Here is a 57671-nt window from a genome sequence, read left to right as displayed (position 1 = left end):
TACGTATTGGGTTGAGGTGGCAAGCTGGCGGGGCCAGCTTGCCACCTCAACCCAATACGTACCCCAGACAAGTCATGAAGCGGCGAAGTGCCTCGAACAGGTTCTTGTGAAGAGAACAGTAAGACGAATTGGCATATTACGCCAGTGGGACTTACCCATTTCTAGAGCAAGCAGGCATCTATACTGGCGTAGACGTAAATTAATTATCTGATAAATAGGCATGGTTAGTGGGGTCTCCTAAACTAATAGAAGATGATGCGCGGAGAAACACGAGCGAACAGCTTTAGCTATAGAGCGAGAGATGTGACCTTTGAAGTGAGCAAGAAGCCGCTTGTATCAGAAGTAGAATAGGAGATGTGCGATGCGACAGAGTAGCGTGACGGATCCTTACGAGTATTGTCGGAAGATTACCCAGCGAGCATCAAAAACCTTTTACTGGGGGTCCAGCTTTCTTCCTCAACCCAAGCGCAAGGCCATCTGGGCTGTCTATGCCTTCTGTCGTATGGTCGATGATATCGTGGACGAAGCAGTCGAAGCGGAGGAAACGCGGGAGCCGCGGACTGCTCATCTCTATGGAGTGAAGGATCCCCGTTGCGAACTGGATTACTGGCACCAGTCGCTCCAGCATGTTTATAATGGCGAAGGAAGCGGTGATAGTCCGATTATGCAGGCCTGGGAGGACATGCTACAGACCTATGCGGTGCCCATAAAGCCCGCTTTGGAGCTATTAGATGGCGTGGCCATGGATCTAAGCAACAGGCGTTATCAGAGTTTCGCGGAACTTGAGCTCTACTGTTATCGGGTGGCTGGTACCGTTGGCTTGTTAACCAGCCCGATCTTCGGCTATAACGATGAGCGCGCATTGACATACGCGGTGGAGCTAGGTATCGCGCTTCAATTGACAAATATCTTGCGTGATGTGGGCGAGGATCTGCGGCGCAACCGTATCTATCTACCGCTGGAGGAGATGGAGCGTTTTCGCTATAGCGAAGAGGATTTACAGCAGGGCGTGATCAACGACGCTTTCCGCGAGTTGATCCACTTTCAAATGGCGCGCGCCGAAGAATACTACATCAGGGGCCAGCAGGGCATTGGCCTGCTGCATCCCGATTGTCAGTTGTCGGTGAAACTAAGCGGGGTTTTGTACCAACGTATTCTGGAACGCATTCGCTCGAATGACTACAACGTCTTTACTAAGCGAGCCAGTGTTCCTTTGCAGACAAAGTTAGTCGCGGCCTCGGCCTGCTGGGTTATGCAACATGTTGGGAGCAGATATATGGTCATGTATTGTAAATAAGTGGCGTGGGGTGTACTGGCAGCCGCCGGCTGCCAGTACACCCCACGCCACTTATTTACAAAGATAGACTGCTAGGAGGTCACTTTCCCCTGTGTGTAGAGGTAGTGCAAATATTCTAGCTGTCGCACCACCTCCACACGATCACTCCCGCCATTCTGATACCATTGACGAAGCCAGAGCAGAGAAATAATCTCATCTTGAGCAAAACCGCGCTGGCGAAGAAAGTCTGTTTCGTCAAGAGCGTTGTCAACGCTAGTAATCAATTCCAAAGGCTGTGTATTCATGTTCTATATCCTTCCACCTACGCCGATGACCGGCAAGCCGCCACTGCTCTCTACTGTGCATACCTGTTATGGAACGACTATTCTGGCCCATTTCTTATTCGAAGAAAAGCTTGAAGAAAAGAGCGCTTCATTGAATAGACGCGCCACCCTACAGTTTTTCAAATACCAGATTTTGAATGTACCCCATCACACAATCCCATCCTCGTCAGGTTACTCTACCCTCACTACCTAATTTCCGTATGTACGGAGCATAGCAGGAAACCGGCGTAGTTACTGTGTTCCAGGTGACATAAAAATTGTGATCCGCTTCACGTGTCCCCCCAAACTCACTACCACCGTTGCTCGTCTCCAGGTGCCGTGTAAACACGCGTGGAGAGCGACCTTAAAAGGCTATCTGCGGTATATACGTTTGAAGGCGTAGAAAAGTTCCATCTCTATGACCTAAAGTCAAGACTTCGTTGTCTTTTTCCACAGAGAACGCGAAAAATTTCCATCCTATCAGATTATATAGCCTTATCGGTGTGTAATCGACAGGTGATGACAAATCTTCAATTTTTTCACCACCTTCTACTACTATAGACGTGTCAGGGTTACAAAATAGAGCATACAAATTCAGGCAAGTACCTATTGGGTAGGTGCCTGCCTGATTGCTGCTAACAAACTGGGATATTAGCGAACGTTGCGAATAACGATGTTGGCCAGGCGCCCAGGAATATAGATGACTTTCTGAACGGTGGCATCTCCAATGAAGGAGAGAACGCGCTCGTTAGAAAGCACCAGCCTGCGTACATCATCCTCGCTAATACCAGCGAGCACCTCAAGGCGCTCGCGCACTTTGCCATTGACCTGCACAACCAGGGTAAAGCTCTCGTCGTGTGTCATGGCCTCGTCGAAGGCTGGCCAGGTGCTCAGGTGTATCGAGCCCTCATGCCCCGTCTGGTGCCAGAGCTCCTCGGCGATATGGGGAGCCAGGGGTGCCAGCAGCTGCATCATGGTCTCGAGCGCGCGCTGGAAGGCCGCCGTGCGCGCGACTGGCTCATGCTGCTGTTTAATCAGGGCATTGTTACACTCCATCAACGCGGCCAGCGCGGTGTTGAAGCGGAAATTGCTCAGGTCTTCGGTGATCCGCTTGATAGTCTTGTGGCGCAGTCGCTCAACTGCCTTGCTCTCAGTGGTCTTCTCTGTGCTGGGATTGTCGGTCCAGGACTCGGTAACCAGGCTCCAGAAGCGGTTCAGGAAGCGCCAGACGCCCTCCAGGTTCTCCGCCTTAAAGGAGCCACCCGCCTCGAAGGGGCCGATGAACATCATATAGCAGCGTACGGTATCGGCGCCGTAGGTCTCAATGTATTTATCGGGGGCCTCGACGTTGCCGCGTGACTTCGACATCTTCTGCCCATCGGGGCCAAGCACCATGCCCTGGTGATAGAGGCGTTTGAATGGCTCGCCGAAGTTCAGGTGTCCCATATCGCGTAGGGCCTTGGTGAAGAAGCGCGAGTACAGCAGGTGCAGAATCGCGTGCTCAACGCCGCCCACATACTGGTCGACGGGCAACCATTTGCGCATCTGTTCCTGGCTCCAGGCCTCTTGATCGTTATGTGGATCGGCGTAGCGCAGGTAGTACCAGGAGGAGCAGATGAAGGTATCCATCGTGTCTGCCTCGCGGGTAGCTGGACCGCCACAGGTGGGGCAGGTCGTATTCAAGAAGGACTCTTCATAACGCAGCGGCGACTCGCCTGTAGACTTAAACTGGACATTCTCAGGCAGGCGTACCGGCAGTTGATCCTCGGGCACGGGGACCAGGCCATCCTTCTCACAATACACGACGGGAATGGGGCAACCCCAGTAGCGCTGGCGGCTGATTAACCAGTCACGCAGGCGGTAGTTCACCGTGGCGTTGCCGATGCTCTGCTCCTCGATAGAGCGCGTCACTTTGGTCTTCGACTCGTCGCCGGAGGTCCCATCAAAGGGGCCTGAATTGATCATGCGTCCCAGAGCCTCTTTCGCGCTCTCCCAGGTGGCGGGATCGGTTGGCTCCTCATCTTCGGCCAGAATGACCTGGCGAATGGGTAGGTTGAACTTGCGCGCGAACTCGAAGTCGCGCTGATCATGCGCTGGAACGCCCATAACCGCGCCCGCACCATAGCCCATCAGCACATAATCGGCGATCCAGACAGGTATCTGCTCGCCACTGACAGGATTGATGACATAACCTCCGGTAAAGACGCCGCTCTTCTCTTTCTCGGCGCTCATTCGCTCGATCTCGGTCATGCGGAGGGCCTGGTCAACATAGGTCTCAACGGCATCCTTGTGCTCAGGCGTCGTGATTTTCGCGACCCAGGGGTGCTCTGGCGCCAGGACGAAGAAGGTCACGCCATAGATGGTGTCGGGGCGCGTGGTGAAGACTGGAATCTCTTCTTGCTTGCCCTCGATCTCAGCATTGAAGCGGATCTCGGCGCCCTCGCTGCGACCGATCCAGTTGCGCTGCATGGTCACGGTTTTCTCGGGCCATTCGATATCTTCAAACTTCAGCAGTTCTTCCGCGTAGGCAGAGATCTTCAGCAGCCACTGATCGATCTCACGGCGCTCAACGACGCTGCCACAGCGCTCGCAGGTGCCATCGGCCAGAACCTGTTCGTTAGCCAGGGTCGTGTTACAGCCAGGACACCAGTTGGCGGGCGCCTTGGTGCGATAGGCCAGGCCATGTTTATAGAATTGCAGAAAGAGCCACTGCGTCCATTTGTAGTAATCTGGCAGGCAGGTAATGACCTCGCGTGACCAGTCCCAACCCGCGCCCATGGCCTGGAGCTGTTTGCGCATATTCTCAATATTGGCCAGCGTCCAGGTTCGTGCCTGGACACCGCGTTTGATCGCGGCATTTTCGGCTGGTAGGCCAAAGGCATCGAAGCCAATGGGCTGCATTACGTTGTAGCCTTGCATGCGTTTGAGACGGCCATAGGCGTCAAAGGGCGAGTAGTTATACCAGTGCCCCATGTGTAGATCGCCAGAGGGGTAGGGGAACATCACCAGGTGATAGAAATCAGGTTTTGCGGAATCATCTGAGGCACGGTAGACCTGCTCAGCCTCCCATTGTGCCTGCCATTTATGTTCAACGGCCTTTGGATTGTACTTCGTACGTGTAATCATGCGAATGCCTCCCAGGATGCCATGCAGCGGGAATAAATTAGTATCAGTGCGAGCGAAAAGTGCAACAAAAAAACCTTTCATCCAAGGGACGAAAGGTTGTTTCCGTGGTACCACCCTGCTTTTCAATCAAGACAAGGGGTAAAACTGGTGGACCTGAGGAGACTCGAACTCCTGACCTTCTCCATGCCATGGAGACGCTCTACCAGCTGCGCTACAGGCCCAGGTAAAGAAACGGCTTGTCTCTGACTTACTCTCATTATACGCTATATCGGGCGTCCCGACAAGTGCTCTCAGCTTGCCTGGTAATTATTTACCAGTGCACCATTTGACACTTGTAGCTCACAGGCGAGTTCAGTCTGATGTATAGCCTCACACCACCCGGCTACTCTCTGTACTCAAACGACCTACTACTCCTGCTCATCGCTGTCGTATTGGCAGTGCTTACTATACCACAAACTTTTGCGATTGGCAAGGCCTTTGTAAGAAGCTATTGTACTTTCGGTATATGCCGAGAAGTGCTTTGGTGGAGATGAGGGGACTCGAACCCCTTACCTCGACAGTGCGATTGTCGCGCTCTACCAGATGAGCTACATCCCCTTGACGGTTTAGATAATATCATACTGTACTCATCTTGTAAACCCTTTTTATAGACAATTTTTTAGACTACCTAAGTTTCGCCCAAATTGACGACAGTCCAGCGAGCCAGTGCAGAGCTTGCAAAAAGCAGAGCGATACTCCATAGCTAATGAAGGAACAAAGGAGCTTTCATTAGAAAAAGGAGTATCACCATGAACGAGTCTATCACAACAACAACGAACCATTTCACTGGATGCGCCATCCTGGCCGCCATAGGAGCCAAATTGCAGCAATTGGATGTCTTGAGCCCGATCCGCAAGAGAGTGCAGATCAGGCAGAAAACCATCAAGCATACGCCTCTCGACAAGCTGATGGATGCGTTTATCAGTCTGTTGGCTGGAGCCCATGGACTGGTAGAAATCAACAGTCGGCTGCGAGCCGATCCGGGCTTGCAACGAGCCTTCGGTCGAACCTCTTGTGCTGAGCAGTCGGTGGTGCAAGAGACGCTTTCTGCCTGTGCTGAGGAAAATGTCCTTCAGTTGCATCAGGCGCTCGATGAGATCTACCGCGCTCAGAGCCAAGGCTTTCATCATGACTATCAGGCCGCTTTTCAACTCTTGGACGTGGACCTGACGGGCATGCCTTGTGGACCAAAAGCGGCGTTTGCCACGCGCGGCTATTTTGCAGGACTCTATCATCGCCGAGGGCGGCAATTGGGTCGTGTGCTGGCGACCCAGTATGAAGAAGTCGTGGTCGATCAGCTTTTTGCAGGCAATGTCCAACTGATCAAGGCTCTGCAACCGCTGGTAGAGACTGCTGAGACGACCTTGCAATTGGACGATGCCAAACGCAGACGGACCATTATCCGTGTCGATGCAGGTGCGGGAACCGAGGACGACCTCAATTGGCTGCTCTCCCGAGGCTACGAGGTCATGGCGAAAGAATACTCGGGACGACGTATCACGCGACTGTCTCAAACGGTCAAGGAATGGGTCCAGGACCCCACCTGGTCGGAACGTTCCTTTGGCTGGGTGAGCGAGGAAGCCGCTGGCTACGTCCGTCCCATGCGACGTATTGCGGTACGCTGTCGCAGAAGAGATGGCACATTTGCTTATGGCATTCTGATGTGTTCGCTCTCGATTGAGCAGGTTCTTCCCCTTCTGGGATGGGAGGCATCGCAAGCGGCTGATCCCACGGCGGTGCTCTTGGCCTATGTGACCTTTTATGATCAGCGTGGTGGAGGCATCGAAACCTCCTTCAAGGGTGATAAACAGGGATTGGGACTGACGAAACGCAATAAGAAGCGCTTTGAGGCGCAGTACATGCTGGCGCTGCTCGGCTCACTGGCTCACAACGTGGTGGTCTGGGCACGTCGCTGGCTGAACAGCCCAAAAATCCATCGTTATGGCATCTTGCGTATGGTGCGTGATGTCTTTCATGTCAGCGGTTTGCTCCGTTTCAATGCGTTGCATCAGGTGGTTGAGATCGAGCTCAATCAGGACGCTCCCCTGGCTCACTCACTCCTCTATCCCTTGCAGGAGCTGCTTGCTCCCTTCCAGATTGTTGTTATTTTGGGCGAAACTTAGGTAGACTAAGGCTAGATTGGGGGAAATTTGCTTGCATGCTTGCTGACTTATTGCGCCTGCAGATGCCAACTCGAAGTAAAAGAAGAGGGAGTGGCGTGATCCTCCAGCTGAGCTGGAGGATCACGCCACTCCCTCTTCTTTTACACAAAATCACCAGGGGATACTGGCCTGGAAGGTTCCGAGATCGCTGCGACCATCGACGCGGATGCGCAGGAGGATCTGGGGGGTCAGGCTATTTTGGAATATACCTGTTTCGCCGGGATCGGTGGTTGAGCCGACGTATCCAAGAGAGGTCAACAGGGTGACGATAGCTGCGCGAAGAGCCAGGCTCCCATGGCGAAATGGTTCCCCCGAGGGATAACAGAACTGCTGGATGGGAATATGGAGATGTTGTTGCAGGCTTGTGCGTGAGTCTTGCAATTCTTTCTGTGCCTGGGCATGCGAGGCCAGGTAGGTATTGCCGATATCCACATGATTGATGGTATGCGAGCCAATTTGCATCCCGCCAAGGAGCATCTCCTGGAGTTGATTCCAGCTTGCCTGACCCTTCCAGCCTACCTTGCCGGTGATAATATAAAACATCCCGCTAAAGCCATTCTGGCGGAGAAGCCGGTAGGCATTGGTGTAGGCGTCATCGTAGCCATCATCAAAGGTCAGGATCACGGGATTGGATGGTAGCGGACCGTTATAATATAGGGCATCGAAGAGCTGATTAAAGGTAATACTATGAGCCTTGCGTGACTTGAGATAGGCCAGATGTGCGCTTAGCATTTTTGTTGGCACGGTCAGGCTCTTCTCCAGGATGGTCCGGGTGGGAGCGTCCGAAATATGGTGGTACATCATAATAGGCACCTTGACATCGTGAGAGATTGGATGTAAAGGGGGGAGAATCGGGGCCTCAAGGTCCACCGGGCCGCCGTTGAGCACCTGCCAGTGAGTTGCATCGACGCGCGAGAGATACATGGGAATACTGCTATATAGTGTCTCTGGGTGAAGGATATCGGGATCGACAGTGTTGAGTTTCTGCGCTTCTTGCTGTGTCTCTGCCGTTGGCTTGATCTGGAGCGTAACGGGAACCATGGCCACATCTTTGTATTCCTGCATCGTTTCAGGATTTACCCATGAGGAGAGGGTGCTCGCCTGTCCCAGCGTGTAGCCCGCGATGGTGTAGCCCTGGAAGCGTTTCTGCCAGTACTGCGCGTAAGTGTTCTGATCGGGCCAGGTGGTCTGGACCTGGGGATGCAGCAGGCTCCACATGCCTGTATAATCGTGCTGCAAGAATTTTTGCAGGTACAGTCCCGCGGTCTTGCTGGCTACGGGTGTACGTGTCGGTGATACACCTGGCTTATGGAGAACCTTTGGTGTGGGAGGGGGCGCGCTGCTCTGGAAGTAGGCGTTATAGATCCAGAGTCCCGACGAGGTCAGGAAGAGTGTCACAGACAACGCCACCAGCATCCAGGCTACAATGAGGCGTTTGTTTCTACCTGTATCGAGTGTACTGTACATAGGAAAGACTGACTACTTTCTTTGGAACCTATGAGGAAGGAAGCCCTTCTTCCTTACCTAAAACCAGTATAGTAGCTTTCTGGTAGCGTATATCGAGAAAATTAACTCTGTATTAAAGATGATGGAGATAGGACAAATGGATGAGGTGTGGAACGCGAAAAAGCGGTGGCATCCATCAAATGGATGCCATCGCTTGATAAGTTGGCTTTGGGAACGCAGGCTTTGTCAGCTAGCGCGCGCGCGCGGGCTGTTTGGGACCGATGTGAATGGGACGTCCCTCCACGGCCAGGACGGCCTCGCGAATACCTTCGCTCAGCGTTGGATGGGGGTGAATGGTCTCGATGATCTCATCAACGGTGAGCTCGCCGCGCATCGCTATAGAGAACTCGCTGATGAGGTTAGTGGCGTCGGGGCCGATGATGTGCGCTCCCAGAATCTCGCCGTACTTGCCGCGAATGACCTTGGTAAAGCCATCGGTCTCGCCAATCGCGACGGCCTTGCCAATCGCGACCCATGGGAAGCGCTCGACACGTGCCTCGGGATCTTTCTCCTTCGCCTCAGCCTCGGTCAGGCCGACAAAGGCGATCTCAGGGAAGGTGTATATGGGATTGGGGACGACATCGTAGTTCATGCTAGAATCGTGTCCCATGGCGTTGCCGGCGGCGGTCTCGCCCTCGGCTGAGGCTACATGCGCCAGGCCCGCGCCCTTGGTCAGGTCGCCAATGGCATAGATGCCAGGCAGGTTGGTCTCCATCTTCTCGTTGACGCGTACACGACCACGATCCATGTCCAGGCCTTGCTCGATCAGATGCTCAAGACCGCCAGTGCTGGTGCGGCGGCTTACAGCCATCAAGACATACTCGCCGCTAAAGGTCTGCTCGCCCTGGTCGCTGGTGGTTTTGACCTGCTTCAACTTGCCATCGTCTTCGATGCTCTCGACTTTGGCCTTGGTCACGATATTGATGCCACGCTTGCTCAGAATGCGAACGAGGAGGCGACGTACCTCTTCGTCGACCGGAGCCAGCACATTGGGAAGCATCTCAAGAATGGTCACTTTGCTGCCGATGGCGTTGAACATACAGGCCAGCTCAATGCCGATCACGCCACCACCAACGCAGATCACGCTCTCGGGGACGGCCGATAGATTCCAGCAGGTATCGCTATTGATGACGTTACGTCCGTCGATGCCGGGCATAGGAGGCATAAGGGGAACGGAGCCAGTGGCAAGAATGATTTTCTCGGCCTGAAACTCCTCGTGTGAGCCATCACCCCTCTGAACTGAGACCCGGCGTGAGGCATCGATAACGCCCAGGCCATCATAGACATCGATATTATTGGCTTTCATTAAACTGCCGACGCCGCTAGTCATGCGTTTGACGACTTTATCTTTGAAGGCGACGGCCTTGGGCATATGAAAGGTAGGGGCCTGCCCCAGTTCGATACCCAGGTCGCTGACGCTCTCCATGCTATGGAGCACCTCGGCCACGTGGAGCATGGCCTTGGAGGGGATACAGCCTACATTTAGGCAGGTGCCACCCATATATTGCTTCTCCACGATGGCTACTTTCGCGCCGAGTTGTGCGGCGCGGATGGCGGCAACGTAGCCACCAGGTCCTGCACCAATCACCGCTACATCATAGTGTTTATTAGACATTGGTTTCTCCTGCTATTTGAAAGAATATCTTTAATGCTGAGCGTTGTTGCATCAACCGAAGACCTTCATGAAAGCGCTCCAGAGGGAGGCGATGACTAATAATTTTGGCAACACGCACCTCGCGTGTGTTCAGAAGATCGAGCGCAATGCGTAGATCTTCAGGTGAAGAAGAATAGGTGCTCAGTAGGGTAAGCTCGCGTTGATAGACCAGCTCTGGCGCAAAGGGAACGGTGTCTGCATGGGCGGCAAAGATATGCAGCGCTCCGCCTGCACGCAGACTGGCAAGCCCCTGCTGGAATGGCTGCATCCCAGGCACAGTGAGGAGCACAGCATCTGCACCTCTTCCCGCGGTCAGGGGCGAGAGCAGAGTATGTAGACCCTCTGGCTCAGAAGGGGCGTGAAAGACCTCGTCAGCGCCCAATGTGCGCGCAAGCTGCAAGCGCTCGTCAAGCAGGTCAACGCCATACACCTGGCAATTCAAGCCTGCACGCTTGCTCAGAGCCTTGATGGCCTGGAGCATGAGTAAGCCAATGGAACCCAGTCCCATGACAAGCAGGGTGTCTCCATCGTGCAGAGGTGTCCTGCGTACCGCGCGCACGCAGCAAGCGAGAGGTTCCGTAAAGGACCCCTCTTCATCACTGAGGGTTGAGGGAAGGACAAGCGTTGCCTGCTGCACATGTGGTGCGGGCACACGAATGTATTCCGCCAGGCCACAGGGATCGATGTTGGATGTCTTAAATGACGCGCACATCGAAACGTTTCCCCTGCGACAGTAGTGACACTCACCACACGGCACATGATGCGCTACGACGACGCGTTCTCCAACGTGAAAGGTATCGACGGCACGCCCTTGCGCAATGATTGTCCCAACCAGCTCGTGTCCAAGAATAACGGGGGCAGGTGCCTGGCGCGTGATTTTGAGGATGTCAGAACCGCACAGGCCACAGCCATGTACACGTACAAGAAGTTCGTGATCATTAATAGCTGGCACGGGTAGTTGCTCAATTGCAATGTGATCATGGGCGTGGTAAATAACTGCTTTCACATCGATTCCCGGTTGACCGGCCCCTTCTGTGAGAGAATAGTTCCCTGTCAGTATACCACGTTTACGCGCCTGGAGGTATGGCGGCAGGTCAACGCGTAGGGCATCCCCATTCTCCTCTAGCGCCAGTCTCGTTTACTGCTTACGCCCTTACTTTAGAGTGTGTTAGTGTAAAGGTATGTGCATGGGAAACGGGCTCCACCCGTTTCCCATGCACATACCTTACCCAGCAGGCCCGCACGGCGGGCCGAGGCAACTTACCAGCTATAGGCGTCGATATAGACCACGGCATTGTAACCTAAGAGGATAATGCCAACCTTGGTGGCGGGGCCTTGTATATTTGAGGGCACAGTAAAAGATACGGAATACCATGTCTGAGCGTTGTTGACCAGGACAATATCGCTATTCGCCATAGACTTATACCATGTATCATTCTGGTCAGCGATATAGAGACTGGCTTCCACATTGCTGCCCTGCGTCTTGAGAATATAGGTCCTCACGGTCTGCCCGGCATTGAGGGTCTTCGGCAGTTGACCAGTCTCAAAGGTAGGATAGCTCTGGTTATTGTCGGAGTTGTATGACACCATCAAAACATGGCTGCCATCTTTCGCGCTGCTGGTTGAAAGATTCTTGAGCGCCGAAACGGTTCCATCTGGATCGCTATGTACCCAACCATCCTGCCCACCATCCTCAAAGGAAATAATACCAGTTGAGGTGACCGGAGGCTTCGCGACCTGCGTAGGAGGCGTCGTCGGAACAACGGCTGGTTGCGTGGGCTTTACTTTAGTAGGTGTCTTCGTGGGACGATGGGCTGCTGTCGATGTTTGAATCGGTGTGATCTGGATGCCAGACGTGCCGATAGGCGTTGCGGCAGAAGTAGTCTGTTGTTGCGCCTCCTGCGCGGGCAGAGGGGGCATGAGATTCACTTGCTGGAGCAGCCAGGAAATGCCAGCGATGCCAAGCAACACCAGGCAGACGATAATCTGGACAGAATAGCGTCTCTTGCTTGAGCCGGAGCTTTTACAAAAAGTCGGGCTTGAAAGCCCCCGCGATTCCATCCGGGGGATGAAAAGCCGTTCCTTGTTTGGGGGGGAGGTGGGGGAGCAATCGAGGATGGTTTCTCCAAACTTGACAGGAGCCGCTGGTTGTAGCACACTTGTTCTAGCTTGCCGTGATCGGCACCGCGCTCTCGTCGGTGGCCGACATTCCCAGCAACGGGACTGATGCGGGGGTGAGTCGGACGAGAGAACCTCGTCTTCCCCCTGTGGGAACGCGAGACTGGACGATGCGGCGAAAACGGTGCTGATCGGGTCGGGATGCGATCGTTTTGCGCAGATGGCAGGGGACGTGAGCTTTTGCATGTGCACCCCATGCAAAAAGACAGAGAGAGGCTGAGCACCCCATGAAGCGAGCCCGCGACCCCAACATTTCTCCTCGAAGTGCCCCTGCGCGTGGACTGGAGCCAGGAGCAGCGCTTGCGCGCTCACTTGGAGGCTGCTCGGCAGCTGTATAACGCACTGCTTGGAGAAGCCAACAAGCGACTCAGGCGGATGCGTAACGATCCTGCCTGGAGCAAAGCCTGTGCCATTCCTCGTACTCACAGGCAAGAACGAACTCAGGCGTTTTCTCATGTGCGCACAAAGCATCACTTTTCGGAGTACGCCCTGCATGAGTACGCGAAACGTGCTCGTGCCTCCTTGATCGCTGATCACATTGACAGTACCATGGCCCAAACACTGGCAAGCCGGGCGTATCACGCGGTAGAGTAGCGTCTGTGTGGGCAAAGCCAAACGAGTCCGCTTTCGCAGTCAAGGGCGCGGCATCGATAGCGTCGAGGGCAAGCGCAACGATGTTGGCCTGCGCTTTCTCCTTGACCCAGGTGTGGGCGATGGAGGCTTTCTCCTCTGGAATACAGAAGTGATCCCGGCGATCATCGACTGGCGTGATCCTGTTGTCCAGCATGGTCTGCACCACCCCATCAAGTATGTGCGCCTGGTCCGCCGCAAAGCCTCCTCTCCACGAGCACAGGGCGCTGACCATGACGGCAACCGCTATGTCGTGCAACTGGTCGCGAGAGGGTCATGCGTTCGTCAAGCCCAAGCACATGGAGGGAAGAACCGATACGATTGGTTTGGATATTGGCCCCTCCACGCTGGCGATTGTCCCGCGCGATGGCGACGCCGATCTTGTGGCGTTCTGTGAGGGGCTGGTTCCTGATGCTCAACAAAAGCGGCGCTTGCAACGCAGGATGGAACGACAGCGCCGTGCAAACAATCCAGGAAACTACGACGAGATGGGACGCATCAAGAAACAGGGCAAAACACGCTTGCCCTGGAAAGAGAGCAAGAGGTATCAAGCAACCAGGAGACAGCATGCCAACCTGGAGATCAGACTCGCCGCGCACCGCAAAAGTCTCCATGGCAACCTCGCGCATCGCATTGCCCAGGTGGGTAATACCATCACCATCGAAAAAACCTCGTTCAAAGGATGGCAGAAGCAGTATGGCAAGAGTATCGGACTTCGCGCCCCAGGGCTGTTTCTAGCGCATTTGGCCCGCATAGTTGCAAAAACTGGCGGCACCCTGGGCGAAGTCTCTGCTTTCAAGACCAAACTGAGTCAGTATTGCCATCACTGTGGGCGGTATGTGAAGAAACCGAGATCACAACGCTGGCACCACTGCCCTTGCGGCTTAGGGCGGGTGCAACGCGATTTGTACTCGGCCTTTTTGCTGGCCCACCTGGAACCGGAACACACCATCCCCTCTGTCACCCAGCACGTCTGGGAAGGTGCGGAGCCGCGCCTGCGAGCCGTGATGGAGGGGCTGCAACAACGTGCGAATGAGGGGCAAGTGCTGCCCCGAAGCATGGGCTTGCTGGCTTCTGGGAAAGCTGTCCGTGCCGGAGCGCGTCGGCTCGAAAGTCCTGCTTATCCCCACCAAGAGCCTTGTTCTCCGTCAGGTGAGCAAGGAAACGGTGGGTGAGCAACAGGAACCCCCGCGCATTCATGCCGGGGAGGTTTCAGGAGGCGGGTCTGATGGAATGCGCACAATTCCCGGTGTTGCCTGAGATGGCGTGACAGCGTTGGGTATTGAACTTGTCGAAGCGCTTGCCTGGAACAGAAGCAACTTCTCATCGAGTTTGTCCGTTGTCCTCGCCTTTGCCACTGGTGCGCTCTGGGTACTAGATTGGGAGACGTGACTGCTCGCCCACGCGGCCCGGTATCTGTGGGTAAGTGAGCGGTTGGGGCGCGATCATGTCAGGATGAAATCCCTTGTCGCCAGAAATCCCCAACGGCTGGGAATGAGTAACGACAGGCTCGGCATTGGCGTCAGCCTGTACCGGGTCTTGATCTGGCCTCTCTGTAAGGGCAATTCGAGGGACGGATAGTACAAGATAGCTACCAGGGCGCGGAAATAGCCGTGTGATGACAAGCGATCAGGAATGTATGTGTGCGCTTTTAGTCGCGCTGGTCAACTCACGTATCCTGCGTTGATGCTCCTGGCGCTTTTAAGAAGACTCCGCGGTCATGAGCCATCCCGCGAGGGCGTACCCGGTAAAAGACCTGTATGCTCTGAGGAAAGGAGGAACGGATGGCCTTTTTGGCCTAACAGAGATACCGAGTCGTGATAATGTATGGTAAGAATCGTATCTATAAGTAAGAGACATACATAACTACTCTATTTCATAGACTTGTCTTGATTACACTAGGGAACGGAAGAGGTTTTGTGGCGATCTCCCTGGTCGTCAGTGCGCTTCACTGCGTGTGCAGGACAGATTTATGAGTACACATGTTTGACTCAATAGTGGTATATCGATAGACAAAAGGACAAACCTATGACAACTACAGGGGAATTGCGTGCAATTATTGAGGACCTGGAGCTGGTAGATATCGGTGATGCTGCCAGTTACCTGGGTGAGGATGTTTGTAGGGAAGAGGATATCACGCTTACTGAGCAGTCAGCCTTGCCCGCACTGAATGATTTTGGATCTTTTTGTGCGTAATTGCTTACCTGGCTCATGCATTTCGCGATCTGTATGTATCCTTGCTACATAGCGCGATGGCCGCATCTCTCACTTATATTCTCAAAAACTAACTATAGTATATATATGAAAGTGCCTGCCTCTCTATTTATGTAAAAGACATAGGGGGCAGGCTTCTCTTTTACTGTTTAGTAGCGAGCGTTGCTCAGGATTTTGGCGCGCTTATCAGAATGAGGAATGCCGCACTTTTTCAACTGTTTGAGGACCTTATCCAGACTGTATTCGACACGTCTGATCTCGGGTTCCCATGTCCCATTGCGCCAGTTAAGAATGCCATAGGAGGCGCGAACATCTTCATCGCGTGGCAGCCCACAACTGCCTACATCGAAGAGGAGGAGTGAGTGCCAGCGACGGGTATAGGGAATGTGGAGGTGTCCAAAGACAAGCGCCCCCACGTTCTGCTCAACGCTCGCTAAAAGTTCAGTAAGCTCCTCATCCTGAGCGTTGGGAAAAATGGCCTGTTCGATATTCTGCGGGTTGGCATGTACAACAAGAATATCGCTTCCATCAGGATTGTGGATGTGGTGTGAGAAGGGCAGCCTGGCCAGGTAGTCGATTCCCTCACGACCGATCTGCTCACGCGTCCAGGTGATGATATTGCGTTTCTTGGGGCCGCTTACCCCGTTGTCGTCAACGACCTCTTTATCCACGTTGCCCTGAATAATGGGGCAGTGGAGACCTTGCACGATATCCAGCACCTCTTTAGGGCGCGGCCCATTGAGGCAGAGATCGCCTGCGATAATAATCTGGTCAACCGGCGGCTGGCTATCCAGGTCCTGTAAGACGGTCTCTAGTGCGACCTGGTTGCCGTGTATATCTGAGATAATTGCTATACGCATAGCTATTACGATTCCATTTTTCTGTGCTGGTTTCTCTATCCATGAGTTTAACTACGTCGAGCTACTATCAGACATTATATCCCACAGTTGTGGGAATGCGAGAAGAATATTGTGGGAAATCCTCAGGGCTTTGTTCCCAGGATAAGTTTTCGCGCCTACGGCGCTCAAGGGTAAGGGGTGTGTACATGGAAAACGGGCTTAGCCCGTTTTCCATGTACACACCCCTTACCCCTAATGGCTTGCTGCGCAAGCCGAGGCGGGACCGGTTGCGCTATAATTAAAAACAAGAGTTGAGCAGTTCTTTGAGAGAAGAAGCGAGGACTGGTAGCATGATTCATCGTATTGGCGTTATCTCCGACACACATATGCCTCCGCATAAGAAAATTCCCGCTGCTGTCTGGACGCTTTTTGCGGGTGTTGAACAGATCATTCATGCGGGCGATCTCTCGACCCTGATAGTCTGCACCATTCAATACGTTGGGATGATTGAGGCACATTCATTTTATGCATAAAAACTAGATCTGAGTAGGAGCAATCTCTACCCTCAGCAATAATTATGTTTCCGTTCCCGACTATTAGCTCCTTTTCTCTAGGGGCCTGGGACCTATTTTCCTTTTTATGCCTGCTAAATGCCCTCGCATTTGTATGCTTCTCCATGCTCTATCAGGTAGCAACGTCATCAGTTGAGCCTTTGTTGCAGTAGCCCAATTTGCTCTTACAATTGCTTCTTCCTCTGGTGTCCAGTCGCCTTGTTTGCCCCTCTGCCGGGCATAGTATAATTCTTCTGTTCCCCAACCTTCATGTAACCAAGTTACTCGTATTCGTACCCAATGAGTGGACATGATATCTATTACAACTTCTCGCGCTACAAAGTTAATGAGGGATTGTCGTTTTGAGAAACGATACTTAGGCCATAGAGCTTCTAGTGCAATCGTCCAAAAGAAAGTAGGAAAGTAGCCGATATGAGAAGGTATGCAACCCATTTTCATTCGACCACTCACCGAATCCGAGCGAGCCCATATCGAGGCTCACTTACGCTCCGGCTCAGCCTTTGTGCTACGCCGTTGCCAGATCCTTCTGGCTTCAGCCCGTGGAGAGCGAGCCATCGCCATTGCGCGGCAGCTGGGCTGCGACGACCAGACAGTGCGCAATGTGATCAAAGACTTCAACGAGCAGGGGCTCGACGTGCTCAAGAAGGAGTCCTGTCGCCCTCATCGGCTACGCACCAGCATTGCCGACGAGAATCTGCCAGCCTTGCGCGATCTGCTCCATCGCAGCCCGCGCGATTTTGGTATCGAGCGCAATCTCTGGTCTCTCCCACTGGTGGCGCAAATCTGCTTGTCACAAGGACTCGTAGCTGCCCCGACCACTGCTGCCAGTGTCCGCCGCGCGCTCAAGCGCTTGGGCGTCAGTTGGAAACGAGCCAAGCACTGGATTACCAGCCCCGATCCGCAGTATGCACGAAAAAAAAGGCTCGTGACCGCTTGATCGCGTACGCTCAACCCCGCTCTGATTGGGCCATTGGCTTCCTCGACGAGGTCTGGTGGAGCCGATTTGCTCTTCCACGCCTTCACACCTGGCAAGATCCAGAGTACCCAGTCCGTTTGGTTGAGCAATCCTGGCAAAAGAATGACCCTGACCCAAAAGCATTGGCTTGCTATGGTGTCCTCTGGCAAAACGGAACCACGGAGGAACCCGTGCGAGAGCAGATGTGGCTTCGTTTTGTCACAGGACGCCCGGTGAGTGAGATCACCATCCAGTTTCTGGACTGGTGTTGTCAGCAATTGGCCGCACAAGGCAAACGTCAGTGGCTCCTCATCTGGGACAACGCCTCCTGGCATGTGAGTAAGATGGTGCGCACCTGGATCAGAAAACACAACCTCGCTGTCAAACAAACGGACGAAGGGGTACGGATTTTGCCTTTCCAACTGCCCACCAAAAGTCCCTGGCTCAATCCAATTGAGCCCAAGTGGGTGCATGGCAAACGCAATGTGGCCGAAACCAATGGGTTGCTTTCGGCTCACCACCTCGCTGAGCGAGTCTGTGCCTATTATGGGTGTGCATATGAGCCACATTTATCTCTTCCCGAAAAGGTTTCGTAATCTTGCACTAGGTCTTGTAGTTCTTCCTCAAGAGAGCCTATATCGTTCTCCGCCTCTTCCTCTAACCTTTGCTTATCTTTCATGAGCAAGAGACGCTCTCGTTCAAGGTTTCTCATTTGTTCAATAATTAACTCTTGTAATCGTGTGCTCACTTGTTTCGGATCAACATTTGAGTCATCTTGTAATTGTGTGCTCGCTTGTTTGGAATCGACGCTTGGGTTATTGTCGTCTTTGACTGTGCTTAGAGCATTTGCAAGTTTTGTCTGTTTAACTTCAATATCTACAAGTGACTGCTCTATTTGTTTGATTTTCTTCTTGCGTCCCTCACGTATTACCTGAGCTTGTTTTTCGTACTCACTGGTTTCTTTTTGCTCTTTGCTCAGTTCTTGAACATGATACATGAGTCGATTTACAATTTCTGCGTCTACTTCCTCGCAAGGTAGGCACATATAATTCTTTGAGCCTAGTTTAAACGTTTCTGGGGCAAGTATGTATATTGGTCGATCAACAGGTGTATCACCATCATACTCACCGTGTGCTTCCGTACGAACAGGCCCATTACTCCATCGTATACGATATTTGCATAGGCCGTATGTTGCCTGATCGCCTCTGTAGAAATACCGTTTTACCTCCCTTCCCTCTAATAATGTTCCATCGAGGTCATATTTTGACAAGCGGTAGTATGCGAAGAAGAAAAGCTCAGGGTCTACAATCGCTTCATGGCTAGTTATCATATTGCCCTGCCTATCGCGCCTGATAACCCCATTTACCGACTGGTAGCCTATATAGACAGGATTGGTAAGTATTGACCTTATAGTATTTCCGTGCTGAAGAATATAACCATTAGAACAAGTACTCCACTTATTAAACTTGTTCACAATGCGACGGTCTATGTGTGGTTCAAAAAAAGGAAAAATAACGGGAGATAGAGCGATTCTTCTGTTTAGCAGCCCTATTTCTCCGCCTACTTCTGCAAATGCTTCAAAGATTTCACGGCGTACAATATCAACGTGTGCGGCGTATGGAATACGCTTCTTAAAGGTTGGGCTATCTTCGTCTAAGTCGACAATGTAACCAATTTGTAAGTCACCAATGCCTGCCCACTCGCCATACTCCCATGCTGCTCTCTCTCTAGCAGGTAACAACCAACCTTTGACATGTTTGGGGATAAAGTCAGCAGCTTCTTTAAATTTCTCTCTTAAACGCTCTTTATCAAAAGGATCACGCATGTCATAAATGTAAAGACGAGGTGAAAGAACCACCAGGACAATATCATGCTGCAACATCTTATCAATAAGTTGATTGTAGTAGATGTGCGTTTCATCACGAAAAGGGCGGCTTTCTTGCCAGCAAGCAATAGTAGAACCATCAAATTTTCCAGAGTCTAAGTCTTCAAAAAGCCGTAGCATGTCTGGGCGCTGATCTGGTCTGAGAGTACCACTCAGACCAAGATCAGCAAAGTATGGATGAATAAGTTTAGGAGACCAACCGCTTTCCTGCCCCCACACAATCATATCCTGTGTTTGCATTTCTCTGCTTTGTGTACGATCTCTTCGCTGGTCCTTCGCTAATGGATCTGAACGTCTCGCATACACAAGCAATGGTCTATTTGTGCGAAGTTGCTTGATAAGAACCTGCTCTTGATCGTTTTGCCTCTTTGGCATGAATTTTCTCATTGCTCTTTCCTTTCCTTCCTTGTGGTTGCTCCTGATTCCGTCTTGGGTTATCTATAAACAAATCAATTAGGAGACGATAGAAAATCTTTTCCTGTTGTTCGTTCATCGTCCACACTCCTTGCCAGTTTGGTACTAGAATGACTTGTATCAATTGTGCCATGAGTGTAACGATATTATTTTAATGCAACGCGATTTTGTGCATAATCGTTATGTACCAGAATTTGGCTTCTGATGCGGGACGAGAAGGCCATTACATACGGATTATGTATCACTGCATTTCTGCTCTCGCTCGCTTTCTCCTGCAAAAATTCGTTAGCGTGCGTGTTCTGGGTGCAGGGTTCCCAGGGCGCGCACGCAGGGCGGGTGGGTTGGGCAACGCGTGAGCGTTCATCAAGCATCCCCGTCTGCTCTGTTGAGGCAAGACGTGCGAACCGCGAACATGCTGCTAGCGGCGTCCCGAAGGGTGGCGTACGACCTTGCGCCATGTGGTAGACTCGCCAGAGCGAGACGAGCGGTGCCTGCGGCGCGTTATCAATGCATAGCCCTCGCTCGTCTCGGCCTTCAGGCTGTACCATATGAGCGGCAAGGTGGAGATGCCAAGCCGCCCGCGATATTGTAGGGGCTGTCTTCGCTGCGGCTTTTCCCATGCTGCGGTTTCCTTTCTTTGCTTAGTAGGTAAGGAACAACAAGCGGATATGGTCAACGTCTGGAAGGGGCGCGTCATTGGATAAAGAAACAGACTGTATTCCTGGTCGTGCTAATAGGAGGCTCTTGGCTTGGGCTTGGCTCTTGCCTGCAATGCTCGCCTTTAGGTGCTCCTGCTCGGCCTGAGAGAACTGATACACCCATGTCTGTGTCCCTGTCGCCTGTATAGTGGTCGTTCCCTGTGCGGTGGTGGTAATGTGAACGTCTCCGCTTGGTGTGTATCCTGCTCCTAGTTGCTGCTTGGCCTGGGTAGTGAGTGCCTGGGTAATGAAGGTTTGGAGGGCTTGCGTCTGGTACACCATGCCTGTGCATGTCTCGTCGAGGGTCACATGCACGCTTGCCGCTTCCTCTCCTGGCTGATGATCGGCGCTCATCTTCTGCTGGCAGTGCAACGGGGTTACAAGTGTCTCGGTGCTTTGCACCTGGGTTTGGAGGGCTGCGGTGGTGCTCTGGTCAAGGCTGGATTTCAGGCTCGCTCCTGCGATATCAATGTCGTGCTGCGTCACCGTCTGGTAGTCGCGTGCTTCCTGCCCTCCGCTAAAGGCTCCGTTGACTGCGGAGATATTGACGCGACAACAGGGGCCATAGATCGCGCCTGCCTTCAGGTTGCCTGCTGGTCCTGCCTGGGTTGCGTGGGCGCTCACGCTCGCCTGTCCTAGTGTGGGATAACTGACAGCATTCACAGTGATATCCTGATCTGTCACCACTTGCACCCCGTTGGTTGCGGTGAGCAAGGTTCCTGCTGGTATGGTTTGGGCATAGGTTGCGTTATTGTAGAACGTGATGTATCCGTGTGCGCTCTGGGCGTCCTGGTGCGCTTTCCCGGTGATGGGAATGGTACGCGCTTGGCTCATCGTCACGACGGGAAGTATCCTTCCTGGCACCTGGCTCTGCGTCTTGTCAGTGCTCCCTCCAATGCTCACAATCAAGCGGGTTTCTAGCGTGTGTGAGACAGGAACCAGCGTCACGGTGGTGGTCGGCGTCCAGAAAGGAGACACATACAGCAAACACCCTACAACAAGCGCACAGACGCATATGATGACGCTGAGAAGCACAAGGGGGCGGGTGTGCTGTCTCATCCACTGCAACGGTCCCCTTCCTCCTGGTTGTAGCTCCTGGTCGATGGGGGGGACGCTTTCAATCACGTTGGTTGGTTCCTCTGGCTCGGCTCGTGGGTAAATGTGAATCTCTACATTCCATTGCTGGCGATTGGGGTCGTACTCCTGGTTGGCTTCAATGTGGGGGATATCGTCCGTGGTGTGTGCATGCTGGTTCTGCTGCTGATCGAGTTCGTGGAAGAGCTGGTCAATGTCATTTTGTATCTGTCTGTCTTGCATGAGGTTCCCTCCGAAAGGAAAGGGAAGAGGTACATTATGGTGTCACTCTTCCCTGAGACATTAGGCGTTTATGGTGCCATCCCACGGCGCTCGACAGGTATCGAGCGGTCCTGCACTCAAGGTCATGTAGTAGGCGATGTCTTGGGTGTGCTCGTCGAGCTGGTCAAAGAAGCTCTGTGGGACGGTTCCCCGCCATCGGATGACAATATAGCCATCTCCTGACGGGTTGGCTTTCCCATAGGAGACGAGAACCGCTTGGATGGGGCGCTCGGCCTGGAAGGTGGTTTGAAAGTCGAGGGCAAGGGTCGCGGTGATGCTCTCGGAACATGCGATAACCACATATTCATCCTCTCCGCTAAAGGTGACGGGCAGCAAAGCTTTCGTCTATGCACTTGTGCTTAAAATTAGATATTCTATGGAAATGTAGATGCTTAACCGTAGTCTAGGGTTAAACAAAGCTAGAGAAACGTCATTATTGCCAAGGAATAAATAGAAAGAGAAAAGACATAAACAAGAAGATCCATGCAACAGGAGGAACATTGTTGCATGGATCTCAACGCACCAGGCGCGTGCTCTTACGCTTCCTGTTTGTCGGGTTTGCGTGCTCGGACGAAGGCACTGATGAACCGGCCATCAACGCTGGCTCGTTCTTCAGGCGAAAGGGACGCTACAGAAGCACTCGCCCCACTCGATGCAATATCATCGAGCGAATAGCGCCGTGTGACTTCAATCTCGATCTCAACAAACCCTACCGTTTGCAGTAGCGAGCGATAGGTGTCTTCCTCAAGCGCCCCAGCGACGCACCCTGCCCAAGACTCCATATCACTACGGATGGCAGGCGGCAATTCACCCTGCACAACAATATCGGAGACGGCAAAACGCCCACCAGGGGTGAGAACGCGATAGGCTTCCCGCAACACCTGCCCCTTGTCAGCCGAGAGGTTGATCACACAGTTAGAGATGACCACATCAACGCTATTCTCTGGTAGCGGGATCGCCTCTATAATGCCTTTTAAAAACTGGACATTCTCTATCCCGGCTTCTTGCCTGTTGCGCTCGGCAAGTTCGAGCATGGCATCAGTCATATCGAGGCCGTAAGCAAAGCCTGTTGGTCCAACCCTCTTGGCCGAAAGCAACACGTCAATGCCTCCGCCACTTCCCAGGTCCAGGACCTTCTCTCCAGGCTTCAGCTCAGCAAGCGCCGTTGGGTTGCCACACCCAAGGGAGGCTAGCGCTGCGGCAACAGGGATCTCGCCTAACTCCATCTGCGTGTACAAGTCAGAGGTAATTGGATTGCCCTGGCCAGCCTCAGAGGAGCAGCAGCTTGACGCACAACAGGAGGATGGTGTTTGAGCCTCCGGCGCTGGTTGTGTCTCTGTCTCTTCAGATGATCCACAGCAACTTGGTCCACAACAGGATGATGCGCTCTCTGCCGGGGTTCCAAGTACCTGTAAGGCGGTTCGCGCATACCTGGCGCTGACTTCTTGCCGCAACTGTTCATCACTCTGGGGAACTGTCTTCATGTGTGTATTCCTTTCCTTGTCTGATCACGAGAAGGGGATTGCGCCCCTCTCGTTTTCCTTTACCTGAAGAGACGGTGTTCGGCAAAAAAGGACGCAGCGGTTGACCCTCGCCTGCGTTTGTGTCGTCACAGCAAGCCGACTGCTCGCAGCAGTCACAGCGTGGCTGATAGTCTAGGATGTGTCTACGACGATCCAGCTCAAAGTGGCAACAGGCCAGCAGTTCCTGTTTGAGTTTTTCTCGTGCGCGCTGGACCCGCGATTTGGCACCAGAAAACGAGAGGCCCAGGCACTCTCCCAGCTCCTTCTGGGTGAGACCTTGATACTCAGTGAGAATTAAGGCCTGCCGGTCCTGCTCAGGCAGAGCCAATACCATTGCTCGGACACAGGGGAGCAGCTCGCTGACAATATCATCATCGGGCAGCTCCTCTGCCAAATCAAGCACCTCTTGCGCATCCAGGGGAGTCATTGTCTGGTGGTGGCTGCGATAATGGTCGATAATGATATTGCGCGTGATCTGATAGATCCAGCCCTCCAGCCGTCGGGCGTCTCTCAGGCTTGCTCCCTGTTGATGGATCTTGAGAAAGACTTCTTGTAATAAATCCTCCGCGGTGGCTTCATCTGCCACGCGGCGGCGAATAAACTGGTGGAGAGGCGTATGAAACGCTTCCCATGCTTGCTCAGTGATGCTAGCCATTGCTTGTTCCTCTCGGCTGCTCTTTGGTTTTGAAAGGAAAGACGGACCAGCAGCCAAAAGGACGCACGATCTGTTCCTAAGAAAGCAAGAGCGGAAGAGCTGGGCGATCACAACCATCCTTTTTGCTCAGCCAGGCGCGCCGCCTCCATGCGATTGCGTGCCTCCAATTTCTGCATCGCTGCGGAAAGATGATTGCGTACCGTCCCCTCGGATAAAGCAAGACGTGTGGCGATCTCGGCATGGCTGATCCCAGGAAGAGTTGCGGCAAGCACTTCACGTTCACGAGGTGTCAGCGGATTCATCCCCTCGGAGAGGGCGGCCAGAGCTAGATCAGGATCAACGACTCGCTCGCCTGCCATCACACGCCGCAGCGCGATGGCTAACTCCGAAGCTGGTGCATCCTTGAGCAGAAAGCCCACCACTCCACTCTCCATCGCCCGGCGCAAGTAGCCGCTGCGTCCAAAGGTGGTCAGGATCACACATCGGCACCTGGGCAATACTTCGTGTAATGCCTGAGCTGCGGCAAGCCCATCGAGACCCGGCATTTCAATATCCAGAAGCGCAATATCCGGTTGCAAGGCCAAAGCTGTCCGCATGACCTCATTACCTCGCCCTACTTCCGCAACGACCTCAATATCCTTTTCTCGGCTGAGTAGAGCCGAAAGCGCTCCGCGCACCATTGCCTGATCTTCTGCAAGCAGGACTCGGATCATGCGTGTTCCTCCTGAAATGATGCTGTTTCTCATCTCTTCGGAAAGGGCAGTTCCACGTATAAGCGAAAGTGTTCTTTCCCTTGGAGCAGAAGAGAGCCAGCCTCTAGTTGTCCCCCCAGCAATGAAATGCGTTCTCGCAAGCCTGCGAGTCCCAGACCTCTCCGAGACAGCTTTTCTTCTGGCCCCCGCTCACCGCCATCGTTAAGAATCTCGGCTCCGACCGTTTCGTTCTCATGAGTCAGGCGAATGTAGCACTGCCGCGCGCGACTGTGGCGGATTACATTGGTCACTCCTTCGCGTACCGTCCAGGCGAGTGCGGCATCCAGCGTCGGTGGAAGTGGTTCTTTGAGCGGTTCCATTTGTACTGTGATTCCCGCCGCTTCGAGCAGTTGCCAGGCTCCCTCTAACTCGCTTGCGAGCGCCGGTTGCCGATATCCGGCCACGGCCTCGCGCACGTCGCGCAGCGTCTTTCGTGACACGTGTTCGATCTCGGCGAGTTCCTGGGCACAGCGCTTAGGATCTTCCTCGATCAAGCAGGAGGCGAGTTCGCTTTTGAGGGAGATCATGGAAAGGGTTTGCCCCAACAAGTCATGCAAATCGCGGGCGAGGCGCTCGCGCTCTTCAATCACTGCCAGGCGGGCCAGCTCTCGACGTGCGGTATGCAGTTCCCGAATGGCGCTCCCCATGCGAGCCACGCCAATCATGTCCAGGCCAATGCCTCGCACTAGCAGCAGAAAGGCGATAAGCCACCACCAATCTATCCGCTCCATGCCCCCATTCATCGTCACGGTAAGAACGAGTGCGGAAAGCGTCAATACGACGATCACAGCAAACGCCCTGCGCTGAGGAAACAGGATACCAGCCAGAGCACTCAGCCCAATGAACAGCCAGAGAAAGGACAGACCATCGATCAAACTGAACACGAGTGTCAGCGCGCTCAGTGTTCCAAAGAACAGCCACGAGAAGCGTGATTGAGAGCGCAACCATGCTCCCAGAGTGGCCGGGTGCGGCCACATCAGCCAGGTGTAGCCGACGGCAAAACCAGTCAGGGCCAGCAGCCCCAACGTCAGATGCCAGGAAGGGATCGGTTTTTGCAACAGTTCGACCAGAGGAAAGGCGAGACAGACCAGCCAGGCATGCTGATAGAGCCGCCATAACCGGAAGGAGACTCCACTGGAAGCAATCACTCCCTCATTGTGAGCTGTGCTCTCAGAAGAAGCCGCCTGGATTTCTTGCTCTGCTGTGTCTTGATCGTGCCCGATCTGCATATGACCTCTCCTCTTGGTTTCTTACCTCTGGACCGTTCTCGCCCTCCCATTCTACCATTGTTGGCCCGCGTGCTGTGGTTTCCCTGGCCGGTGCTCGGGTTTTCCTCTTCTGTGAGGAAACGCTTTGCATGCTTGTCCTCAAGGGAGATAACTGACCAGTGCCCACAGGATCGAGGCGAAGATCAGCACATCCAGGGCGGCACGAACCATTTGCAGGCGCTCAAACTGGTTAAAAATCGTGTCAAGTTGCTGGTCATCATCGGCGGCCTGGCGTTGACGAGGCAATGTTGGCAACGCCCAGAGAAGGGTGATGAGCAGATGCACAACCCATAAGACGGCAGCCAGGTACATCGGCAGCGCATGCGGAAGGGCTGTTTGCTGGAAGAAAGCCGTCCCTGCTGTGGCAAGCGCAAGGAGCAGAGTACCAATGCCAAGGGGAGGATACCAGATCCTCGCGGTGCCAAAATCGGTTGCCAAGCTATACGCCGAATAGGCTCTGACTCCAATCCGGTGGCGTGCAGGCAGTTGTCGAATGGAGACATCAAGACTCGCTCCAGCAGCGATGCCAGAGAGCGCGGTGGTGGCTATCACCAGCAGGACGATGAGGTGGTTCATATGCCAGGGCACTCCTTCTTTGTCATCTCTTCGCCCGTTCTGGCTGGCCTTTCTCTGACGCAGAGCGGGGCGAAGAGCACCATATGGGTGCTAGAGCAGGATCTGTGGGTTCATAGGACGAGCAGGAGGAAATTCTCCAGCCTTGGCACGCCGGTGCAGTTCTGCTGCCGTCGCGCCCGCCTTGTGTGCCTCCCTCATCTGTGCGGGGTCAACGAAGGCGCCCATCGGGTTGCGCTGGAAGTCGGGCGAGGTCCTCATGTATTCGCTGGATGCATCCCAGTCACCGAAGTTATCAACAAATACCTCAATGCTGTTACCATCGGGATCTTGGTAGTAGAATGCAGTGGTTGGGCCGTGATCAGCAGCGAGTACCGGTTCAATTCCCCACTCTTTGAGACGCTCCCACGAGGTCAGGAGATCGTCGATGGTAGCATACTCGAACGCCACATGCTGAATTTTGGCGTGAGGATAAGGGGCAACGGTGTCACGCGTACCAGGGAGCGAGAGCACAGCCAGGCGGTGGTGCGCTCGGTCGTTGGAGAGAAAGACCAGCCCGTGCGATGCCTGGACCGCGGTCATTCCGAGCACCTTGGCGTACCAGTCAAGCATCTCCTCCAGGTGCGCGGTGATCACTCCGAAGTGATGGAAGGTGGGGCAAATGAGAGCATGCTGCTCAGATGGGTGTAACATAGATAGCTCCTTTTTTTGATACCCTGTTGCTTCTTGAAAGAGAAGATCACACAAAACCAGGAGGAAAGGGCCTTCCAGTTCCTCTTCCCCTCTGTGCGCTGATGAGCATCACGCAACGACCAACGTCCACAGCAGAACAAAAAACGCCACGACCTGCAACGTCGCCCGAAGAGCGTGCCAGCGCGCAAAGCGGTCCAGTTTCGCGGCCAAGAGCGCTTCGTCATCTGGTGCGTTCTTGAGACTAAGCATGATGGGTGCCGCTCTGCTCGTGGCAAAGGCATGCAGCACACTCAAGAGGGCGGCAACAGACAGCGATAGCACCACCTCCATCCTTGTGTGGGAAACGAAGGCGAAGAGGGTCGCAAGCACGGTGAGTAGCGCTGCGCCGATGCCCAGAAGCGGGTAGACGAGCAGTCCGTTGCCCAAATCGTTGCCACGAGCAAAGGTTGCATAGGCAACCACACCAATGCGCCGACGGGCTGGTAACTTCACCAGCGCCGTATCCACATTGAGACCTGCGAGCAGTCCATTGATGGTAGTGGCCGCCACTAGCAAAAAGAGCAGAAGATTCATACACGTCCTTCTTCCTGTCTGTCCATAATGAGATCCTTTGGTGGGATAAGAAGAGAACTCCGCAGCAGGCCAATAATGCTAGTCATCATTGATGCACCCAACCAGAGGCGCATGATCAGGTGATCCCTTAGCCGCTCAATGTCAAGCGAAACGATCAAGAGGCGCTCCGACGCTCGGCCCGTTGTCTAGCGCCTGAGCAGTGGCACCGCAAACAGCACGAACACCCCCACATCAACGCCAACATTAAACCGAACCCCAAACCAGACGGAAGCTGCCGCCTCGACCGCCAGCCACATGAGCAGCCCAACCAAAAGTGCTCGCTTCAATGCTTGATCGTCACGCTGAAAGGCCAACCGTCCTATGAGCAAGAGCGTGGTGCCCCAGCCGATCATCAGAGCGCCATACAAGGCGCTTTCCCAATCGATGAGCACATTTCGCCGCACTGGCAAGACCTTGAGCCCAACGAACACATAGAGGATTCCGAACAGAATCAAAATGACCGAGACGATCCGAAACCAGAGTGCGAATGGCTGTTTTCTCATACTCCCTCCTTTCCTGGCTCTCCCCGTACCGCTCTGGTCGTTTTCGGCGCGAAACGGAAGAGCGAGAGTACGACGAACGGGAGCGCAATGACGGTGGGGAGAACCCAGAACGTGAGCGGGGGAAGCGCATTTAGACCTGGGATCAGGTGGGCGTTATCCACATAAAAGGCCGTCCACATGACGACGTAGGACCCAATCATGCCGATGATGTGGGCAACCACCCACTGCTTCCCAAGCAGGCGCCGAACCTGTGGCACCTGGCGAAAACGGCGGGCTCCATAGCCACCAAGTGCGAAACCATAGCCGATCACGGCCAGGAAGAAGAGATAGGCGTCGGCTGCCCAACGCTCTCCTGATAAGATGGTGGCTGTGAGAAAGACAACGGTATAGGCCCACAGATAGCGGGTTCCCCAACGAGGATGGCGTTCTCGGCGTTTGGGGGCACGGAACGCCATGAGGCCAGTGACTCCTGTCAAGAGGCCCGCCACCGCATGCACGACAAGCGGAAGGAAGAAGGAGAGAGGAAAGCCATCGATCATAGGGTCATTCCTTTTAGACTGTTGTTGCTCCAGGTGCAGGCAGTCGGGAAACCACCATCCAGCGTACAGAATGCCAGTGTATTGCGCCCGATCTGCTTGTACTGGAAAGTATAGGGGCACAACAGGGAGCAGGGAAGTGAAATTGCTCGTGATTTGGGCGTGACAAATGTCATGGGGAAGCTGCCGCTGTTTTCTCAGCGACAGCACCAGTCTTTTCCGTACACCTGCGCGTTCACAGCAGGCGTCATCTGTTATCTCCTGTGAACGGCTCGGCTCCAGTCCTGAGCACCCATCTGCACCAAGTCCCAGGGACTGCCCAAAGGAGGGGTGTAGGAAAGGTCAAGATCAGAGAGTGTATCAACGGTCATCTCATGAAACAATGCGGTGGCAAGCGTGTCGATCCGCTTGGCAACTTCGGTTCGTACTGGTCCCACCAGTTGCGCTCCCAGGAGACGGCCTGTGGCCAGATCACCCGTGAGGCGCATATGAACGGATTTCGCACCAGGATAATAGACCTTGTGGTCGAAGTATGCTCCCTCAACTGTGAAGGGATCGAAGCCAGCCGCGCGCGCTTCGTGATCGCGCAAGCCCGTTCGTGCAATGGCCAGATCAGAGACCTTCACGACCTGGGTGCCGAGCGTTCCTGCAAAGAGGCGATGGCCTCCCACAGCGTTTTCTCCAGCAATGCGACCTTGCTTGTGAGCTGTTGTCCCCAGGGGCAAATACGTGGGTCGTTGCAGCATGCGATGCCAGGTTTCTACGCAATCGCCGGCGGCGAAGATATCGGGATGAGAGGTAGCCATCGTCCTGCTCACGCGCAAGGCTCCCTGTGTTCCCAACTTGATACCCAACGCCTGTCCTAGCTCTGCTCGTGGTTCGACGCCCGTTGCGATGAGAACCAGATCGGTCTGTGCCTCAAACCCTCCAGAGCCAGATACACACAAGCGCGCTGAAGAGAGCGAGATCTGTTGCACCCCGATCCCCGTTTCTACCCTGACTCCCTGCTGCTCCAGTTCGGCACGAACCAGTGCTCCCAGGCTGGGATCAACCGTTCTCAGGACCGACTCTCCATGTTCCACAAGCGTCACAGCCAGGCCACGCAGCGTCAGGGCATCGGCCATTTCCACGCCAATGTAGCCCCCACCGATGATGAGCGCCGAACGAACGACGTGTCCTGACAAATAGTGTTGCATCTGGAAACTCTCCTCCATCGAATGCAGGAGAAACACGCCTGGGAGGTTCTGGCCTTCGATCCGAGGCGCTCTCGCTCGCGCTCCCGTCGCGAGAATCAGGCGATCATAGACGATCTGCTGGGTGTGCTCAGCCCAATCGTTTACCGTGATGCGGTGAGTGTCGGGATCAACGAAGAGCGCTGTATGATCCAGCAGGAGATCAATGCCTGAACGGATAAGCTCTTCTCGCGTCCGGTGTGCAAGCTGATGATAGTCAGAGACTTCTCCACTCAGATAGAATGGGAGACCACAAATGCTGTAGTTGGGGAAGGAATCTTCTACGATGAGCGTCACCCTCGTCGAGGGGTCCAGTTCCCTCGCGCGAAGAGCGGCACTGATACCCGCATCGCTGCCACCAATAATGACCAGATGGCTCATCCTTGCTGCTCCTCCGCTTTGGCCGCCGCATACAACTGCGCATAAGAAAACGAGGGCTGGCGGTCAAGAAACTGGTTGATTTTTACCGCAATGAGGTCGCGAATGTGACGAAAGGTGGCAAGCCGTTCCTCTTCTGTGCCGGTGATGCGGCTGGGATCAGGAAACCCCCAATGGACCTGGGATCTGGCATTGGGGAAGAACGGGCACGTTTCTTGCGCTTCGTAACACACCGTTACCACCAGATCCATCGGGGGCTCGCTCGCAAACGCCTCAATGCCCTTGGCAGTCTGGCTGCTGATATCAATGCCAATCTCCTGCATGGCTTTGATGGCGAGCGGATGCACCACGCGTGGCTCGGTTCCTGCACTGAAGACCTCAAAGGCCGATCCCCCATGTGCGCGCAGGAGTCCTTCGGCCATCTGGGAACGAGATGAGTTGTGGGTACAGAGAAAGAGTACTCGCAGAGGGGCATTCACAAAGCGTGATGGCTCAGACATAAGTCTTCTCCTCCTGGGTTGATAGGGCATCAGGATGCTCAGAGGCCTCCTGTGTTGCTGGTGGTCCGCTCGCCTCACGTAGCCAGCGGTAGATGATGGCTCCCGCAACCGCTCCAAGCATTGGTCCCAGAACATATACCCATTGAGCTGTCCACATTCCACTGATGAGGGCTGGGCCAAGTGAGCGAGCAGGATTCATGGACGCCCCACAAATAGGACCTGCAAAGAGGGCTTCCAGGCCGACCGTGGCACCAATCGCGAGCGCAGCAGCCTGCCCTACTGCACGGGTGTCGGTTGCCATGGCCATAATGACGATCATGAGAAAAAAGGTGAGTAAAGTTTCGAGCCCAAAGGACTGCCAGGCTCCTCCGGCGCCCACCGGAAGTGTGGTTCCGAGGAAGGCGACATCCCCCAGCAGGAATCGTAAGCACATGGCAGCAAGCACCGCTCCTGCCAGTTGTGCCACCCAGTAGCCAATGAGCCGCCGGAGAGGGAAGTGGCGGACGACCACAAAGGCAAGGGTTACCGCCGGGTTGAAATGGGCTCCGCTGATATGCCCGAAGGCGTAAATCATCACAGTGATGATCAGGCCAAAGACGAGGCTCACACCAACATGGGTGACCGCGCCATGAGAGAGCGTGTCGATCATGATCGCTCCGCACCCTGCAAAGACCAGGCCAAAGGTGCCCAGACCCTCTGCAAGATAGGCAGCCCAGGTTCTTGAGGCGAGCCTCAGGGCAAAAGGGCGAGGTGAACGCGATTGTTCAATAATGGTTTTACTGCTCACGAGGATTGCTCTTCTTTCGTTCTAACAGAGGCAAAAACGAGCGAATGCGTGTGGTCAACTGTAGAGCGGTTTGCTCAAAGGTGTGAAGCTGTTCAGCTTCTGTTCCCTGCACAGTGGCTGGATCGGGAAAACTCCAATGGATACGCTCAGGATCATCGGAGAAGGTGGGGCAGACCTCTCTGACGCGATCACAGACCGTCACAATCGCATCGAAGTGTTGGCCCTCAAACAGGTGGAGGGGTTTGGGTGTGGCTTGACTCATGTCAATGCCCATCTGCTCCATAACGCGGCGGGTCAGAGGGTGAATGTGTGCGGCAGGCTGACTTCCCGCACTGTATGCCTCAACCATTCCTTGGCTCTCCTGGCGAAGGAGCGCCTCGGCCATTTGCGAACGCGCGCTGTTCTCTGTACAGAGAAAGAGCACCCGCAACCCAGGGCCATGGGAAAGTGGCTCCTGAGGAGCTCTTTGCTCCATACCCATCGTGACCGCAGGATGAATAAGGGAACCAGCAGCCAGGTATCGTCCCTGGAGCTGGTCCAGATTGAGTCGATAATAGACCTCTCGCTCGTCAGCGCTACTGCGGCGCTCACTCACCACCTGTCCTTCACGTAATTTTCGCAGATGATAAGACACCAGATTTTGTGGGAGTCCGAGGCGTTCAACGAGCTCTTGAACCCGATAATCAGAATGTGCCAGTTCTCGTAGGACTGCCCATCGGATATCGTGGGCAATCAACTTGAGAATGCTGGGAAGTTGCGCAGTGGATGTTTTCATGGCCCTCCTTTTCTCTATCAAATTAATTTGCATCGAAATACTTTGATGGATTGTAACAGAGCGTTTTGAGAAAAGCAAGAATTATGAGAAATTAACGCCTAAGAGGTGATGGAACCAGCATTATCCTCTTGCTGTTTACCAAATTCCTTTTTGCTTTTTGGTTGGGCGATAGATGCTTTCCTTCCTATATGAGTGTCTTCCGTTTTCTTGCTTACTCATAAAGTGGGTTAAACCATTGGGAGTACGATGCCGCAACCGATACATGATGAGGCAACAATACTATATATGGTGCAACTGTCATCACGTTTGCCGCTTACTCGCTTAAGGTTTAACATTGACAAAAAGAAACCAGGGAGTAACGCTTGCGCTCCCTAGTCTGTAAGATTGCTTTTTCTGTGTTAAGCTATCCTATCTACTGCTGGCACTGAGGATTAAGGGGATCTGACTAGTTACGACTGAACATCCAAACGATCTGAGTGATAAAATTAAGCTGCTGAGAGAGGCTGAATAACAGAGATAACAATGTAAGATGGAGAAAACGCAAATGATGCATCACATTGGGGTCATTTCAGACACACATATCCCGCAATTTAAGCAGTTGCCAGAAGCTGTGTCGGCCCATTTCGCGGAGGTAGAATTAATCATCCACGCTGGCGATTTATCGCGCCTCTCAGTAATTGATGAGCTTGAAACCCTGGCGCCTGTCATGGCGGTACAGGGCAATATCGAATATGAAGAGGTTGTTGAGAAATTGCCGATCAAGCGCGAGGTTGTCGTAGGTCATTGCCGTATTGGCATTGTGCATATTCTAGGAGATACGCATAATAGGGAGAGGATGGCTCGTCAGGAGTTTCCCAACGCCCGCGTCGTTGTCTACGGCCACAGCCACATCCCCTCCAACAAAGAATATAATGGGCAATTGTTGTTCAATCCGGGCAGTGCGACGGATCGACGAAAGCAACCGAGATGCAGTGTTGGGTTGTTGCATGTGGATGATGAGGAGAAGAAGGTATGGGGAGAAATTATTTGGTTGTAAATGGCGAGATAATTTCTATAGCTTCTTTTCAATAGTCCCAGCCTGGGAATGTGCTATCTGGCTTACCTCGCAAGCGGGTTAAACCCTTGGGCGATTCGCTTACTTTGGGGTTTTACTGAAACGTTCGGGTGTGAAAATGTGGGGGTGCCAACAACGTGGGAGGAAAGCGCGAAAGGAACAACCAGGGGCGCGGTGGAGGTGAGGCCGCGCTACAAAAAAGCCTAAGTAGATCGTATGTTATAGGCGCAAAGGAAAAAGAAACCAGGGAACACAGGTGTACTCCCTGGTGCCGTGAATATCTTCTCACATTGTTACATGGTTGCGTGTAACGTTGTCTTAACGTCCTTACGCTCCTCACGAAGCAGCACGCGTATTGCCATAATGATTTCTTTCATCGATTGTCCTGAGATTGGAACTAGGTTATACTGTACTGGCCGTACTCTCGGAGCTGGAGACGATTGCTCCCGTGATTGCGGTGCAGGGAAACGTGGAGCGGGATGATGTCGTAATGGCTCTGCCGATCAAGCGTGAGATACTCGTGAGTTTCTGCCGCATTGGTATTGTGCATATTCTGGGCGAGCGAAAACACTATGCGCGCAACGCGCAGCGGGAGTTTCCCCAGGCGCGGGTGGTGGTCTTTGGCCACAGTCATATTCCATATAATGAGGAGCATGAGGGTCTTCTCCTGTTTAATCCTGGGAGCGCGAATGAGCGGCGTAGTCAGCCCAGGCGGAGTGTAGGGATGCTCTCTATTGATGATGAGGCTACGAGTGTGCGCGGGGAGATTTTGTGGCTTGAAGAGGAGCCGTAGAGCAGGTCTGAACGATATGCCTAGACCTGCTCTGGCTGTGGCGTTTGCTCTACTGGCGCGGGCGAATGTAGTCCTGCCCACCCATGTAGGGGCGCAGTGCCTCGGGGATACGCACACTGCCGTCTGGCTGCTGGTGATTCTCGATCAGCGGAATCAGGATGCGGGGCGAGGCGATGGCCGTATTATTGAGCGTGTGTACGAAGCGGACCTTGCCCTCGGCATCGCGATAGCGAATATTAGCGCGACGAGCCTGCCAATCGTGGAAGTACGAGCACGAGTGGGTCTCGCGATAGCGATTCTCGCTGGGAACCCAGCATTCGATATCGTGCATACCAACCTTGCCATCACCCATATCGCCTGTGCAGACGTTGACAATACGGTACGGCAGCTCCAGGGCCTGAATGAGCTCCTCCGCGTTGCGCTCAAGCTCCTCAAACCACTGGACCGAGACCGCATGGTCGGCTTCACAGATAATATACTGCTCTACCTTGTTGAACTGATGAATGCGGAAGACACCACGCGTATCCTTGCCATAGGTGCCGGCCTCCTGGCGGAAGCAGGGGCTGTAACCTACGTAAGTCAGCGGTAGCTCCTCGGCCTTGAGAATTTCATCCTTGTACATGCCGGTGATCGAGACCTCGGCGGTACCCACCAGGAAGAGGTCCTGTCCTTCGATCTCGTAGACCTGGTCGCGGCCCTTGGGGAACTGACCATTGCCGACAAAGGCGAAGTCGCGGGCCATCGAGGGTACGATAATGGGAGTATAGCCCTTGCGCGACAGGCGGTCGAAGGCGAAGTTCATCAGTGCTAGCTCCAGGCGCGCGGCAGCGCCTTTGAGCGAATAGCTGCGGCTGCCAGCCACCTTGACGGCACGTTCAATATCCACCATCTCGAGTTTCTGCATCAGGTCATAATGGTCGAGCGCGGGGAATGCAAAGTTCGGCTTCTCACCCCAATACTTAATGGGCACATTGTCGTCTTCATCTTTGCCCACAGGCGTGCTAGGATCGGGAATATTGGGTACGAGCAGGAGCTGCTGATAGCGCTCCTCCTGAAGCTGGGCCAGGAGCGGCTCTTTCTCCTTGATAGCTTCCGAGAGTTGTTTGCCCTGGGCGATATACTGGTTGCGCAGCTCGACGTTTTTCTCTTTCGCGGCCTGCTGAATTTTTTTCGAGAGAGCGTTCTGCTGAGCACGGGCCTCCTCGACCTCTTGCTGAAGCGAGACGACGCGCCGATCAAGCTCCAGGAGGGCATTGATATCGATAGGATTATTCTTCAGGCGCGCGGCCTCTTTGACCGCGTCAGTGTTGGTGCGGATAAACGTGAGATCGAGCATGATCTCCTCCTCTATCTATGGCGGCGTATATGCGAACAATAAAAAAACGCCGTGTCCTACAAGGACGACGACGACTTTACAGCGTTATCGTGGTACCACCTTTGTTCGTTCAAGCGAAAGTGAACCTCGTTCTGGCCAGGTAACGGGGGCGAACCGTGAGCGCTCTTCGCGCAGGCTCCTGGGTGGATTTCACCGCTGCTCACTACTGCGTTGCACCAAACCGCAGCTCTCTGAAAGGTGGCGCAGGCTACTTGTCCCAATCATAGCCGTTATGTTATGTTTATATATTGCCTGGTAAAACAGATCTGTCACCGATTCTATACTTAAGTACAAGGGTAACAGTTTGCTTGCGCTTTGTCAAGGTGTGGATTGGCTTAAAGTTTCCACACCTTGACATTGCTGAAACTGGCGTCGATGGGGATACCTGATTGAGCGACGGCCACGCCCAGGCGCCCTGATTTCAGTGTGCTATCTCTGGCACCTCCAAGGAAGGTGTCGTTTGCGAAGAGGTAGAAGGTTGTGCCCTGGGCGAGCACGACGAGCTGATTGCTCTGCCCTAGCCCCTGTGTAATGTCCGAGCTGCGCCCATTGAGCAGGTTCTGCCCCTGTCCCGACTCCTGGTAGAGGTCGAGGCTGTAGGTTCCATCCATGCCAATGCTAAAAAAGTAGTACTGGTTGCCTGTACTGTCGACGCGGAAAAGCAGCCCGGCGTGGTCGGCGTTGCCTGTATTGATGGTGACCTGGGCTGAATAGACGGCATCGGCGTAGGTCTTCGCCTGCGAGAGGCAGGGCTGGATATAGCCCCGTTTGGCCACGAAGGCGTGATAACCACTGCTAGTGAAGGCACAACCCGTGGTGCTGTTACCGCCAATATCCCATTTCCCATCACCGGTGCGATCACTTAAGGAATCGTTCAGGTCGGGATTTTTCTTGGTTGCGTCGGTGAGGATGCCTTCGAGTGCGGTCGCCGTGGCGGTCATATCTTCAATGGTTGTGGTCGCCTGCGCCTGATTTTCATCCTGGGCGGTGGCGGTGGCGTTAATATTGGCCTGGACGGTATTGATGGCGTTTGCTGTTCCCTGCGAGCGCGCCTGGGCGGTGTTAACGACATTTTGTGTCCACTGTGCCTGTACAGTGGCAAACGCATGTGTGGAATGACGATAGTCGACGCTGGTACTGTAGATAATAAAGCCGAAGCCGCTAACGATCAAGACAGTCGCCAGGGCGAAGACGAGTAGGCGCATCCGATCCTGCAATTGCTGGGCTTTCAGGAGTCGCTGGCGCTTGAGATCTAATTCTACTAGGCGCGCGGCAAAGAGCTTCTCCTGGGGAGAGAGCGTTTCGAACTCAGCGGGCGTCGTTGTGTCTGGGGATGTACTGCCCGGCTGATTCTCTGCTGGCGCGATCCTGGAATTCTCAGATTGATGCGGAGTTTCGCCTGGTGATAGATGAGGCATGAGTGATAAATATCCCTCCTTATCTTTCGTTGGCGTCGATTTACGCGCCTTGTGAGATGCTGGGAGCCAATCCTGGCGTCTCGTTTGTTCACTCCTCTTTGTGGCGCTAAAGCTGCCAGACGCGAGCGTTTTTGTAGGCCACATCAGTCGCTGAAGAGTTATCTAAAGACATGAAGCCAATCTGGCCAGAGGTATAGGCTGTATCCTGGGCCTGGCCGACGTATTGTTTATTGATATAGAAATATATTGTGCTGGAACGTGCGATAACATCTACAAGATTTGCCTGCCCGATACCTGTTTTAACAACATTTGGGTGATCAAAGAAAAGGTTATGGGCGTGGCCATCACTCTGAGTGGCATTAAGTTCCACCGTGCCGTCGCTTCCTACCTCAAAGGAGTAAAATTTTAATGAGCCCTTATTGCCGCGAAAGATCATCCCACCTGTATTACCTTTCAGGATCGTCATATTGACCTCAAAGGCCATATTTGTGTAATTGGTGTTGAGTCCAAAGCAGGCGACATAATAGTTCTTATTCCGAACATCGGCATGGAAGGCACCATTGCTATAGTAGCATCCTCCGCCCCCTACGGCATCATAAGTCTCCCAGCCTGCGCTATCTGGACCGGAAAGAGAGGACTGAAAGATGGGCGAGCCGCTGGTCGCCTGGGAGTAGATCGTCTGGCGCGTGGTTGCCGTTTGCTGCACACTCGCGGTCGCCTGGGCATTGGCTGTGGCGGTGGCATTGGTGATTGCCTGGGCGGTGCCGGTCGCCTGGGTGTTGGCCGTGTTGGTCGCGGCCTGGGCGGTACTGGTGGCCTGGGCGCTGGCCTGAGCTGGTAGGGCAACCCCCGCGTAGTAAATCAGACTTACACCACTGCCAACGACAACGATGAGCAAAATGGCCAGGAGGACGAGTAATATGGGCGAACGCTTCCTCCTGGCAGCAACGGGAGGCGTAGGTGGGATATAAGGCATGTAGGGAGGAGGTGTATACATCCCTGGAGTCCTCTGGCCTGCCGCTGGATCAACGGGAGGAGCGTAAGGATTGGCACTGTAAGGCGTGATGGGTGGTGTCTGCCCGGCGTGAGAGACAGGTGTATGGTAAGGCGAGGAAATGCTGTGGGCGGGCGACGAGGTAGGTGCTGAGGATTGTGCCGTGGGGGCTACCACGTCGGGGCCGTAGGAGCCGTAGTTTTCGCCAGCAAGCATAGCTGGTTCGGAGGGCGCAGGGGGCGCGGGAGGAAGATCACTGGCAGGCTGCTGTGCTGGACTGGATGCCAGTGCAACCTGCTGACCACAGCCAGGGCAGAACTTTGCTATAGCTTGTAGTGGTGTGCCGCAGTTGGGGCAATGCTGCATATGTAAAAACTCCGATGTAATAGAACAAATAAAACAGTGGGCAAAAAATAAAATATGCATGATCCAGACAGAGCGAGATCATGCACTAGCATACCATTCTTCCCGTATTGTGCCAAGCCTAATAGTGCTAAAGGCAGAATGAGGCCAGGCGTCGCGCGACGCCTGGCCTCATTCTGCCTTTAGCATATTTCCTAGATCATTCCCAGTTCCCATTTTGCGTCCTCTGTCATACGCTCAGGGGACCAGGGAGGATCAAAGGTCAGGTCGACCTTGCAGTTCTGTACATTCTCGACCTGCTTTACGCGCGACTCGACTTCTTCTATTACCTCGCCAGCCATGGGGCAGCCGATAGCGGTCAGAGTCATCGTTACGTTTACGCTGGCATCTTCTTCTTGTATATCAATGCCATAGACCAGGCCCAGGTCAACAATGTTCACCGGGATTTCTGGATCATAACATTCACGCAGGGCGTCCATCACTTCTGCTTCATTGATTTGTGCCATAATCGGCTCCTTTGTTTCTGGTAGGCTCCTCTTAATCCGAGTAAATAGGTCGGAATATATTCTTCTGTAATATACTGTATCGGAGCCTTTTTGTCAAAAGAAAAAAGAGGGTTGGTGGGGACACCCCACACCCGGCAAAGGGCCTCGCCCTTTGCAATCCCGCTTAGGGATAGGCTTGTCCGATGCGCTCGAGGAAGAGGGTGCGAAAGCCTGCTGCGTCGACGGCGACTGGTGCTTGTATGTTGGCCTGCGTGTGCCGTTTAAAGTCGGCGACCGTCTCACCCAGGGTCAGTGCGCCCTGAAGTTCCACATCAACGTAGGCCGGCTGCCAGGTTATAAGATCAGGGCGGAATGTTGCGGCGAGGCAGAGCGGATCATGCATATGGAATGCTTTGGTCGCTATCTCTGCCTGGAAGACGTTGAAGTAGAAGTCCGTCATCTGTAAGATCGCGTGCTTCACCGAGCCATCCAGGGAGGTCGCCAATTGCGCAAAATCTTCGGGGGTCAGGCTTACCTGGTGGGTCACATCCAGGCTGACAATGCGTAGTGGCCAGCCCGCGTGAAAGACCACATGGGCTGCATGCGGATCACAATAGATGTTAAACTCAGCGGCAGGCGTGACGTTGCCAGGGACGCGCAGTGCGCCCCCCATGATATACACCTCGCGCACTGCACGCGCGATACGGGGCTCTTTGCGCAAGGCCAGGGCCAGGTTGGTCAGTGGCCCAATGGCCACAAGCGTAATCTCGCCGGGTGCCTGCATGACCCTCTCGATGATAAGGTCGGCCGCATGCTGAGGGTGGGGTGCGATGTGTGGTTCAGGAAGCTGAAGTTGACCCAGACCGTTCTGCCCATGAACGGACGCCGCATCCCCGTGTGGAAGGATGAGAGGGCGTGACGCGCCTGCCGCGACGGGGATATCTTCTCGTCCGGCCAGGGAGAGTAACGCCAGAGCATTGCGCGTCGTGTGGTCAAGATTGACGTTTCCGCATACAGTGGTCAAAGCCTCAAGCTGTATTTCAGGCGAGGCCAGAGCTAAAAAGAGCGCGAGGGCATCATCGATGCCGGGATCAGTGTCCAGAATGATACGATGCAAGAACTTCCTCCCGATAGGGTATTCCACTTTGCGCGCCGAAGCGTGCGATTTTGAGGGATGCCGCATAGACCGCGAAGCGTAGGGCATCCTCGGCGCGCTGCCCCTCACTGAGAGCAACGGTGAGCGCGCCCACGAAGCAGTCTCCCGCCGCCGTGGTATCCACTGGCTGAACTTTGGGAGAGGCCTGGTAGATACAGCGTGATTGTCCAGTGGTGTCGCGTGTCACGAGCATGGCCCCCCGTGCACCAAGCGTGATCACTACGGTTTGAATACCATAGCCGTGCAGGATGGTCGCGACGATGCGCGCATCCTCAACACTATGTACCTGCTGCCCACTGAGTTGTGTGGCTTCAGTTTCGTTGAGCACGAGCACAGTGACTTTGCGCAAGAGATCACGGGAGAGCGCCTGCGCGGGTGCCAGATTGAGCGTCACTGGGACGCCAAGGGTATCGGCTTTCTCAATCAGGCTGGTTACGGTTGCGAGGGGAATCTCAAGCTGAAGCACCAGGGCTTGCGCTGAAGCCAGGGCCGCATGAATCTGCTGCATGTGCGCTTCATCTTCTCCGACCAGCATATTTGTTCCCCCGGCTACGACAATCGCATTATCCCCCTCATGCGAGAGAAAGATGAACGCAGTCCCAGTGTTCTCTTCCTTATCTCGAACAATAAGTTGTGTGTCGATACCTTCGGTGCGCATCGCGTCTAGTAAGCGGTCTCCGAAGGAGTCGATGCCAACGCGGCCAGCCATGGTAACCGAGGCTCCCATGCGAGCTATAGCTACAGCCTGGTTTGCTCCTTTGCCGCCGGGAACAAATTTTAACGAGTTCTCCGCCAAAAGCGTCTCACCCATACGCGGGATATGTGGAACTCGTACAACCTGATCCATATTCAGGCTACCGACTACCAGGATGTTTTTTGGTTGCATAACGAATGTTCTCCTGTGTACATTACTGCCATGCCAGTATGACCTGCGGGAAAGCAGAACTCTCTTGTTATAGCCCAGGTGCATATCGCGAGAAGCTATGTGGGGCGTGGCGAGGGGATAGTCCCAAAAGTATGGTAAGCGCTATTGGTACTGATGAACATCCACTGAGAGCATACATCATGCAGGTGCATTCTCGCAATAGGCTGCGAGAATGCACCTGCATGATTGTTGGTAAAAAGAGCAATAGGATGTATTATTATCTAGGATATTGATTTATAGGCATATGTACGGTTAAGGAATTTAGCCACGAAAGCAAAAATCTTTACCATTTTGCCAGCTAAAAGGAGCTTGCGCGTTCTACATGTTGTAGGGCATATTGATAGATGAAGCTAATAGCGTAAATATATCGCAATGTGGTTATGGGAGGGTGTCATGGTGCTGCAAATAGAAGAGAAGCCTGGAAGTAAACGCCGGAGCAGTGAGGAGAAGGGAACATATATTCGTATCCTGGTGGCCGATGATCAACGTCTCTTTCGAGAATGTATCGCTGGCATGCTGGCGCAGGAACGGTTTTTTAGCGTGGTTGGGCAGGCTGGTGATGGCATCGAAGCGCTTGAACTTGCTGAAACGTACAAGCCGGATGTCCTCTTAATGGATGTGCAGATGCCGCGTATGGATGGGATTGAGGCGCTACGGCGCATCAAGGAAGAGTGGCCACAGATCCGGGTCATCCTCTTATCCGCTTACACAGTTGATGAGCGCGTTCTGGAGGGATTGAGCGCGGGTGCGAGTGGCTACCTTTTGAAAGATAGCTCCGCTGAAGGGGTCGTAGCCGCCATTCGCGCAGTCTACGCAGGCGAGCAGGTTATTACATCACGTATCTCCAGGCGCATGATGCAGCTTTATGAGCAAGGGCTGGTGGAGAAAGAGCCGATTGGCGAGGGGCTGACGAGCCGAGAGATCGAGGTATTGCTGCGTATTGCCAGGGGGATGGTGCCTAAAGAGATTGCGCAGGCCATAGCGGTAACCGAGAAGACGGTGCGCAACCATATTAGCAACATCTATCGTAAGCTCAACATTTATGATCGCTCTCAGATTGTGATCTATGCAATCAAAAAAGGGCTGATCGACATACAAGATGTCTAACAGTACCTACCCTTGTGAGCAAACAGGTTGTGGCCGACTGACACCACGCTTAAGAGGTGGGGGTAAGTGTGGGGGTAGCCGCCGGAAAAATGGCCTTCATGCTGCGGCAGTAAGTAATGAGGCGGCTGAAAAGAGGCAGTGGCTCAAGGGCCGGAACACAGCCAACCAGGATCAGTTTGCGTTGAGCGCGGGTCAGGGCCACATTTAAGCGATGTGGATTGGTCAGGAAGTCACGTCGCTGGCTGCCTGCCGGAGGCTCCTGGCTGGTCGCGAAGGACATGATGATAACCATGCGCTCGCCACCCTGAAAGCGATCAACGGTATCCACACTCAGGAGGGACGAGGTCGGGAGCCCCTCCCAACCGCTGGCAGGATCGCCGCTAAAGAGATGCCGCCGAATGGTGGCGACCTGTGCGCGAAAAGGCGCGATAATGCCAATATCTTTCGGTGTGATGCCACGCTTGAGGAGTTCCGCGACGATGTCGCGTACAACTCGTGCCTCGGCGTTACTCGTTTTGCTCTCGCTCGCGCCCGGTCCAGCTTCATATGTGTTCGCTTCCGCCTGAAGAGGTGAGCTATCGAGGAAGGCCAGGGGGCGCCCCGGCCTGAGAACCTCGGTGATAGCGGTTGTCTCCTGGCGAGTTGGCGAGAGAGAGGTAAAGTCTAGCTTTCGCTCGGCAATCGAGGGGTGCGCGAGAAGCAGACGCTCATAAAAGACGGTGGAAGAGAAGTTTGAGATCCACTTATTCATACGATACTGCGTGCGTAGTGGCACACAGGCGCTGATGGCCACGGCCTGATTCTGCATATAGTCATCATCGAAGCGCTTAAGGTGACTGAAGAGGGAATCGCTTAAGCCCTGGGTCGCGGCCTCCGGGTTCAGGACGAGGGGGGGAAGCTGCTTTTCATCGCCTACCAGGATAAAGCGGTGCGCGAAACGCAAGGCTCCCAGGATGGCGGGCACAGTAAGCTGGCCTGCCTCATCGATAATGGCAACGTCAAAGTCCAGTCCACTCTGCTTACGCGCGACATTCTCGCTGGTGAGCATGTGGAATGGCATATATTTATCAGAGGACCAGGTCGCAGTCGTTGAGGCAATCACTGGCATAGAGTGCAGCAGATCGTGTACCGCCTCTGGATGCGGACTCTCATCCACCAAGCCTTTCAGCAGGTGGGGGCGCACTCCTTCGGCCACGCTACGCTCATGACCCAGGCGCAGGTAGGTGTCGAAGCCCTCGCGCTCAAGGCGCAGAAGAATATTATCGACGGCCTGGTTCGTAAAGGCCGCCAGCAGGACGCGCTGCCCCTGTTGCGTCAGGCGCTTGACAATCTCGGCAATAACGCTGGTCTTCCCTGTTCCTGGGGGGCCATGGACGAGTAGATAATCCTGCATTTGGAGGGCGCGCTCAACCGCTAGGTTCTGCTCAGCGTTAAAGTCTGCTCTTGGATGGACCTGTTGCTGTTTAAAGCGCGGACGGACCTTCCCCGCGACCAGGTCACGCAGGTGAGGATCAACCTGGAGCCAGCGCATCAGGTTCTGCAAAGTGCGTACATGCACCAAGTCATTATCATAGCGGTCGAGCAGGGCCGGGTGGTCAATCAGCTCGCGTGTCCAGACGGTTACGGCTTGCGAACTAATCTGGAGAATAGTGCCACTGACGACCTCTCCACGGATGGGATCGCCGCTACTCAAGAGAATCTCGTCGCCCTCGCGTAGTTCAGAGGTATTCTCGCAGCTAAAGCTCTGTTGCCAGCCATCATTCGCAATGTTGGCTGGGCCAAGCGCTTGCAGGCCCTGGATGGCTGTTCCCTGTTTAAGGCGCTCCTCTATCGGTGTATTCCAGAGCCTGGCCTGCTGTTCTTCGCCCGCGCGGCCCTCCAATTGAAGCAGGTGATAGTAGTGAGCGAAGAAGGCCTTATCCTCCTGAGTGTTGAAATGCCAGGGGCGCCTGTCCTGGGTATCCGGACCGCCTACCTCGCCCTGTCCATTCTGAAAGGCCGCGTCGATGGTTGGAAGCTGCCAGTCGAGGAGGCTTGAGAGCTGATAGCACTGGCTCTGGAGCGAACAGCGATTGCAGCGTGAGGGGCCTGGAGGTGTGGTTGGAATGCCAGTTGCCAGGCTGAGCACCAGGGTGTTGCGCCGCTCATTGACGCGCTGGATCTCGCGGATAGAAGCGGGGATGCCAAAGGCCTGGGCATGTTGTGGCGTACCGCTATAGAGGAGGGTCGCGAGGGCCTTCTTCATCTGAGAATCGCGGCGGACCATGAGCAGAGAGTGATAGCCATAGACCTGCCAGCGATGCTCTTTGCGGGGAAGCTCGCCTTTGGCGCCCCCTGTTTTAAGTTCGAGCAGGCGTTGACGACCAGCCTGTCGCCAGAAGAGGTCGAGGCGTCCACGTAGCCCAATTTCAGGCGCCAGCAGAAAGGTCTCGGCGCGCACCTGGTTGGGCGCGGTATCAGGATCTGCCTGTGTTTCGTGAGTCTCCTGAAGCGCAGTCGGCATATCCCAGAGTGTATTGCGTTCATGTTCAAACCAACGTGCCAGGCTTTCCAGGTGTGGCTGAACCTCCTGGCGCATCGCTTCAGGATTAATGCCCGCGAGGGCCATCTCAATATTATGGAGCTGTAATGCTTGCTCCAGGTGACGTTGCAGGCTTACATACGCCGTTTCTGGTGCCTGCTTTTCCTCTTCATCTGCCTTTCGTAGCAAGAATTTCCCGCGATCATGCTCCTTGAGAAGCTCCTTAAAGCAATGATGTACAATGTTACCACGAATGGTCGCGGCGTTTGCTGGCGAAGGGATCAAGCGCTGCAAGAGGTGCTGGCGCTGGCAATATTCCGCCTGGTTGAGGTCAGTGATGTTAAGCAGGGTATCTGGCTCAAGCACGGCCAGGGTATAGGAGTTGCCGCGATAGCAGGAACGTGAGCGGTCACGAAAGGTAAGTTCGGTGGGCGCAAACGGGAGATGATAGACACGCAGACGCAAGGGACGCATTTTGACTACATCCCAGCGGGCACGAAGCTCACGCACCAGGCTGCGATAGTAATGGTCATTCAGGTGCAACTCGATATGCGCGCTCCCGGTATCCAGCACGAAGACCGCGACCTGCTCGCCCGCCACCAGCCGTTCCTGAGCGACGAGAATACGCCCTTCGAGTTGCAGCCCCGTACAATCAGGACCTGGATCGAAGGCACAGAGGAAGCATTCGGGTGTGTGAGTATGGATCTCAGGTTGTTCAGTTCCCTGCGTCATAGTTGCGAAAAAGTCTCCTGTATTTTGCTCTTGCTGGCAGTGTACGCCACGAACAAACTTTCGTCAATCTCTAGATCAAACAAGGATACATAGAGAATAAAGCTAGAACGATAGACGTTTTGTGGTTCTTTTATTACCATACACCGACCAATTGGAAAAGAGGAAACAGATGGTTGCATCCCCGAAAAATCCCATCATTCGTACTGTTACGCTGGGGCTGGCGGACGCTCACCCGCTGACGGTGAAGCATATACAACAGGCGAGCGCCCTGTTACGCGAGGTTGAGGCACGGCTCACGGAGGCTGGCTACGAGCTACAGACGCTGCGCCTCTCAACGCGTTCCTTGTGGGATGACCTGGTGTCCTGGTCCGCGACGGAGATTCAGCAGTATATCCAGGAGTTGCAGGAAATATTGGACGAGCAAAACCTGGCCTATTGTTCACTGGGAGCGGCCCAGGTGACGCGCCCAGACTTTCCCCTGGCGCGGCTGGATATATTAGCAGATCTTTTATTGCCAGCCCCAGCCTTGAGTGCGACAGTTCAATTGGCAACGCTCCAGCATGGCCTGCGCGCGCAGGCGGCTCTGCCCACAGCCCACATTATCAAGCGCCTGGCGAGCGAAAGCGAAGAGGGCTTTGGCAACTTCCGTTTCGCTATGCTGGCCTGTGTTGAGCCTGGTAGCCCCTTCTTTCCTGCGGCCTATCATGAGGGAACTAGTAGCCTGAGTGTTGGTTTGCAGGGGGTGAGCATTGTGACGGAGGCGCTACAACAGTTGCGCGCCCAGCAGGCAGGCCCGCTCGATCTGACGCTCGTAAGCGAGACTCTCAAGGCTGCCTTGCAGGCACAGGCCCGCCCGGTGGTGGAAGCAGTCAGCCAGTTGGCGGAAGCGTATGGCGTGCGCTTTGGCGGTATCGATCTCTCGCCCGCGCCTATGGGCGAGGAGAGTATCGCGGCGGCCATGGAACTCTGTGGCTATGGCCCCCTGGGATCGCCGGGAACGCTCGCGGTCGCAGCGGCGCTGACCGCTGCCCTGAAGGGAACGGAGCTGCCAACCTGTGGCTATAACGGTCTGATGCTTCCTGTCCTGGAGGATCGCCTGTTAGGGCAGCGCTGGGCCGAGCGGCGAGTCAACGCCCATCAACTCCTGTTGTATTCCACCGTGTGTGGGACAGGACTGGACACGGTTCCCTTGCCAGGAGACTGCTCCGTCGAAGAGATTGCCGCGCTGCTCCTGGATGTAGCGACGCTTGCTCTGCGACTGCGCAAACCGCTCTCGGCGCGCCTCTTCCCGGTTCCTGGAAGACAAGCTGGCGAGAGCACAACGTTTAGCTCGCCGTATCTGACAAATACGCTTGTATAGAGAAAGGATGCTATATTGACGCAGCAGGAAGGATTCTGGCAGGCGCTGGATGACCTGGTCGCAAACAGTGAAATTGTGATAGATCGCCCCAGGGGATCGAGACATCCACGCTATGAGGAGATGATTTACCCCTATGACTATGGCTATCTACAAGGGACGCGTGCCGCTGATGGCGACGGAATTGATGTCTGGGTGGGTACGCAGCAGGCGCGGCAGATGACTGGGCTTATCGTATGCGTGGACGCGTTAGTGCGCGACAGTGAGATAAAAATCTTAGTTGGGTGTACCCATGAAGAGATGGAGCAAATCCTTGCTCAACACAACAGCGGTCTCCAGGTGGGAATGTTGATTGAACGTGGTTAGAGGTGCTTGCAGGGGAAGAGGGACGACGCTGCTGAAGCATGCGTCGTCCTACTTATGCCGCGTTATGATTCGCGAAATTGAATAACCGTTTGTGTCCGTATGGTGCTTACCTCGGCTGGCTGTTCGTCGATATACTCCTGTCCCCAGAGTGCACCCATGATACCATCAAAGGATGTGCGTACATTCTCGTAGAGACGAGCGTTCTCGATTGAGAGTGCGGCCAGGCTTGCAAGAACCGTTAAAAACTGGATATCATCTTCATCAAAAACAGTTTGTTGCTTGGTGTAGACGCGGATGACCCCAACGGCTTCTCCCCGTACTTCCAGTGGTACACACAGGACCGAGACCAGGCCTTCTTGCCTGGCTGCATCCTGATACTGAAAGCGTGTATCACTGCGAACATCGGGTACATAGACCGGGGTGCCACGCATGGCATCGCTGTCAATTGCGCTCTGGGTGAGACTTACTGGACCCTTCGCGAGATAGTTGCCGCTGAGTCCATGAACGCAGCTTAAGTGAAGCAGGCCGCTTTTGCGGTCAAGCAGACGTAAAGCACAGGCATTTACCTGCATCGCCTCAGTGGTACTGGTGACGATGCTCTGGAGCACCTGGTCCAGTTCGAGACTGGAGGTAAACGTCAGCGCGGCCTGATGGAGAGCTGTATAGTAATCTCTATGTGAACGTCGTGGCAACTGATGAGCGTTATCGTCTGTTGTCATGGGTTATCTTCTCTCCTGGTGACTCTCTGACCTCTTATGCGAAAACCAACCCCCATTCGGGGGCGCGGCGCCACTGCCGTGGCTAGCGCTCCGCGCTCAGGTTTTCGGATAGGTGGTAACTAAGCATGGACTACAGCCTGTATGCTAGACACGAGTGTTCCAGTCTTATTGTAACATAGAAAGTCATTCAGGAAGACAACACATTTCTAGACCACAAGCAAGAGCTGTGGCTTACCGCTCATATTTTCCCTGAAAAGCACAAAAGGGGAGAGCCGTGAGGCTCTCTCGCTTTGGCTTACTTCTTCTCCGAAAACCCTGAGCGCGAAGCGCTAGTTACGCCAGTGACGTTGGGTTTCGGAATAAGATCTTAGTGTACTCCTACTGTCTGTTGTTGGGTCTGCTGGCACTGCGGTTGATTGGCAGGATCCTGCACCAGCCAGACGCGGCAGGGGGCATTGGAGAGCACATAGGGAACTGTCTTACCAAGATCGTATTGAGCCTTCTGACAGTTGCGAACTAATCCTATCAAAATGAGCGCGCAATTGTGGTCTCTAGCTTCATCGACGATGGCGGGACCAGCGTCACGGGCTTGTACTACCTCTGCAACAGCCAGGCATCCGACCTTTTCTGCAATACTCAAGGCACCAGTAAGCAGGCGATCAGCACGCTCAGACTCTTCTGTTAGCACGGCTTTGAGGGGAAGAGCACGTGGAACTTCAATGACATGTACAAGATGGACCTTACGTTTGGCTCCTTTTGCCATCTGGCAACCCAGGTATACCAGGTTTGAGTCCAGTTTGTCACCGCAGAGCACAACAGCAACATCGCCTGTGGCGCTTTCACCCAGGGCTGACTTGCTCATCGCTGTCTCTTCTTTGGCTTTGGAGCCCCATAAGTGAACCATAATAGATCTCCTCCTGATGGAGCATGATAAACAGCATCATAAATTCCTGACCGAACATTCGTTACAGTACCCAATTTTTCGTACGAATGGCAGCCTGGTTTTCCATCCTACAGGATTGTAGTACCAGAATACGGGTTCGTCAATGACACTAAACGGCATGAGTGTCATGCCCAATACTCTGAGCCGGGTTAGCCGAACGATTCAACTCCTTTACTAGTAATACGTACGCACGCTATAAGATGTTTTGCTGTTTTCTCGGTTGAAATAGAGATGTCTAAATATACACTTACAGAGTAACGTCTATCTCATACAAGAAAAGGCGGTCAAGTGACCGCCTTACTATAGTACTATTCTGGCTCGATTGTCACGGTTAACGCATAGCCAAGCAAGCGTTCCTGGTAGTGTTCCGCTAGCTCGTGGGGGCACACAATAACGATAGCGTTCCCGTTCAGGTGCGCGGTAAGCATAATGTGAGTTGCTTCCTGCATCGTCAAGGTGTTGACCGTTTCAAGCAACGCGGCAACGACATGCAGCATGTCATTGTAGTCATCGTTGAAAAGAATGACTTTATAGAGAGGAAGCAAGCTGCTACGTTGACGTACAACCTCTTCGGGCCGTATTTCTAGCCGTGAAGGCTGGCATTGCCTCTGTGCCATTGCGCTTTTATCTACTCCTGAGTGAGTATTTCAGTTACTCTGAATATGTGCGCCGCTAAGTTCTATTGTAACCAAGACTTACACATTTTTCTAGTGTCCCTGCCGACAAATTTCGGGTTTGGGGAGAAAAGAAATGTGGGGTGATGGGTGCAGTGCAGCACCCATCACCCCACATTTCTTTTCTCTGTCTGTTAGCGGCGACCGACGCTGCGGTCGATCTTACCTCCGCTGTTGAGGAGGATGGCTCGTGCGCGCGACTTGCGACTGATATTTTCACTATCGGGCAGGCGCAGGGCCACTACATTAAGCGCGCCTTTACTGCTACGCACGGGTTGCTCTTTGCTCGCGGTCTGTTTGGTGACATCCTGGCCAATAGCACCGCGTACCCTACGCCGGGTAAAGGTACCAGTGCTGGCTCCCAGGATGATACCGATTAACGCTCCTACAATAAGCGTGGTGGGCTCTGGCAGAATATGGGGGAGTGCAGAGCTCGCTACGAGCGCAAGCACACCCAGAATCGCGCCAAAGATCACTGCGAAGAGGATAATGTAGATTGGTTTGGGGCCGGTCTTCTGCGTACGCAGAAAATAGTCGCTGCGGGCCTGGTTGGGTCCATGCTCACGGAATTGCCCCTGCCCTACCATTCCTTCTTCAAGCTGAAAGACCTCGTCAAGGCTAAAGCCCTCTTTGCGCAATTTTGCGCTCGCGGCATCTGCTTTCTCCTCATCGGTGAAGACTGCTAGCAGATCATAGCTGCCAGGTTGCTGTTGCTGTTGTTGCATACGTCTCGTGTTCTCCCTGGATCTCTCCATGCGCCTGGTGCTGGCACGTCAAGCGCTAGTGTAACCGATTAGTGTCCTTAGTTGCTGTGCATCCACTATCAAATAGTATAATATTCCAGGAGTGCCGCCAAGAGAGAGGGCTGGGCAGCTTAGTAGGGTTTTGAGTGGAGCGACTCCAGGACAGTCGCGATTTCATGTCGGACACGGTCGCTCTGGCGCATCTCGCCCTGTACCTTCTCCCAGCCGTGCATGATCGTGGTATGGTCGCGCCCTCCCAGTTCCGCACCGATCTGTTGTAGCGAGGCCGTGGTCTCTTCACGCATAAGATACATCGCGACCTGGCGCGGCCAGGCGATATCACGGTCGCGTTGCTTTCCCCGGATACGTTCGGCCTCCACATTATAATAGCGGCAGACACCATCAATGACCTCGGAGACGCTTAACTTGGTAGCGGCAGATGGTTTTTTATCGCTATAAATATTTTCCAGGGCGTCGGTGGCTAGTTGCACGGTGATCGGCGCGTTATGCAGGGTCGCGTAGGCGATAACGCGGTTGAGTGCCCCCTCCAGTTCACGTACACTGCTGCACTCTGGCCGTGCCACATATTCAACAACAGCACTGGGAACCGAGAAGTGCAGAAGATCGGTTTTTGAGCGTAAGATGGCCAGGCGATGCTCATACTCTGGTGGTTGTACATCTGCCAGCAGTCCCCATTCAAAGCGGGAGCGCAGGCGATCTTGCAGGCTATGTATGGCTTTGGGCGGCCGGTCGCTGGTGACCACGATTTGTTTATTGGCGTTGTGGAGCGAATTGAAGGTATGAAAGAACTCTTCTTCGGTTGACTCTTTGCCTGCGATAAACTGAATGTCGTCGACTAGCAAGATATCAATCTGACGATACTTGGCGCGAAACTCCTCGGTTTTCTGATAGCGAATAGCGTTAATGATTTCGTTGGTAAATTTCTCCGAGGTGACATAAAGCACAGTCAGCCCTTTGACCTCGCCCTCATGTCCCACCGCGTGTAGCAGGTGGGTTTTGCCCAGGCCCACGCCGCCGTAGAGGAAAAGCGGATTATAGATGCGCCCGGGATTCTCTGAAGCGGCCAGGGAGGCAGCATGCGCCAGTTGATTTGATTTGCCTACGATAAAGGCATCAAAGGTATAGCGTGAGTTGAGTTGTCCACCTGTCCCAAAGGTAATCACCGGTGGAACGGCAATGGGCCTGGCTGGATTGTTGTAGCCCGCCGGGCGCTCTGACTCGCCCTCAGATCCGGAGCCTGGAGGTGGTGGAAACGCGGGATACTCTCCGGGCGGGGTTTCTGCTTTTAGCGTACCTTCCCGATTTAAGCCAAGGGTTTGAAAGGGGAGCGATGCCTTAGACTTCTTCGCCACGGCGGCCGCGGACTCCGCCAGGCGACGTACATGCTGCGCGGGCGATGTACGTGTTCGTCCCAAGCGCGAAGGACGCTTGGGGGGCGAAAAGAGAGGCTCTCCGGATTGCTCTGGTGTGGTCTTATCGCGGGAAACGACAAACTGGACCTCGACCTCCATTCCCGTGATGTCGGTGAGAATGGTGCGGATCAGGCTGGTGAAGCGACGCTCGAGATGGGTTTTGACAAAGGTCGAGGAGACACTGACGACGAAGATCCCATCTTGAAAGGAGTCAGCGGAGGTGCCCTGGAACCAGGTGGTAAAGGTATTAGGCTGTACTCGCTCCTGTAAGCGTTCTATTGCAGTTTGCCAGATTTGTCTTGCATTCACACACGACTACTCCCGCAAGTAAATGTTGAGTTCTTATGTACGATACGTGGCGCTTGGTATGGTGGCGTCACAAGTAGGAAAAAGCTCCTGCCTGGACGAAACGACGATCAGTCTACTCCCAGTGTCTGCTTCTTATGGTGAAATGTAATGGTAGCATTAAATCAAACCCCTGTAAAGGCCTTGTTCTTGCGTCCTAGTACCAATTTGAGAACTACTTCATAGACAAACTTCTTTTTATTATCTATCTTTAACGTAGACGCGTAATTCTTGTTTTTTTACAGGCATTCAAGCCAACTTGCGCCTCCTGAGGAGGTGGTAAGGGATATGTGGTGGTGGTCGACTGGCTCCGCCAGTCGACCACCACCACATATCCTCACTCAATACGAGACAACGGGTACAGATGAAGTAATTACCCGCTTTCGCGTAAGGTGTGAAGGCTCTCCAAAGAAAGGGGCTTCATGCAACCTGGACTAGTCGTAAAGGGTGAGTTCAAGCAAGGCTCGCTCGACGCTCAAGTTTCACTTCTGCTATAATGTCAGAAGTTTTGTGCGCGCGTGATGAGAGCCTTGCGTGCTTTTAAATGGGAGGATTTGCATATCATGGATAAGTGTCCCTATTGTGGGGCCGACACAAGGCCGGAAGATCGGTATTGCCTGAATTGTGGGAATCGCCTGACCCCTGCTGCTGCTGCGCAGCCAATGAATGCCGCCCCCACCGTGGGGGCCTCCCCAAGTGGAGAATGGAACGCGGCTGGGCATGAAGGAGGCACTGTTCCTTCTTCTGACTATGGCAACGAGGCGGCTCCAACCGTGGCCGGAGGCTATGGGGCTGAGCAGGCCAACTATTCCGCTCCTACCGCCCAGGCAACGATGGATCGCATTGAGCAGCCAGGGCGCTTTATCTTGCGCTCTGAAAGCGGCCAGGTCATCACTGAGTATCCGCTGGAGAAAAAAGAGATCGTGATTGGGCGTGCTCCCAACAGCGACATCCTGTTGCAGAAAGATAAATTGACGTCGCGCCGCCATGCCGTCGTCCACTTTGAGAATGGACAGTATGTATTGCAGGATGAGCATAGCGCCAATGGTACCTTTGTCAATGGGCAACAGCTCGATGATAATGGCACACGCTTATTGCAGGATGGCGATCATATTGGCATTGGCGAGCATGAGCTGATCTTCCGCGCCTTTGGCACTGCCTCAAATGAGGTAGAAGATCTGCCCACGGTCTCTGTTCCCTATGAACCCAATCCCTACGAGCCTAATACGTATCGTACCTCGACTGATGATAATGTCACGCTTCCTGAGAGCGATAGTGGGTATGAGACCCAGTCCATTCTCTCGGAGGAGCCAGAGATTCCCTTTGGCGTGCCAGCCCTGGCCACGCCAGTTGAGCAAGACGAGCAGGCTGACTTCCCGGCTGTGGAAGAGCAGACACAGAAAGCGCCTGAAGCGTCTGACTATGTTCCCGAGACACCAGCGGAACCTGCGCAGCCACGTGAGGAAGAGTCTGTACAGAAAGCCTACGATGACGTTCCCCTGACCTTTAAGCGTCTGACCTCCATTCCCATGCCCAACCTGCCAGACATGAGCAGCTTGATTGCCGCTGTCTCCGCTCTGGATGGTCAGATCGCGGCTTTGCAGGACCAGTTCAACTCGACGCAGGATGCCATGCGTAAGCGCGAAGGAGAGCTGGGTCAAACCGTCAGTCAACTGCGAGGTGGCATCCGGCGCGTCTCTGAGCGCATGGATAGCACAATCGCCGATGTCGCGCGTAGCCGCGAGGCCCTGGCCTGGGCCGAGCTGTTGCAGCTCATGGAAGATGTCATGAGCAATCCACGCGATATCGAATATGTCACGAAACTGGCGCGGAAGGCTCGCGAACTCAACAAGGTCTTCCAGATTCACCAGAATGTACTCAACACAATGGCCGAGTGCAATAGCCTGTTGCGCGGCATGGTTGGCGAAGAGTAACAAGCGATGTGGTACGTACTGGCAGCCTGTGGTCACCAGTACGTACCACATCTCTCCTCTCCATAAAAAACTTATCGACTGAGCGGATACTTTCATGCACGAAAATGCTTCACCCGGGGTAGAGAGGGATGACGTGGCGATTTCTACTCCTCACGCTTCACGACAGATAGATGCCATCATTATTGGTGCTGGCCTGGGCGGCTTACTAAGCGCAGCCCATTTGCTCCAGCGTGGCAAACGCGTTCTCATTCTAGAGCGCCTTCCGCATGCCGGAGGCCGCTTTACCGCCAAACATTTCCAGGGCGTGCAGGTAAGTACCGGTGCGGTGCACATGGTTCCCTTTGGGAGCAGTGGCGCGCTGGCTCAGATGCTTGATCGTTTGCAGGTTCCCCACCGTTTCTTTGATGCCGATGTCTTCGGCTCTTTTTATGTACATGGCAAACAGTACCGAGCGCAGGGCTTGCTGGGTGTCTTGCGTTTCCTGGGTCCGCGCCAGTCCTGGTGGTTCATCCGCCTGGGCTATCTGATGTTTTTTAGCCAGTTGCCTGAGGCCGAACTCCAGATGCCCTTTCATCGCTGGTTAGAGCGGCACCTCAAGGTCGAGCGCAATCCACAACTGGTCGCCTTCTTCGAGCGGATCTCGCGTTTTGCCTTGAGTCTGGAATTGAGTCAGGTAAGCACACGCGAGGTGATTCGCACGACGCGCAACATGTTTCGCTTTGGCGCGCCTGCGATTGTCGAGGGTGGATGTGGTGAGATCACACGCCAGCTTGAGCAGCACGTCCAGGCGCTTGGCGGTGAGCTTACACTCTCCTGCGAAGTATTGCAGATCATCCAGCGTGATGGGCGGGTGAGTGGAGTACGTGTGCGCTACAAAGAGCATGGGGTGGAGGAAGTGATCGAGGCTCCCCTGGTGGTGAGCGATATCGGCCCCAGAGCCACAGACGGACTACTGCACAATCGGAAAGTAAGACAGGCCGATGTGCTCAAGCGGAAGCCGGAAGAGGAGTCTGTAGGGGGCGAGATGCCCTCAGAGGTGGGGCTGCACGAGGCTGTGGGCCTGAAAGTCCATATCTTAAGCGATGTCTCGTTTATCCCTCATCGTGGCATTATGTATTGCCTGGATACGAAGCGCATTGCGGGCATCGTCCAGCCAACAAATAGTGATCCCAGTCTTGCCCCTGCTGGCAAGCATTTGTTAATTACCCACCAGGTCATTCAGAGTAACAATGTGGAGGAAGAGCGCGCGCTCGCGCTGGCCGACTTGCATATGCTCTTTGGTGACGCCTTTGATACGCATTGTCGCGTACTTACGATGGGGACCTATCGGGGCGAGTGGCCTGTGAATAGGATGACGCAGGGAGAGGACCTCACACCAACAACAACCATCGAAGGCCTGTATCTCGTGGGAGATGCCGTCAAGCCATCGGGGTTTCTGATGGTGGAAGGGGTGGCCCAGAGTGTGAACCATTTCCTGGATCTGTTAGATGCACTGGATCGTGAAGAAACAGACAGGAATGGCCGACCTGCGCGAGCGAGCCGATCACATATGGCAGTCGCCTATTCGCGCTTGAATCCCTTGCGCTGGCTGTGGATGGCGCCGGGAAACTCGGCTACGTTCCACAAATTGAAGGACGCCCATTAGGACTTATATAGAGGCTAATCGTAATGAAGCATAGTGAAACGCCAGTGGCCTCCCCCTATTACCTGGTACAGGGAGGAGCCTCGCTCCAGGGCGAAGTGAAATTGAGCGGCGCGAAAAACGCCGTCACCAAAATGATTATCGCTTCGCTGCTGACCTCTGAGGAGTGCACATTGCGCAATGTGCCACTGTTGGGAGATATGTATTTAACCATGAAGCTGTGCGAAAGCGTTGGCACCAGTCTGCATCTGGATGACCATGTGTTGACGTTGCGTACCGACTCTATTGCCAGATCTGAGATCTCGACCGAGGTCGGTGGACTGAACCGCATCGCCGTCATGGCGATTGGCCCCCTGCTGCATTGCTGTGGCGAGGTAAGCATACCTGCCCCCGGGGGAGATCGTATTGGCCCGCGCCCCATTAATTTTCATATCGAGGGGCTGCGCCAGATGGGAGCGACGATTGTTGAGCGCGATGGATTCTATTATTGCACGACGACAAAGCGCCTGCGTGGCACAACGATCAAATTGCCCTTCCCCAGCGTCATGGCGACCGAGAACTTCTTGATTACGGCCTCGCTAGCCAAGGGCGTCACCATTATTGAGAACGCGGCCATGGAGCCAGAGATTGTAGACCTGATCAAGCTGCTGCAAAAGATGGGCGCCATCATCGAGGTCAAGGTTGATCGGCGTATTGTGATTGAGGGCGTCGAGAAACTACGTGGCGCGAGTCATACCCTGCTCAGCGACCGCAACGAGGCTGTCTCCCTGGCTACCGCAGCCTATCTCACGCGTGGCGATGTCTACTTGCGAGGCGCACAGCAGGATATTCTATTGACGTTCTTGAATACACTTTCAAAGATGCGCCTGCGCTTCGATATTGATGACGAGGGCATCCGTTTTGTGGCTGATGACCAGCCACCGCCCGCGATTGCCTTGGAGACAGATGTTCATCCTGGCTTTATGACAGACTGGCAGCAGCCCTTTACTGTGTTATTGACGCAGGCGCGTGGTATGTCGGTAGTACATGAGACGATCTACGAGGATCGCTTTGGCTATACCTCGGCCCTCATTGGCATGGGCGCGCATGTCGGCCTGTATAGCAAATGTCTGGGCGAGGTTCCCTGTCGTTTCCGCGAGAAAGAACACCAGCATAGCTGCGTAGTTAGTGGGCCAACGCCCCTGAAGGGAACGCAACTCTATATCCCCGATATCCGCGCGGGCTGCTCCTATATCCTCGCGGCCTTGTGTGCGGAGGGTGAGTCGCAGGTCTTTGGCATCGATCATATCGAGCGTGGATATGAGCACCTGGACGCCAAACTACGTTCACTCGGCGCGCAAATTCAGCGTATCGAAGCTACGGCAACTGCCGACGTCAACTAACAACCAGATACACAGAAGAGAGCCTGGCGCGAACCGCGCCAGGCTCTCTTCTGTGTATCTGGTTACTACCAATCGGCTTTGACTTCGCGCAATTGCTCTGGTGTGAGAACGCGGAACATAATGAGCAGGTTCTCCAGGTCATATTCGAGGCCCATAGTATGCAATTCCTGGCGAATGCGACCAAGGGAGCCGATCTGTGTAGTGCTAATCATGCCGTAGCTTACCAGGCTGGCGGCCAGTAATTGGTCAGGCGTGAGGAGCTTAAACATCAGCAGGATCTCGCCAAGCTGGTAGTTAAGATCCACGCCATTGAGCATACGCTGGATATTTTGAGCCACGTCCAGGCGACTCTCGGGAACGAGGTGCCCCTCTAATAAGACGCTTCCAAGCGAACGTGTTGCGCGTCCATTGAGTGCCTGGGGTTGAGGTGGCTGGGGCGGTGGTGTGGGCATTGGAGGCAGGCTCTGCATAATATCGATCAGGACCGCGTTACTGGTTGAGTTCTGCGCAACCTTTTCGGCCTGCCCCTCGGTTGCCCGCTTAATTTCAGCCTTAATTTGCTCAACAATTGTCTGGTGATCGATATCTGACTCTTC

General features: G+C 54.1%; 52 protein-coding genes, 2 tRNA genes, 1 pseudogene and 1 other annotated feature (1 of these 56 cut by a window edge). Of the genes and pseudogenes, 15 read left to right on the top strand and 40 right to left on the bottom strand.

The genetic code is table 11. From position 1 onward, the window contains the following. The first annotated feature begins 361 nt into the window (after positions 1-361). Positions 362-1297, top strand: a complete 936-nt coding sequence (locus KRAC_RS24020) for a phytoene/squalene synthase family protein (protein WP_007911608.1) — start codon at positions 362-364, stop codon at positions 1295-1297. A 71-nt stretch (positions 1298-1368) separates the two neighbouring features. On the opposite strand, the gene KRAC_RS24015 is transcribed toward KRAC_RS24020, so the two are convergent. From KRAC_RS24015 to KRAC_RS24000, 4 genes are all read right to left on the bottom strand, one after another. Further along, positions 1369-1581 carry a hypothetical protein gene (locus KRAC_RS24015; RefSeq protein WP_007911607.1) on the bottom strand — a complete coding sequence of 71 codons (213 nt, stop codon included), beginning with the start codon at positions 1579-1581 and terminating at the stop codon, positions 1369-1371. Between the two features lie 669 nt (positions 1582-2250). Beyond that, positions 2251-4725 carry a leucine--tRNA ligase gene (gene leuS, locus KRAC_RS24010; protein ID WP_007911606.1) on the bottom strand — a complete coding sequence of 825 codons (2475 nt, stop codon included), beginning with the start codon at positions 4723-4725 and terminating at the stop codon, positions 2251-2253. A 145-nt stretch (positions 4726-4870) separates the two neighbouring features. Next, a tRNA-Ala gene (locus KRAC_RS24005) sits at positions 4871-4946 on the bottom strand. Between the two features lie 300 nt (positions 4947-5246). Beyond that, a tRNA-Ala gene (locus KRAC_RS24000) sits at positions 5247-5322 on the bottom strand. Positions 5323-5513: 191 nt separating this feature from the next. Between KRAC_RS24000 and KRAC_RS23995 the strand changes: the two genes are divergently transcribed. Next, entirely contained in the window at positions 5514-6887 is a 1374-nt protein-coding gene (locus KRAC_RS23995; protein ID WP_007909494.1) for a transposase, read from the top strand. A 150-nt stretch (positions 6888-7037) separates the two neighbouring features. Here the strand turns inward: KRAC_RS23995 and KRAC_RS62355 are convergent, their stop codons facing one another. From KRAC_RS62355 to KRAC_RS76235, 4 genes are all read right to left on the bottom strand, one after another. Continuing rightward, positions 7038-8393 carry a polysaccharide deacetylase family protein gene (locus KRAC_RS62355; RefSeq protein ID WP_007911605.1) on the bottom strand — a complete coding sequence of 452 codons (1356 nt, stop codon included), beginning with the start codon at positions 8391-8393 and terminating at the stop codon, positions 7038-7040. 229 nt (positions 8394-8622) lie between these two features. Then, positions 8623-10047: a dihydrolipoyl dehydrogenase gene (gene lpdA / locus KRAC_RS23985; protein WP_007911604.1), complete on the bottom strand. Its 1425-nt coding sequence runs from the start codon at positions 10045-10047 to the stop codon at positions 8623-8625. Then, positions 10040-11092: an alcohol dehydrogenase catalytic domain-containing protein gene (locus tag KRAC_RS23980; RefSeq protein WP_007911602.1), complete on the bottom strand. Its 1053-nt coding sequence runs from the start codon at positions 11090-11092 to the stop codon at positions 10040-10042. The genes lpdA and KRAC_RS23980 overlap by 8 nt, the downstream gene beginning before the upstream one ends. A gap of 254 nt (positions 11093-11346) precedes the next feature. Beyond that, positions 11347-12450 (bottom strand): hypothetical protein, encoded by a 1104-nt coding sequence (locus KRAC_RS76235; RefSeq protein WP_244422232.1) that lies wholly within the window; start codon positions 12448-12450, stop codon positions 11347-11349. 78 nt (positions 12451-12528) lie between these two features. Between KRAC_RS76235 and KRAC_RS66425 the strand changes: the two are divergent. After that, positions 12529-14069: pseudogene (locus KRAC_RS66425) on the top strand (nuclease/transposase family protein). 853 nt (positions 14070-14922) lie between these two features. Next, a complete protein-coding gene (locus KRAC_RS71595; protein WP_007911600.1) occupies positions 14923-15090 on the top strand; it encodes a hypothetical protein in 168 nt (55 codons plus the stop codon). Between the two features lie 167 nt (positions 15091-15257). Here the strand turns inward: KRAC_RS71595 and KRAC_RS23955 are convergent, their stop codons facing one another. Beyond that, on the bottom strand, positions 15258-15968 hold the full coding sequence (locus KRAC_RS23955) for a metallophosphoesterase family protein (RefSeq protein ID WP_007911598.1): 711 nt from the start codon (positions 15966-15968) through the stop codon (positions 15258-15260). Between the two features lie 329 nt (positions 15969-16297). Here KRAC_RS23955 and KRAC_RS23950 point away from each other — a divergent pair, with 329 nt between their 5' ends. From KRAC_RS23950 to KRAC_RS71585, 3 genes are all read left to right on the top strand, one after another. Beyond that, positions 16298-16480 carry a metallophosphoesterase family protein gene (locus tag KRAC_RS23950; RefSeq protein ID WP_007911591.1) on the top strand — a complete coding sequence of 61 codons (183 nt, stop codon included), beginning with the start codon at positions 16298-16300 and terminating at the stop codon, positions 16478-16480. A gap of 460 nt (positions 16481-16940) precedes the next feature. Next, entirely contained in the window at positions 16941-17456 is a 516-nt protein-coding gene (locus KRAC_RS71590) for a helix-turn-helix domain-containing protein (RefSeq protein WP_007905169.1), read from the top strand. Next, the gene (locus KRAC_RS71585; protein ID WP_007905171.1) at positions 17453-18070 is read left to right on the top strand and encodes a transposase; all 618 of its coding nucleotides are present in this window, start codon (positions 17453-17455) and stop codon (positions 18068-18070) included. The genes KRAC_RS71590 and KRAC_RS71585 overlap by 4 nt, the downstream gene beginning before the upstream one ends. On the opposite strand, the gene KRAC_RS23935 is transcribed toward KRAC_RS71585, so the two are convergent. The 18 genes from KRAC_RS23935 to KRAC_RS23855 form a co-directional block, all read right to left on the bottom strand. Next, positions 18019-19599 (bottom strand): recombinase family protein, encoded by a 1581-nt coding sequence (locus KRAC_RS23935; protein WP_157507003.1) that lies wholly within the window; start codon positions 19597-19599, stop codon positions 18019-18021. The two genes, KRAC_RS71585 and KRAC_RS23935, sit on opposite strands and share 52 nt — an antisense overlap. Positions 19600-19675: 76 nt before the next feature. After that, positions 19676-19852, bottom strand: a complete 177-nt coding sequence (locus KRAC_RS71580) for a hypothetical protein (protein WP_157507000.1) — start codon at positions 19850-19852, stop codon at positions 19676-19678. Positions 19853-19919: 67 nt separating this feature from the next. Then, positions 19920-20393, bottom strand: coding sequence for a hypothetical protein (locus tag KRAC_RS23930; RefSeq protein ID WP_007911586.1), 474 nt, complete (start codon positions 20391-20393; stop codon positions 19920-19922). A 21-nt stretch (positions 20394-20414) separates the two neighbouring features. Continuing rightward, positions 20415-21788, bottom strand: coding sequence for a baseplate J/gp47 family protein (locus KRAC_RS23925; RefSeq protein ID WP_007911584.1), 1374 nt, complete (start codon positions 21786-21788; stop codon positions 20415-20417). 60 nt (positions 21789-21848) lie between these two features. After that, positions 21849-22127, bottom strand: a complete 279-nt coding sequence (locus tag KRAC_RS23920) for a hypothetical protein (protein WP_007911583.1) — start codon at positions 22125-22127, stop codon at positions 21849-21851. A 236-nt stretch (positions 22128-22363) separates the two neighbouring features. Beyond that, positions 22364-23311 carry an arsenite methyltransferase gene (arsM, locus tag KRAC_RS23915; RefSeq protein ID WP_007911582.1) on the bottom strand — a complete coding sequence of 316 codons (948 nt, stop codon included), beginning with the start codon at positions 23309-23311 and terminating at the stop codon, positions 22364-22366. Further along, positions 23289-24005: an RNA polymerase sigma factor SigZ gene (sigZ, locus tag KRAC_RS23910; RefSeq protein ID WP_007911581.1), complete on the bottom strand. Its 717-nt coding sequence runs from the start codon at positions 24003-24005 to the stop codon at positions 23289-23291. The genes arsM and sigZ overlap by 23 nt, the downstream gene beginning before the upstream one ends. Before the next feature lie 107 nt (positions 24006-24112). After that, positions 24113-24718 (bottom strand): response regulator transcription factor, encoded by a 606-nt coding sequence (locus tag KRAC_RS23905; protein WP_007911580.1) that lies wholly within the window; start codon positions 24716-24718, stop codon positions 24113-24115. Positions 24719-24747: 29 nt separating this feature from the next. Further along, positions 24748-25986 carry a sensor histidine kinase gene (locus KRAC_RS23900; protein WP_007911579.1) on the bottom strand — a complete coding sequence of 413 codons (1239 nt, stop codon included), beginning with the start codon at positions 25984-25986 and terminating at the stop codon, positions 24748-24750. Positions 25987-26124: 138 nt separating this feature from the next. Then, positions 26125-26601: a hypothetical protein gene (locus KRAC_RS23895; protein WP_007911578.1), complete on the bottom strand. Its 477-nt coding sequence runs from the start codon at positions 26599-26601 to the stop codon at positions 26125-26127. 90 nt (positions 26602-26691) lie between these two features. Beyond that, complete coding sequence (locus KRAC_RS23890) at positions 26692-27291, bottom strand: VOC family protein (protein WP_007911577.1); 600 nt, start codon at positions 27289-27291, stop codon at positions 26692-26694. 108 nt (positions 27292-27399) lie between these two features. Then, entirely contained in the window at positions 27400-27864 is a 465-nt protein-coding gene (locus tag KRAC_RS23885; RefSeq protein WP_007911575.1) for a hypothetical protein, read from the bottom strand. Between the two features lie 185 nt (positions 27865-28049). Beyond that, positions 28050-28406, bottom strand: a complete 357-nt coding sequence (locus tag KRAC_RS23880; protein ID WP_007911574.1) for a hypothetical protein — start codon at positions 28404-28406, stop codon at positions 28050-28052. Continuing rightward, positions 28403-28945 carry a hypothetical protein gene (locus KRAC_RS23875; protein ID WP_052568547.1) on the bottom strand — a complete coding sequence of 181 codons (543 nt, stop codon included), beginning with the start codon at positions 28943-28945 and terminating at the stop codon, positions 28403-28405. The genes KRAC_RS23880 and KRAC_RS23875 overlap by 4 nt, the downstream gene beginning before the upstream one ends. Before the next feature lie 251 nt (positions 28946-29196). After that, on the bottom strand, positions 29197-30555 hold the full coding sequence (locus KRAC_RS23870; protein WP_007911572.1) for an FAD-dependent oxidoreductase: 1359 nt from the start codon (positions 30553-30555) through the stop codon (positions 29197-29199). After that, a complete protein-coding gene (locus tag KRAC_RS23865) occupies positions 30552-31052 on the bottom strand; it encodes an arsenate reductase ArsC (protein WP_007911571.1) in 501 nt (166 codons plus the stop codon). The genes KRAC_RS23870 and KRAC_RS23865 overlap by 4 nt, the downstream gene beginning before the upstream one ends. After that, the gene (locus KRAC_RS23860; RefSeq protein WP_007911570.1) at positions 31045-31839 is read right to left on the bottom strand and encodes an MIP/aquaporin family protein; all 795 of its coding nucleotides are present in this window, start codon (positions 31837-31839) and stop codon (positions 31045-31047) included. Before KRAC_RS23860 ends, KRAC_RS23865 begins: the two co-directional genes overlap by 8 nt. Next, positions 31829-32614: a metalloregulator ArsR/SmtB family transcription factor gene (locus tag KRAC_RS23855; protein WP_007911568.1), complete on the bottom strand. Its 786-nt coding sequence runs from the start codon at positions 32612-32614 to the stop codon at positions 31829-31831. Before KRAC_RS23855 ends, KRAC_RS23860 begins: the two co-directional genes overlap by 11 nt. A gap of 544 nt (positions 32615-33158) precedes the next feature. Between KRAC_RS23855 and KRAC_RS23850 the strand changes: the two genes are divergently transcribed. After that, positions 33159-33650: a metallophosphoesterase family protein gene (locus tag KRAC_RS23850; protein WP_007911567.1), complete on the top strand. Its 492-nt coding sequence runs from the start codon at positions 33159-33161 to the stop codon at positions 33648-33650. A 409-nt stretch (positions 33651-34059) separates the two neighbouring features. After that, positions 34060-34461 (top strand): metallophosphoesterase family protein, encoded by a 402-nt coding sequence (locus KRAC_RS23845; protein WP_052568545.1) that lies wholly within the window; start codon positions 34060-34062, stop codon positions 34459-34461. Between the two features lie 49 nt (positions 34462-34510). Here the strand turns inward: KRAC_RS23845 and serS are convergent, their stop codons facing one another. From serS to rbsK, 6 genes are all read right to left on the bottom strand, one after another. Continuing rightward, on the bottom strand, positions 34511-35797 hold the full coding sequence (serS, locus tag KRAC_RS23840; RefSeq protein WP_007911565.1) for a serine--tRNA ligase: 1287 nt from the start codon (positions 35795-35797) through the stop codon (positions 34511-34513). A gap of 57 nt (positions 35798-35854) precedes the next feature. Next, positions 35855-36070, bottom strand: a binding site (T-box leader). 101 nt (positions 36071-36171) lie between these two features. Further along, positions 36172-37254 carry a hypothetical protein gene (locus tag KRAC_RS23835; protein WP_007911563.1) on the bottom strand — a complete coding sequence of 361 codons (1083 nt, stop codon included), beginning with the start codon at positions 37252-37254 and terminating at the stop codon, positions 36172-36174. Positions 37255-37360: 106 nt separating this feature from the next. Further along, complete coding sequence (locus KRAC_RS23830) at positions 37361-38614, bottom strand: zinc-ribbon domain-containing protein (protein ID WP_007911558.1); 1254 nt, start codon at positions 38612-38614, stop codon at positions 37361-37363. 191 nt (positions 38615-38805) lie between these two features. After that, positions 38806-39117 (bottom strand): metal-sulfur cluster assembly factor, encoded by a 312-nt coding sequence (locus KRAC_RS23825; RefSeq protein ID WP_007911556.1) that lies wholly within the window; start codon positions 39115-39117, stop codon positions 38806-38808. Between the two features lie 163 nt (positions 39118-39280). Continuing rightward, the gene (locus KRAC_RS23820) at positions 39281-40213 is read right to left on the bottom strand and encodes a nucleoside hydrolase (RefSeq protein ID WP_007911555.1); all 933 of its coding nucleotides are present in this window, start codon (positions 40211-40213) and stop codon (positions 39281-39283) included. Next, the gene (rbsK, locus tag KRAC_RS23815) at positions 40188-41138 is read right to left on the bottom strand and encodes a ribokinase (RefSeq protein WP_007911553.1); all 951 of its coding nucleotides are present in this window, start codon (positions 41136-41138) and stop codon (positions 40188-40190) included. The genes KRAC_RS23820 and rbsK overlap by 26 nt, the downstream gene beginning before the upstream one ends. Before the next feature lie 432 nt (positions 41139-41570). Here rbsK and KRAC_RS23810 point away from each other — a divergent pair, with 432 nt between their 5' ends. Further along, positions 41571-42284, top strand: coding sequence for a response regulator transcription factor (locus KRAC_RS23810; protein WP_007911551.1), 714 nt, complete (start codon positions 41571-41573; stop codon positions 42282-42284). Between the two features lie 49 nt (positions 42285-42333). Here KRAC_RS23810 and KRAC_RS23805 read toward each other — a convergent pair whose 3' ends face one another. Further along, positions 42334-45537, bottom strand: a complete 3204-nt coding sequence (locus KRAC_RS23805; RefSeq protein ID WP_007911545.1) for an AAA domain-containing protein — start codon at positions 45535-45537, stop codon at positions 42334-42336. Positions 45538-45706: 169 nt separating this feature from the next. On the opposite strand from KRAC_RS23805, the gene KRAC_RS23800 reads away from it, so the two are divergent. Continuing rightward, a complete protein-coding gene (locus tag KRAC_RS23800; protein ID WP_007911542.1) occupies positions 45707-46897 on the top strand; it encodes a DUF711 family protein in 1191 nt (396 codons plus the stop codon). A gap of 15 nt (positions 46898-46912) precedes the next feature. After that, positions 46913-47260: an inorganic diphosphatase gene (locus KRAC_RS23795; protein WP_007911540.1), complete on the top strand. Its 348-nt coding sequence runs from the start codon at positions 46913-46915 to the stop codon at positions 47258-47260. Positions 47261-47322: 62 nt separating this feature from the next. Here KRAC_RS23795 and KRAC_RS23790 read toward each other — a convergent pair whose 3' ends face one another. From KRAC_RS23790 to dnaA, 5 genes are all read right to left on the bottom strand, one after another. Then, positions 47323-47979: a GAF domain-containing protein gene (locus KRAC_RS23790; protein ID WP_007911538.1), complete on the bottom strand. Its 657-nt coding sequence runs from the start codon at positions 47977-47979 to the stop codon at positions 47323-47325. Positions 47980-48346: 367 nt separating this feature from the next. Further along, entirely contained in the window at positions 48347-48883 is a 537-nt protein-coding gene (locus KRAC_RS23785) for a universal stress protein (RefSeq protein WP_007911537.1), read from the bottom strand. A gap of 347 nt (positions 48884-49230) precedes the next feature. Next, entirely contained in the window at positions 49231-49539 is a 309-nt protein-coding gene (locus KRAC_RS23780; RefSeq protein ID WP_007911535.1) for an ATP-dependent Clp protease adaptor ClpS, read from the bottom strand. Between the two features lie 191 nt (positions 49540-49730). Beyond that, positions 49731-50321, bottom strand: a complete 591-nt coding sequence (locus tag KRAC_RS23775) for a hypothetical protein (RefSeq protein WP_007911533.1) — start codon at positions 50319-50321, stop codon at positions 49731-49733. Positions 50322-50470: 149 nt separating this feature from the next. Further along, the gene (gene dnaA / locus KRAC_RS62350) at positions 50471-52081 is read right to left on the bottom strand and encodes a chromosomal replication initiator protein DnaA (RefSeq protein WP_007911530.1); all 1611 of its coding nucleotides are present in this window, start codon (positions 52079-52081) and stop codon (positions 50471-50473) included. Between the two features lie 599 nt (positions 52082-52680). Here dnaA and KRAC_RS62345 point away from each other — a divergent pair. The 3 genes from KRAC_RS62345 (at position 52681) to murA (ending at position 57075) form a co-directional block, all read left to right on the top strand. Beyond that, positions 52681-54051 carry an FHA domain-containing protein gene (locus KRAC_RS62345; protein ID WP_007911529.1) on the top strand — a complete coding sequence of 457 codons (1371 nt, stop codon included), beginning with the start codon at positions 52681-52683 and terminating at the stop codon, positions 54049-54051. A 133-nt stretch (positions 54052-54184) separates the two neighbouring features. Beyond that, positions 54185-55696: a phytoene desaturase family protein gene (locus tag KRAC_RS23760; RefSeq protein ID WP_040444073.1), complete on the top strand. Its 1512-nt coding sequence runs from the start codon at positions 54185-54187 to the stop codon at positions 55694-55696. 23 nt (positions 55697-55719) lie between these two features. Further along, positions 55720-57075: a UDP-N-acetylglucosamine 1-carboxyvinyltransferase gene (gene murA, locus KRAC_RS23755; RefSeq protein ID WP_007911526.1), complete on the top strand. Its 1356-nt coding sequence runs from the start codon at positions 55720-55722 to the stop codon at positions 57073-57075. A 65-nt stretch (positions 57076-57140) separates the two neighbouring features. Here the strand turns inward: murA and KRAC_RS23750 are convergent, their stop codons facing one another. Then, positions 57141-57671, bottom strand: partial view of a response regulator transcription factor gene (locus KRAC_RS23750; RefSeq protein ID WP_007911525.1) — the final stretch only. 1689 nt of this gene lie beyond the right edge of the window; 531 of the gene's 2220 nt are visible here — the last part of the coding sequence; its start codon lies off the right edge, out of view; its stop codon occupies positions 57141-57143.

This window comes from Ktedonobacter racemifer DSM 44963, from assembly GCF_000178855.1.
Taxonomy (GTDB): domain Bacteria; phylum Chloroflexota; class Ktedonobacteria; order Ktedonobacterales; family Ktedonobacteraceae; genus Ktedonobacter; species Ktedonobacter racemifer.
The sequence above is the reverse complement of the archived record's forward strand: the minus strand, read 5'-3'. Positions and strand labels throughout refer to the sequence as shown.

Bases quoted from the DNA above. Each gene is read 5' to 3' on its own strand.
- KRAC_RS23925 (WP_007911584.1), bottom strand. From the start codon at position 21,788: ATGCAAGACAGACAGATACAAAATGACATTGACCAGCTCTTCCACGAA.
- KRAC_RS23895 (WP_007911578.1), bottom strand. From the start codon at position 26,601: ATGAACCACCTCATCGTCCTGCTGGTGATAGCCACCACCGCGCTCTCT.
- KRAC_RS24015 (WP_007911607.1), bottom strand. From the start codon at position 1,581: ATGAATACACAGCCTTTGGAATTGATTACTAGCGTTGACAACGCTCTT.
- arsM (WP_007911582.1), bottom strand. From the start codon at position 23,311: ATGAAGACAGTTCCCCAGAGTGATGAACAGTTGCGGCAAGAAGTCAGC.
- rbsK (WP_007911553.1), bottom strand. From the start codon at position 41,138: ATGCAACCAAAAAACATCCTGGTAGTCGGTAGCCTGAATATGGATCAG.
- KRAC_RS71580 (WP_157507000.1), bottom strand. From the start codon at position 19,852: ATGAACGAACAACAGGAAAAGATTTTCTATCGTCTCCTAATTGATTTG.
- KRAC_RS23830 (WP_007911558.1), bottom strand. From the start codon at position 38,614: ATGCAGCATTGCCCCAACTGCGGCACACCACTACAAGCTATAGCAAAG.
- KRAC_RS23785 (WP_007911537.1), bottom strand. From the start codon at position 48,883: ATGGTTCACTTATGGGGCTCCAAAGCCAAAGAAGAGACAGCGATGAGC.
- KRAC_RS23890 (WP_007911577.1), bottom strand. From the start codon at position 27,291: ATGTTACACCCATCTGAGCAGCATGCTCTCATTTGCCCCACCTTCCAT.
- KRAC_RS23835 (WP_007911563.1), bottom strand. From the start codon at position 37,254: ATGCCTCATCTATCACCAGGCGAAACTCCGCATCAATCTGAGAATTCC.
- KRAC_RS23930 (WP_007911586.1), bottom strand. From the start codon at position 20,393: ATGGGAAAAGCCGCAGCGAAGACAGCCCCTACAATATCGCGGGCGGCT.
- KRAC_RS23935 (WP_157507003.1), bottom strand. From the start codon at position 19,599: ATGCAAACACAGGATATGATTGTGTGGGGGCAGGAAAGCGGTTGGTCT.
- KRAC_RS23850 (WP_007911567.1), top strand. From the start codon at position 33,159: ATGATGCATCACATTGGGGTCATTTCAGACACACATATCCCGCAATTT.
- murA (WP_007911526.1), top strand. From the start codon at position 55,720: ATGAAGCATAGTGAAACGCCAGTGGCCTCCCCCTATTACCTGGTACAG.
- sigZ (WP_007911581.1), bottom strand. From the start codon at position 24,005: ATGGCTAGCATCACTGAGCAAGCATGGGAAGCGTTTCATACGCCTCTC.
- KRAC_RS23805 (WP_007911545.1), bottom strand. From the start codon at position 45,537: ATGACGCAGGGAACTGAACAACCTGAGATCCATACTCACACACCCGAA.
- lpdA (WP_007911604.1), bottom strand. From the start codon at position 10,047: ATGTCTAATAAACACTATGATGTAGCGGTGATTGGTGCAGGACCTGGT.
- KRAC_RS23955 (WP_007911598.1), bottom strand. From the start codon at position 15,968: ATGCGTATAGCAATTATCTCAGATATACACGGCAACCAGGTCGCACTA.
- KRAC_RS24020 (WP_007911608.1), top strand. From the start codon at position 362: ATGCGACAGAGTAGCGTGACGGATCCTTACGAGTATTGTCGGAAGATT.
- KRAC_RS23825 (WP_007911556.1), bottom strand. From the start codon at position 39,117: ATGGCACAAATCAATGAAGCAGAAGTGATGGACGCCCTGCGTGAATGT.
- KRAC_RS23995 (WP_007909494.1), top strand. From the start codon at position 5,514: ATGAACGAGTCTATCACAACAACAACGAACCATTTCACTGGATGCGCC.
- KRAC_RS23775 (WP_007911533.1), bottom strand. From the start codon at position 50,321: ATGCAACAACAGCAACAGCAACCTGGCAGCTATGATCTGCTAGCAGTC.
- KRAC_RS71595 (WP_007911600.1), top strand. From the start codon at position 14,923: ATGACAACTACAGGGGAATTGCGTGCAATTATTGAGGACCTGGAGCTG.
- KRAC_RS23865 (WP_007911571.1), bottom strand. From the start codon at position 31,052: ATGTCTGAGCCATCACGCTTTGTGAATGCCCCTCTGCGAGTACTCTTT.
- KRAC_RS23900 (WP_007911579.1), bottom strand. From the start codon at position 25,986: ATGCAGATCGGGCACGATCAAGACACAGCAGAGCAAGAAATCCAGGCG.
- KRAC_RS23880 (WP_007911574.1), bottom strand. From the start codon at position 28,406: ATGAGAAAACAGCCATTCGCACTCTGGTTTCGGATCGTCTCGGTCATT.
- KRAC_RS62345 (WP_007911529.1), top strand. From the start codon at position 52,681: ATGGATAAGTGTCCCTATTGTGGGGCCGACACAAGGCCGGAAGATCGG.
- leuS (WP_007911606.1), bottom strand. From the start codon at position 4,725: ATGATTACACGTACGAAGTACAATCCAAAGGCCGTTGAACATAAATGG.
- serS (WP_007911565.1), bottom strand. From the start codon at position 35,797: ATGCTCGATCTCACGTTTATCCGCACCAACACTGACGCGGTCAAAGAG.
- KRAC_RS23780 (WP_007911535.1), bottom strand. From the start codon at position 49,539: ATGGCACAGAGGCAATGCCAGCCTTCACGGCTAGAAATACGGCCCGAA.
- KRAC_RS23885 (WP_007911575.1), bottom strand. From the start codon at position 27,864: ATGAATCTTCTGCTCTTTTTGCTAGTGGCGGCCACTACCATCAATGGA.
- KRAC_RS62355 (WP_007911605.1), bottom strand. From the start codon at position 8,393: ATGTACAGTACACTCGATACAGGTAGAAACAAACGCCTCATTGTAGCC.
- KRAC_RS23870 (WP_007911572.1), bottom strand. From the start codon at position 30,555: ATGAGCCATCTGGTCATTATTGGTGGCAGCGATGCGGGTATCAGTGCC.
- KRAC_RS71590 (WP_007905169.1), top strand. From the start codon at position 16,941: ATGCAACCCATTTTCATTCGACCACTCACCGAATCCGAGCGAGCCCAT.
- KRAC_RS76235 (WP_244422232.1), bottom strand. From the start codon at position 12,450: ATGCAAAAGCTCACGTCCCCTGCCATCTGCGCAAAACGATCGCATCCC.
- KRAC_RS23855 (WP_007911568.1), bottom strand. From the start codon at position 32,614: ATGAAAACATCCACTGCGCAACTTCCCAGCATTCTCAAGTTGATTGCC.
- KRAC_RS23875 (WP_052568547.1), bottom strand. From the start codon at position 28,945: ATGATCGATGGCTTTCCTCTCTCCTTCTTCCTTCCGCTTGTCGTGCAT.
- KRAC_RS23790 (WP_007911538.1), bottom strand. From the start codon at position 47,979: ATGACAACAGACGATAACGCTCATCAGTTGCCACGACGTTCACATAGA.
- KRAC_RS23810 (WP_007911551.1), top strand. From the start codon at position 41,571: ATGGTGCTGCAAATAGAAGAGAAGCCTGGAAGTAAACGCCGGAGCAGT.
- KRAC_RS23905 (WP_007911580.1), bottom strand. From the start codon at position 24,718: ATGATCCGAGTCCTGCTTGCAGAAGATCAGGCAATGGTGCGCGGAGCG.
- KRAC_RS23800 (WP_007911542.1), top strand. From the start codon at position 45,707: ATGGTTGCATCCCCGAAAAATCCCATCATTCGTACTGTTACGCTGGGG.
- KRAC_RS23950 (WP_007911591.1), top strand. From the start codon at position 16,298: ATGATTCATCGTATTGGCGTTATCTCCGACACACATATGCCTCCGCAT.